A 57,671-nucleotide genomic window follows, 5' to 3' on the forward strand; every position below is an offset into this window, starting at 1 on the left:
CCGACTGATTAACTCTGCCGCACTCACCCGAATCACTGTGCCAGAACATCGACGTGCGCGGGGGCCTGTCATGATGCCGCTCGACGACGATGGTGGCGGATCAGATGGGCACGTCAGCGGCGCGGTAGGCGCGGCTGGGGAGCTCGTCTTCGCCTCGCTGCGTTTTCATGGCCAAGACGACCTCCCTTGTCTGAGCTCGCTCAGCGGCGACCTCAAGTACGGCTTCGCTTCCCGCCTTGGTGGTGCCGGCGAACCCGCGGCGCACGAGGGCAACGAAGACTTCTCGAGGAAGGTACCGAGTGTTGCCATACGTGACCTCGAACCCGGTGCGAGGGCCGGTACGAAGGCTTCCGTCAGCGATCGCGCGTTGAAGGTATTCAGCCGGGACGTACATGCCTTTGATCACGAACGGGTCGCCCGGAGTGAAGTCTTGATCGCGGACAAATTTGAACCAAAACGGACTGGGCACCATGCGCCAGTCCCGCGAGTTGACGGGCTCGTTCAAGCCGATATCCATCCGCTGCAGTTGTTTCTCAAGATCAGCCTGGCCGGTGTAGGCCCACCGCTCAGTGACTTGGTCCCGGCTGGTTGGGCGCAGAGTCATGCGCTTGTACTGGACGAGTGTGAAGATGTGGGCGAGTTGGTCGAAGTAGATGAGGTCGACGCCCAGGCTCTTCTCTAAGGGTTTGCGGTTGACGTTGGCGATGGTCAGCGCAAATTGGTCGTCGGTGAATCGGGCGATGCTGGCGCTGCGCATCTGTAGTTGGCCGTAGGGATCGAAGCGACGCAGGTCCTCGGCGAGCAGGTCGTCCTCGTTGTCGGCCACGGAGAGCGGGTTGTCGGTGAGGTACAGCGAATTGAAGGTGGCGCCGAAGGCCTCGCTGGTGGTGACCCCGTCGCCCGGGGTGTACAACAGATCGTCGGGTGCCGACACGCCGGAGAGGTCGATCGCTAGTGCGACGGCGTCTCGCTCTTCGCGCAGCCGAGCTGCGTGAGGTCCAAGCACCCGTTCGTCGGCTTCATGTAGTGCCCGGATCCACTGCCCGGCCGCGGGCGCGAGCTGTTGTAGCGCGGCGACCACGGCGGCGCCGCCCTGCGGTGGTAGTCGTGCCGGCTCAAGTGCGTGAGGGAGTCGGGCCATTAGGTCGAGGCGTCGCTTCACGTGCTGCGGTAGCGCCGCCTGTATGTGCTTGACTGGCACCGGCTTGGGAAGGCGGAATACCGGCGTGATCGAGGTGCGGTCCTTGCCAGTTGCTATCTGCTGCGATCGACGGGCTACGCCGATGAGGACCACAGCGTCGTCATCGTCGGTCTCGTCTCCGCCGGGACCGATGCCGAGCATGAGGGCGCCGGGTTTCGGCCGGCTGTGTCGGTAGAACACGTCGGTCACTCGGGTGTGGGTGCGTGGATGAACCTCGTCGGTCATAACCTCGTCGAGTGCCCACATGATCACATCGCGCGCCGGCATGCGCACAGTTTGCCAGCCCTTCCTACTTCGACAGCTCCCGGCGGCGGCAGTAGCGTTCAACTGTTGGGGGTAATCCTTCTGGCTCCAAGTGTCGAATTCTGCCGGTTGCTGTTGCGGTGCGTCGCCGACGAGCTCATCGACGTGCATGGGTGGTGCTGGCCTAGGAGGTGACGTGACCGAAGTCGGGGGAGTGGCTTCGGCCGGTTCGCCGAGCGTGACGAGGTCCAGGAATTCCTGGCGACATGGTCGAAGACGCGGCCGTTGGCCGTTGTGTTGGCGCGCTCGGGGCGTTGGTCGCCCGGCTAAGCGGAGCCTGGCGGGTGGGACGATCGGCCTGATGTCGACCGGTGCCCGATCCAAGTCGACGATGTCTCTGAGTTGGTCCGCTACGACGCCGGGAAGAGCCGCTAGACCGGCACCCGTGTTCCGAGCCGACGACCACCGCGCCCAATGTTGCACGATTTGAGCGGCACGCTTAGCTACGAAAGGTCGTACGACAACTGCCTGATTGTTGAGCAATGGAGGCGGTAGCGGATGACATGACATCTCTCGGCTTCGGCCGTAATCAGGGGATGTAGTCGGCGTCGCGCCGGTCGACGACGAAGGCAACGCTGTATTCGGCGCGCGTGGCGGCGACGTACAGCCGGTCGGTTGCCGTGAGGGAGGCAAGGTCACCGGTCTTGAGGTACTTAAGCATGGGCTTCGTCGGGAAGATGAGGACCCGTGGATAGGTGCTGCCCTTGGAGAGGCCGATGTTCAGGGCGGCTAGCCCACGAGTGTCGGCGGTGCGGCGGTCGCGAAGTATCTGCGGTTGGTACTTCGCGACGTAGGCGGCGATGTCGTCCGGCGCGATCTGGAAGATCCCGTCGTGGCGGGTCACGGCGTGGTTGCGGGAGGTGGTGGCTGGCATGTCCGGGTAGAGCCGGTCGGACCAGTCGCAGATCTGTTGGTTGCACCGCCAACTATCAGTGCGCAGGTCGAGGGCACACAGGGTGCGGTGACGTGTCAGCCAGTCCATTATCCCGGCACCGCGGTACCTCTTGTTCCGTGGGCCGTTGTTGGTGGCGAAGGTGTGCTGGCGGGGGTCACCGACGACGGTGACTTCGATCTTGGATCGGAAGAGTCGTTCTACCAGGTCGAGGTCGTAACCGACGAGGTCTTGGAACTCGTCGACGAAGATGCGGTCGTACATCGCCTCAAGCCGACGCACGACGGCACCGGCGGCGGCCTCATCGACTCGACAGGCGAAGTCGGCGACACCATCGCGGTACATGTCACCGTGCCGGTCGAAGTAGTACGCAAGGGTGTCGGACTGGCGGGTGAATCGCGATCGGCTGCCCACAAAGTTGAGCGAGCGGATGTAGTCGATCTGTCCGGTGAGGTGGTGTTGGAAGGGCTTGGCTGTCTGGCTGATGAGGAAGCTGAACCATCCCATCACCGTGATGTGCGCCGGCATTACCCCGGTCACCTGCAGAATGCGGCGAGTGATTTGTGCGAGATTTTCCTGCGTGTAGGTTGTGATCAGCACTCGCCGTGTCGGTTCGGTGAGCGCCGCGTCGATGAGGAGTTGGGTCTTGCGTGACCCTGCCGCGGCGATGACGGCGCGATTAGTGGGCGACGGCATCGCGGATGTACTCCGGCATTGTGATGGGGTAGCTTGTCTCGAAGATGGCCAGAGCGGTGGTGGTCTTGTTCGCAATCATGTGGTCGAGCAGTTCCTCGTCGCTTGTGTAGCTTTTGCCGAGAACCTCGTTCAGGCGCTGCCGCCCGTTGGCAGCGAGCATCTGCGGCTCGAGCGCATTTTGCTCACCCGTGCCGATGTGGATGGAGATGAAGTCGTGGGCCGTGTAGTCGGCGTAGCGCTCCGCCATCTTGCCGGCATCGCCGTCATTGTCGTTGACGACGGCGACAGGCTTTCTCAGCGGGACGGCGAGGTCTAGGAACCGGGCTGCTGAGAGGCCACGGACATTGATGATGTCCGCGCCGTCGGCGATCGGCATCTTGCCGTGCGCGTCGAGGTAGGCCCGCATGACGACGAGCTCATCCGAGGGCCCCTCGACCAGGATGGCGCGCTTCGCCAAGACCAGGCGCAGGGTGTCGTAGCCCGAGAGTTTCTTGAAGTAGTCAACGGTGCTGCTCGGCAGATCGACGATCCGGCGCCCACCCGAGGCCGACAATAGGATCAGCTCATCTAGGCCCAGCTTGTTGAGGATGTAGGCGCTGTGGGTGGTCACGAGGACCTGCTTGCCTTCGCACTTCTGGCTGATCTTGTCGACGAGTTGGTTGAGCGAGGTGAAAGACAGGTGATTTTCGGGCTCCTCGACCAGCACGACGTGTGTCTCAGGAATCTTCTCGTTGAGGGCAAGGAGGATCTTGAGGCGGCTCTGCTCACCTTTGCCGACGTACTGGAAAGGCAGCTCATCCAGGTGCGGCACCAGGTTGCGTTCCCAGCTGGCCCGCTGAGAGATGTCGATGGAGAGCGTCAGGTCTCGGTCGCTGATGTCGCCGCGGTCACCCGCCAGCTTCGTGTTGATATCCCGTACCGCATCAATCTCGGCGAACGTTTCACGGAGGCTGCGATACGACCGTGTCAGTTCCACACGCTCTCTTGCCGCAAGGTTCGCGCCGATGATGGACTGGAGATAAGCGTCTGCACCGCTTTGAAGCTTGATGGCGGTCGCATCGATCAGCGAGGCCCTCGCCGGCACGCCACGCTGGGTCACGGCGCTGCCGGCGAAGCTCAGCCATTGCGCCTGGTAGTACTCAGTAGGAACCCAGGCGATCCGCTGCGGGTCGGTGATGTAGGCCGCGTACTCATCAACGAAGTCGTCGTTGAACGCGATACGCATCTTGACACCTGGCGCGGGCTCTCGGAGGGAGTTGTTATCGCCCTTCAACGCCGCCAGGTCCTCGGTGTCGTCGAAGTACACCTCGATGAGGACCTCCGGTGGAACCGCGGGACCTCGCACACGTAAGGCAGCAATGTACTCGCGAGTTGCATGCTGGTTCACCAGAAACGGTGACAACTCGTTCGCGATCGTGGCGCCGTTTAGCCGTCCGGTTAACGCGAGGTTGAGCGCTTCCAGGACGTTCGACTTGCCGACGTCGTTGTCGCCCACGATCACGTTCATGCCCGGGTTGAGATCGAGGGTGAAGTTCCGGAACACCTTGTAGTTCTTGATGAAGATCTTCTTCAGCACGCATACACTCCCGAGGGGCGCCAGCGGGGTGCGTGCAATCGACAGCGCACGAACCTGCCTGGTCTGGCGTGGGCAATGCATCCTCCTCTGTAGATGCAAGCGTCCGTCGCACACCCTGTGCGACACGACTATCCGCGAAATTACCCCACGCGCTGCCTCCGCGAGCTAGCACCGACCCTGCGCCGAGTCTGCCGCAGGGCCCGGTCCGATGGTGGGTCGAACTCACGGCCCCGCCCTGTCAATGCCCCCATCTTCTGCCTCAAACACGGTGGGGGAGCAGCCTTGAGAGACGCCAAGATCCGCGACAGTGATCGGTTCAGGTCTGGCCGATATTTCGGGGGTAGCGTGGCCTCGCAAGCCGGTGAAGGATTGCGAGGTGCTCATCAACCCACTCCCAGGTGTAAGCCACAGGCCTTGCATTTCGTGCTGACCGACCTCCGCTTCCGCCATCACCAATCAGCAGGGCGGCGGCCAGGTCATCGCCAGCGAACGCGCCACTGCCTACCTAGCGTGGATGCAGGAAGCCCGCCGCCGACCGCGGAATTAGGTTTGGCCGGTGACCTAGAACGACTCGTCCCCACCAAGAGCTACAAGGTGGTGCTGTCCGCGCTCTCGTCGTTCACCGTGCATCCTTGCGGTGATCCGGTCGTCAACGCTCTGGTCAATCAGCAACTCACGGAGCGGGCGGACGATTTCCAAACCGGGGATCGACGACCTGCAGCAGCAGACGCAGCGGTTCGCAGGGGACGACGTCCTAGGCGATCGCCCAATGTAGGTGGCCGGTGGTGGGATGCGGTCAGGTCAGGCTGTTGAGGAGTTGGCCGGCCACGGCGTTGCCTCGACCGTGGAGGCGGGCGAGGAGTTGCCGTCCGTTGTCTGCGGTGGGGCCGGAGCCGCGCAGCGGGTTCGGGGTGCGAGTGGAGATGGTAACCAGGAACTCGGTGGCCGCGGTGTCCAACCGCTCGCTGGTGGGGTGAGAGGAACGTTCGCGATCGGCGAGCCAGCCGACGGCGTCGTGGACGAACCCTGCCGCGGCCGGCTCCCGGAAGAAGCGAACGGCCGCGTAGGCGAAGTCGTCGTGGCCCATGTGCTCGCCGAACCACGTCGACCACGCTGGCACGGCTGCGCGGAGGGCGGCTGTCTGTTGCTCGCTGACCGGCGAGTGCCCCCACTCGCTGAGGCCGGCGACGGCGAGCGCCAGGACGCCGGTGCCGGAGTAGCCCTGCCAGGTGTTGGCGGTGGTGGCGAATCCCAGCATGTCTGCAACCAGGGCGGGGAACGCTGCTGGACACGGGTCCTTCGTGCAGGCGGTTTTCCAGACCTGGCTGAGGTAGTTGCCCACCCAGGATCGTCCGGCGGCGCCGAGGGTGAGGATCGGCTCCCAGATCGTACGGGCCTGTGCGGCGTCGGCGCTGATCGTGACGCCGGCGAGAAGCCCAATAGCGCGACGTTCCTCGTCGTAGGGGTAGTGGGAGGAACGATTGGCGGCGTCGGTAGAGGCCAGCCCGGAGGCGATGAACGTCGCGAGGTCGGCGGCGAACTCGACCGCCCGGGCTCGCGTGGGCGTATCCGCCGCAGCAGTAAGGGCTGTGAAGTGCGGGCGGGAGGCGACGAGGTAGCCGAGGTCGAGGGTGCGCAGTATGCGGGAGCGGGCGTCGTGGGCGTCGGGGAATCTGGTCGCGATGGTGGCGTTGATCCAGTCCGCCAGCCGGGGCACCTCGGCGGGCAGGCTGCCGTCGGCGAAGGCGTCGAGTGCGGCCTCGGCGGCCGCCTCCAGCTCTGGGAGGCCGTCGATCGGGCCGTGGCCGGGCTCGTCGTCCTCTTGGTCCACGTCGAGTCCAGCGGCTTCCTCCGGATCGGTGTCGAAGTCGAAGTCGAGGTCGGCTTCCTGAAAGTATGGGTCGATGTCGTAGTGCGACCTCGACAGCCGTGCGAAGTGCAGCGTCAGGTGCTCGAGCCGGCGCAGGTCGTCGGCGAGGTGGGGGTATGCGGCGGCGAGTCGCATCACGGTGGTGACGGTGAGGCGGCGGGCACCGAGCAGCAGCCGCGCGATGGCCGCGCGAACGGTGACGTCGTCGGGGGTCTCGGCCCACAGGGCGGTGAGCGCTTCGGCGCAGAAGACGTCCCATTCATCGTCGGAGGGGCTGTCGGGGTATGCGTGGGACCACGTGTGGACCGGGTCGGTGAGGGGGCGCATGAGCACGGCCCGGCACCACTCATCGCGGTCGGGGTGGTTCCGCAGCCAGTCGCGGGCGCACAGCAACAGCCACGCCGCATACCCGCACCGCAGGTCCTCCACACCGCTGATGGAGCTCGGCGATTCAGCGTCCGGGAGGAGAGCGTCGAGTTGGGGTTGGACGGTGGCCCATTGTTCCTCGAGCTCGGTGTCGCTGGGGCGGACATGGTCGGTGATGTTGCGACGCATGGTGTAGGCGAACGTTAGCCAGCCGCGATCGCGGTCGAGGTGGTCCCGCATTTCGCGGGCCTCTTCCTCAAGGGCCCCCGGCGGGGTGTATACGAGGTAGTTTCTTCCGTCCGTGGCGCGGGCAGCGCGGTAGTTCGTGATGTCGGTCGTGGCAAGGATCACGCGCCACCGTTGTGCATCTGTCGCGGCCCAGCGCGCTCGCGCGGTGGTGAGCTGCTCGGTGAGCCGGCCGGTGATGAATGCGCCCAGGCACACCAGTTCCAGGAGCGGGGTCTTGCGGTGGTCCATGGTGTGCCAGTCGTGGGCTCGCCTCGCTCGGTTGGGATCCATGACGAGCGGGAGCACGTTGAAAGAGCGCATCTGCACGCTAATCTGGTCGCCGTCGAGGAGGTCGGCGCTGGTGATCAGGGGCGCGAGCGGGCCTTCCAGCAGTGCAGGAGTGTGGCGGGCGATATCGGCGAGTAGGCCCCACATCGCGACCGATCGGCTACCGATGAGCTGGACGAGGAGCGTAGTGATGTCGCGGCCGTCGTCTAGGGCCTGGTAAAGGTGGGCCTCCAGGGCCATCATCGCCGCCGCCAAGATGTCCGGAACCCGGTGGCCACCGCGGTTCCAGGCCAGGACGGTGGCGTCACCGACCAGCGCGACGGGCGCGCCGTCGATGAGCAGTTCGAACGCCGGCCGCTCCTGCGTGGGTCCCTGGCCGCCTGACACGGGGGCGTTGCGGGTGCGTCTCCAATGGGTGGTCGCGTGCTCGACGAGGGCGAGCACCACGTCGACACCCTGCGGTTCGGCGTTGACGAGCATCGCCCGGAACGGACCGCACTCGGGGATCGGATCGAAGGAGCGCGGGGCGCTGGCGATGCCGAGGCCATCACGCAGCCGGTGACGGACGTAACGGCGGTCGGAGTCGACGGCAGCCCGCAGCACCAGGTCCCGGGCCATCTGCGCGGACGCCGGCAGCAACGGCATCACGGTGTCGACATCCAGCAAGGCTGCACGGAGTCCCGTCTGCCCGCGACGCTGGCGGCCGCTGACCTGGCCGCTGTGCTCGAGCCGGCTGTCCATTGGGGGCAGCAGCGTATCGAGGAAGGTGGCGACGGCGTCGGGTTCGACCGCTCCGGCGGCGATGACGCACCGCCACAGCACCGGCTCGACCTTGTCGTCGAAAAAGCCTCCGCCGTCGATGTGCGCGACGATGTGCCGTCCGACCGCCAGGCCGATCACAGCAGCCTGATCACGGGCCGGCCACGTGTCGGGGGCGTGCCGCAGCCACAGGTCGGCGATCGCGGCGACCTCCGGGGCGGCCGAGGCGACTGCGGTCTCATGCTCCGCCGCCAGGACGCGTAGGACCGGCAGCCACAGCGGCCATACCGGCAGCCGCGACTGGGCGGCGGCGTACACCGCCACGTCCGGCATGTCGGCGAGCACAGTGATCCAACCGGAGTCCGTCACGGTCGCGGAGAACCTGAACCTGCGCAGCAGCCGTGCCAGCAGAGCGCTGTCGGCGGCGAGGCGCGACCACAGATCGCCCAGAAGCCGGTCGGCGTCGTGGGCGTAGAACACCGCGTCGAGGTACAAGTCCGCCACGAGCGGCTGGTCGGCGGCGTCCAGCGCGGACCGGTCGGCCTCCCACCGGTCGACACCGTGCTCGCGAAGCACGCCGGCGGCATACAGGCGGATCGCTCGGTGCCACGACGGCAGCGCCACCTTCTTTGCGATCACGCCGACGACGTCGTCACGGGAGCGCAGGTAATGCAACAGCGTCCAGTCGTCGAACAGATCGTGGGCGAAGGAAACCCGGCCGTCGACCTCGGTGAGGATCCCGTCGACGCGGAGCTGGTCGACCAGCCCAACGGCGTCGACCGGGAGGTCGTCCAGGGGAGTCTGGGCCCGCAGACGGTCGGCCTGCTCGACGGCGATCCGCCGCAGCAACGTCTGGCGGGCGGCGCCGTTCGGGCTCGCTCCGGCCAACCGCTGCCACCACAAACCAGCGATCGACGGCTCGTCACGGATAGCGGCAGCCGTAGCCCCGGGCACCCGCAGCACCAGGTCGAGGACCTTCGGGCGTCGCAGGACACCATGGAGCCCACCGGCGACGACCACCGCGGCCAGGTCCGGGTGCCCGCGCAACACCAGATTGACGTCGGCGTCAGACAGGTCCCCCATCACGAGCGGGGCGGCCTGCGGGCCGTTGGCCTGTACCAAGCGCTCCGACACTCGAGGGAACTCCGACTGCTGCGAGGTGATCAACAACCGGATCCGACCGCCGATGTCGGCCGTGAGGCGTGCCAGGGCGGCCGTCGTGGCGAACGGCTCGTCGGTGTAGACCCGGTCGAGGCCGTCAACGACGACGCGGACCTCTCCGGGGGCAAGCGTCAGGACTTCCTCCAGGCCCCGGGTCAGCCCGAGTCGCGCGCCGACGCCGGCCTCGAGGTCCGCGGCCGACAGCCAAACCGCCCGATGCGTGCCCGGGGCGGCCAGCCACCTCTTGGCCGCCACGGTCTTACCGCAGCCCGAAGGGCCGGACAGCACGTTGACCGCCCCGGCGTTGGCGAGCACGGCGGTCACGTCCTCACGGACCAGGATCACGTCGTCGCCGAGCCGGTCCCGGACCCGGGCCGTCATGTTGGTGGTGTGCGCGGTGAGAAGGCTCCAGTCAGGGGTGACATCCGGGCGCAGCTGGAACGCAAACTGCCCGCCCAGCCGGTCAGCCAGAAGCTGCCAGGTGACTGCCCCGCCGTTGGGCCGCAGGTCGGCGACCACCTTGAGCAGCGCCGTCCACAGGTCCGCAGCCCTCCCGGCTTGCTGCGGGACGAGCGCGGCGCGGCACCACCGGATCGCGTCCGCGATCGCCTGGGAGGTAGGAGTGAGGAAGTCTAGACGCAGAGGCAGAAGCAAGGCCAGCAGCCGGGCGGGAGAGGAGTCGACGTCGATCCCGTGCTGCTCGGCGAGCTCCGTCGGACACTTCGCCGACTCCCACAGCGAGCGCTTCGCCTCGTTGAACGCGCCAGGCACGCCGATCCGCGAGGCGATGCCAGCCTGGTCGGCCGCGGCCTCCCCGATCAGCTCCGCGAGCTCGACCCAGGTGCCCTGCGCCGCAGACCTTGACACCAGACCGACCCGGTCTGCAGCGCGCCGGAATCTGTCGGCAAGGATGTCGCGCCAGGCGGCCTCCACGAACTCCGGGTGCAGCCTGGCTCCGGTCAGCATGTCGAACGACTTCACCGACGCCGACCACCGCGGCCCACCGGCCGCGTCACCGGTGACGACCATGTCGTCGAGGAAAAACCCCGACGCACTGCCCTGGAACCGCACCTCCACCGGGACCGCGACCCCGACGCCCAGCGGCATCTCGCCAGCGGCCATCCCGGCGGCGAGCCACGCACCAACATGGTCTTCGAAATTGAAGCCGCCACCGCCCGTGATGAACGCCGTCGCCACCGTCCGCCCGGCCGACGCCTCTCTGCTCGACATCGCCTGAGGCTACCGGCCCGCACCCCACCCGGCCGTTCCACTGCCCGAGACGAGCCAGGCCACTTAGGACCAACGCGGTGTTGGGGCATTAGCGGGCGTTGCGGCGGCACCAGCCTCATGGCATGCACCTGGTAGCGGACCAGGCCGACGTCTCTTCACACGCTGCCTGGAAGCCGAGAGCGGCGGCGAGGTGCACCAGGGATGGGGTCGGCCGTGTCGGCGGCCCGCAGTCGCCAGCGAGACCGTTGGCCGCCCCGGCCGCAAAGTCGGCTGTCGGATATGCCCATTCCGGCGGATGGCACAAATGGCACAGCTTTCCTGGATGGCATTGTGCCATCTGTGCCATAGTCGGTTCATGACTCCGATCCCGCTGTCCCAATGGGCCGACCAGAACGGCGTTCCGCGCCGTACCGCCTACAACTGGGCGAAGAACGGCAAGCTCAACGTGCCGATCCATCGCACCCTTACCGGCCGCCTGGTCGTGCTCGACGACGACGAGACGCTCGGTGATGCCCATCCGTTCGTGGCCGCCTATGCCGAGGCGCTGAGCCTGCCCGTCGGCGTGCACTCCGGCGACCTGCATCACTCGCCGGTCCTCGAGGCTTGGGGTGTGGACCTGTATGACACGGTCGCCGACGACTTGCGTCCCGTGGTGCTGCAGCTGGCACTCGCGGCGGCGTGCGCCCGCCCGAAGCGGGACGCGTGGTGGCGACTGACTGACTGGCTCGGGCGCGTCGAGCTGGCCGACTGGTACACCTCGACCGGCTTCCCCGAGGTAGCCGCGCTCATCAGCGGGCGGCGGCCGATCACCGACCAGGACAGCTACCTCGACTGGTGGCCGTGTGGCGTCGGCTCGCACGAGTTCTGGCAGGACTTCGACGCCGCCGCGGCGCAGGCCGTCGCCACTGCCGGGCTCGGCCCGTCCGAGCACAATGACGCGGTCGCGTGGCTCACCGAGTCGGCTCTGACAGACAACATCGCGATCGCCGGGCGCCGCGAGAGCCTGCGCAACCGGCTCGACAAGCTGGCCGGCAGCACCACCGACCACGAGCAGATTCCCACCATCCCTGACCGTAGCGACCTGTGGAGCCTGCGCGGTATGTACCCCGAGCCGGCCTGGGCCATCGCCCGTCCCCACGCCCGACGCACCGCGCAGAGCATCTGCGCCATCGTTGGCTGGGATCCCGAGAGCCCGGCACCGCCCGACGGACACCCGCTGCGCGAGATCGGCTACCGGGCCTGCCTGCACGCCAGCGAGGCCGCTCTCGTCCCATACGTGCACGACGCCCACCTGCGCGAGATCGACGCCTTCCGTCGTGTCGCCCTCGGCAAGCCGTGGCAACTCATCACGTCATGAGGAATCCGCGACGGTGGGCGATTCGGTCAGCCATATGGAGAGCAGCACGTCACACTGCGAACCATCGGTCGCGTAGTGCCGCTGATCGAACTCTGGGGTTTAGTCAAGTCAGGGTCTGAGTCCAGTCCCGGCCACGCTGGTGTCTCTGTCGGCTACCCGTCACGCTCTGGCGAGCAGCACCTTCTCGTAGTGCGATGATCAGATGGGGCGGGCACCAGGGGAGTACCGTCGCGAGTCCGCTGCCCTGCTGGGCACGATCGCCGTCGGTCTGGCTATCAACATCGTGACGGCGCGAACGGACAACTGGCATGGGCCGTGGCTGTTTGTCCTTGACTACGCCTACCTGTGGCTCCCGCTTTGCGTTGTCCTGTGGCTCGGCTGGCGATACTTCCTGCACCGCCGTACGGCGGTCACGTGGCAGAGCGCGGAAAGCCCGTACCCTGGCCTCACGCCGTTCACGGTGGAGCGGGCGGGTGTGTTCTTTGGCCGCGACCGCGAGGCAAGCGACGTGCTGCACCGGCTGGAGCGCTCGGGGTCGGCGCCAGCGACGCGGATCGTCGCTATCGTCGGTCCGTCGGGAGTGGGCAAGTCATCGCTGATCCGCGCGGGCATCATCGCTCGACTACCACGGCGGTGGACTGTGGTGGGTCCGCTTCGCCCGGCTGCCGATCCGTTCATGAGCCTCGCCGCTGCATTGGCGGACGGCCCGACCGCTGTGCTGCAGACGGCGCGGCTGTTGCGCGAAGAAGCCGTCTCCCCGGAAGCCCCACTGCAAGTTGTGCCGAGCTTTCTCAGCGTCGCCCGCGGACCCGTGGTGCTCGTTGTCGACCAGGCCGAGGATCTGTACACCCTGACCGACGAGCAAGATCGGGCCCAGTGGTGGAGCCTGCTGACCCGGACGCTGACGGTGCTGCCGGAACTGCGCTTGCTGGTGGCGATCCGGCCCGAATTCCGCCGCCGGCTCACCGATCAGCAGGCCGGCTTCATCACCCGACCGGTAGCCATCGGTCTGCTGGATCCGGCCCGCATCCGACAGGCCATCGCGGGGCCCGCCCGGGCTGCAGGAGTCACGTTCGAGGACGACCTCATCGACCGCATGACCGCCGACGCCACGGTCGGTGACGCGCTTCCCCTGCTCAGCCACCTGCTACAACGCCTGCACCTACAGTCCGACCGCCAACACATCACGGTGGCCCAATACGAACAGGCCGGCGAGGTGGGCGGCGCCATCGCAGCTCACGCCGAGCAGATCTACGAATCCCTCACCGCGCGCTACCCCCAACACGCCGTCGACTCTGCTCTGCTGCACGGCGTCGGCTTGGAAGGCAAGGAAACCGTACGACGGACGATCCGCCGAGCCGACCTCGATACCACCGCCACCCACATCCTCGAAGAGTTCAGAGCAGCTCGCCTGATCATCGACGTCGACGACGGCACCTGCCTCGAACTGACCCACGACGCACTATTTCGCCAGTGGCACCGACTCGCCGCTCTGATCAACGCCAACGAGGAGCGCCTGCACCGCATCACCCGGCTCGAACACCGCGCGGCAGCATGGCAAGCGAACCCACAGACAGACGACCTCATACGCGGCCAAACGCTCGCCGATGCCCTCGCGCTGGCAGCCGAGGTGACTCTCTCCACCGCAGCCCGCCAGCTACTCGACGCCTCTCAAGAGACCGATCACCAGGACCGCGCCCGACAGTCCCAGCGCGTTGCCGAGTTCGCGCAACAGGTGCGCCGACAGGACCACGAACTGGCCGTGGCGCTCGCCCACACCGCGCTACACGAGTTGCCACCCACGCCGGCAGCGACGCTGACACGATGGGCCCTGACCGCCACACCCCGAACAAGGCGCCTCCCCATCGGACACACCACCGGCATCACCTCCGCGGTCTGGCTGCCCGACAACCAAGGACTGCGCACCGCCGACAAGATGGGCCGCGTCTGCACCTGGGACGACACCGGCCGCCTTACCGGGGTCGCCTTCGCTCCTGACTCAGAAGCGTGCGGTCACACCCTGCTCAGTTCCACCGGGACCCTTGCCCTCACTGAGCACGATCGGGGCCTCATGCTGTGGCGCGTCGCGGACGGCCGCAACCTGGGCAGGCGAAGAGGGGGTCTCCCGACATCGTTCGACTCGTTCTCGTGGGGCGGTGACCTGTGCTTCGCGGGAACGTTCGACTACCGAACCGTTGACGTCTATCGCTTGGATGATGACGTCCCAGGGTTGGTTACGAGCGTCCCTGCCACAAGTGTTCACGCCACAGCATGGTCTCCTCAAGGTGACCGGCTGGCCATCGCCTCAGATGATCTGCTGCTCGTGATCAGCATCGGCGAGCAGACGTCGGAGATCCTGCGACAGCAGGTAGCGTGGTCAAACCCGGTATTGTGCTGGGCGCCCGACGGAATCCGCCTCGCGGTCTCAGCCGCTCCGGCGTTCTCAATGCGCCGCTCTGCGATCCTCACACGGGAACGCCGCACTCTGTGGATCTACGACACCGATACCGGCCAGGCCGCCGAAACCGCGCCCCCCGGCTTGGCCGAAGCAATGGCGTGGTCGCCCGTCGAGGATGTCATCGCCTACGCCGTGCGTCGAACACGACACCAACACCGCGTGGCGCTGATCGACGTCGCCACGGGACGGACAGTCGAGCGGCGGGCACGCCCTCACCAAATCAGCACGATCGCTTGGTCCTCCGATGGCAAGCGAATCGGCCTGGGAAGCTCATTCCAAAAGGTAGAGGTCTGGGATGTTGTCGGCCGAAGCTTCCGCCGCCTGCCCACCGGAAGCCTGCGAGAAGTGTCATGGTCGCCGAAGCACAAACGAGCCGCCGTAAAGCGAACGGGAACGACGCCGGAGATCATCGAAACGGACGACGCGACGCTGCCGCTGAGGCTCGGAGACGACGACTGCATGTCGATCGCCTACTCGCCGCTAGGTGACCTGGTCGCCACCGCCGTGCAAGAACAGGTCACGGTGTGGGACGCACAATCCGGTGTCCTGCGAGCACAGTGGGGCGCTCGTCCACGACCAACCCCGAAACACACAACGACATTGACGCCATTACCGTGGGTTTACGAACTTGCCTGGTCCGGCGACGGCTCACGGCTGGTCGTCCACACGCATTGCTTCTTCGGCAGAACGCTACCCGCCCTCTCAGTGTGGGACGTGGCCAAAGCGCAGCGCCTAGCAGTCCTCGACGGAGGCGAAGAAAGCAAGGGAACGCTCACCTGGTCCCCAGACTCAGGCCTTATAGCGGCGGTCGTCAGCAAACACAACGTGAGCTTATGGCGAGGAGACGACTACACCCTCGCCCATCAATGGCGAACCGAAGGTGACGGCGAGGTAGCGGCCCTGGCCTGGTCGAATGACTCCACCGGACTCGCTGCCGCCGTCGGCAACCAGATCGAGATCTGGAATGTGGCGCAGCAGCACGTAAGCATGCGTTGTGTCGGCCACACAGGTGCCGTCCGTCAACTCAGCTGGTCACCCGAGGGAAACCTGCTAGCATCCATCAGCGACGATGAAACGCTGTACATTTGGCACACCAAAGACGGGCGGCCCCTCGGCGTGCTCGACACGCCAGACGGGATAGTTCGCGGTCTGTCCTGGCAAGACACCCTCATTGTCACCTACAACGACGGCAGGATCCTAAGCTGGGACGTATGCGCTGACCACGCGAAGCGCTCGGTCGAAGACCGAGAACCGCGAGAGCTGACTGCCGAAGAACGTGAGCGATACGGGCTGCCGTCAGCGTCGACCGACTGAGACTCGCCGGGACGCGAGCGGGTCGGCTCCAGCCTGATGGCCACGCGTTCAAACCTGCCACTCGATGATAGAGCGGGCACAAGACAAGCAGCGACCCAATGTGCCCGAAACTGCTATGCATGGTTGCGGTAGGTAATGAGCGTGCGGGCTTGAGTCAACCCTGACCGTGCCGTAATCTATAAGCATGTGCACCCGTAATGGAGCACAGGTGATACGTGCAAGAGTTCGAATCCCCCCTCGGACACAAATTTGAAGCATCCCTGCTGTATTTGACGTACTGGTGGTCAAGCCCGCTTGACCACGCGGAAAGTATCTCCGCGACAGTCTCGACGAATGCGACGCTCGGCGGCGGTGACCGCCGTGGCTGATATGGCCGTTGCTCCTCTTATTCCACCGTTGACGCCTCCCGAGCAGGGCGAGGGGAATGGTCGGCGGCCAGGCGCGCTGCGGCGACCACCATTGCCCCTGCCTGACCTTCCAGCAGCCCGGGAAGGCGCGTCGGTCTACGGCCTGGCTGCTATCGATGTCAGTGGCCGGATCGCTGATCGAATGATCGTCCGTGCTCTCGGATGGGGCTGCGGTACGCGCCTTCAGATCCGCGAGAGCGCCGGCCTCATTGTCGTCCGTCTGGACCCGCAGGGCGTCTTTACCCTGACGGGTCAAGGTCATCTACATCTGCCGGCAGCCGTTCGAAAATGGTGCGGCCTCAAGCCTGGCGACCGGTTGCTGCTGGCGGCGGACCCCATTGCCGGCGTGCTTGTCGTGCATCCACCCGCAGCCTTGGATGCGGTGGTCGCTCAGATTCACGCTGCAGCTCTCGGTGGTGAGCAGCATGAGTGACATGGCGAGCGAGGCCGAACTTGATGCCGCTCGGTTGTTGCTCGCGAGGATGGGCATCTCGCCCGCTGACCTCATTGAGGCGGCGACGAAGCGTCCGCAAGCGCCGACGTTCGCAGATTACGTACCGATCGTGTCGGCGGCGGTCAGCGATGGAACCCGACGTGCCTACGGATCGTATTGGAAGCGGGTCTTGGAACAGTGGGGGCAGATCCTTCGACTCGGCGATGGCCCTGCGAAGGCCCGCGTCGATGTCGCGGGTGATGTAGAGCGGAACCTACACCGCCGTGCCGCACGCCTGACGACACGCGCTACCCGCGCACGGCTCCCGGCCAACGGCCGCCGGGAAGCTTCGAGTAGTCACCGACCTGCGTCGCGATGTCCCGGACGTTACCCAACGCGTCAACGAAACGCTCACCGATCCGCAGGAGGGTGTCCGGGACTGGCTGGCCATTCTCACCCAGCGGGATCAGTCGTTGACTTCATACTTCCGCTCTTGGCCTGCGCCGAGGTTTCTGCCACCATCGATCCCATGGCGATCAAGGGGCCACTACGGACGACGGACTCGGTGGTGATGGCCACTCCGGCCGCAGAGCGGTTGGGTGCCCGATACTGGCGGCTGTGGTCGGCGTCGGCGGTGTCGAACCTCGCCGATGGGATCGTCAAGATCGGTCTGCCGTTGGTTGCCATTGGCTACACCAACTCGCCGGCGTTGGTCGCCGGGGTGGCGCTTGCGTTCAGCCTGCCGTGGCTGTTGTTCGCACTGCCGGCCGGCGCACTCGTCGACCGACTCGACCGGCGTCGGGTCATGCTCGGCGCGAACACTGTGCGCGCGATCCTGGCTGGTGCGCTGGCCCTGGCCATCGCGCTCGACATCAGCTCGATCTGGCTGCTCTATGTGGTGGCGTTCGGCGCCGGTGTCGCCGAAACCCTTTACGACACCTCGGCCCAGTCGATCCTGCCGCAGCTTGTGCCGCGCGAACTGCTGCCCCGGGCGAACGGGCGGCTGAACGCCGCCGAGCGGACCGCCAATCAGTTCATCGGCCCTCCGTTGGCCGGCTTTCTGGTGGCCGGGGGCACCGCTGTAGCCCTGGCCGGGCCGGCGGGGCTCTGGGCGGTTGCGGTTGGAGCATTGTTCGTGGTGGGCGGACGGTTCCGGGTCGAGCGAAAAGGCTCTGCCAGCCTGCGCGCCGACATCGCCGAAGGGCTGCGCTTCCTCTGGCGGCACCGGCTACTGCGAACCTTGGCGGTAATGGTGGGCGGCAGCAACTTCGCCACGAGCGCGGTCTTCGGTGTGCTGGTGCTCTACGCCGTCGGCCCAGGCTCGGCGATCGGGCTCAGCGCGCCCGGATACGGGCTCCTGCTGACCGCTCTCTCCGCCGGCATCGTGCTCGGGTCGCTGCTCGCCGCGCGGATCGAGCGCTGGTTCGGCCGAGCCCGCGCGCTCGGTGTCTCCGTGGTTGCCTGCGCCGGGATTGTCGGCGTACCGGCACTCAGCACCAACCCGTTCGCGGTTGGCGCGGTCTTCTTCGTCGGCGGGATCCTCCTTTCCATCTGGGACGTGATCACGGTGTCGTTGCGCCAGCGGGTTACCCCGGACCACTTGCTCGGCCGGGTCAATAGTGGCTACCGGCTGGTCGCGTGGGGCAGCCTGCCGCTCGGTGCCGCTGCCGGTGGCCTGTTGGCCGAGTTGTTCGGCCTCCGGGCGGTCTTTGCGATCATGGGTGTTCTGACGCTTACCTTGCTGCTCGGCATGCTTCGGGTCACTGACGCCGCCATCCACGCCGCCGAACGCGACGCTGGTATCTAACCGCTCGCATACCCGGTTGATGTGACTGCCGGCCGGCCGGGTGGGTCGGCTGGGTGACGACAGTTGTGAGCACTGCCGGACCTCTGTCAGCTTTGCCCGGCTACTCGCGCAGCTGATCGGCGGTTACAGAGGTCGAAAGGCTGACGGTCGTCGGCGTGTCTGCGTGATCTGCGTCGATGGTTTCGGTAGGCCGGAGGCATGAGGTATCCGGCTGGTGGTGGCATGAACGCGGCAGCCCGGGTCCGGCGTGAGAAAGTCCGGATGCAGGCCGCGGCCATGTTCGAGGAGTCCAAACCGTCCACGCAGATCGCTTCTGAGCTGCGAGTTTCCCCAAAGTTGGTCCGGGAGTGGCGACGTCGCTGGGCTGCCGGCGGTACTACGGCTCTGGCATCGTCGGGGCCGGGTGGTCGGACTGCAAGCTCTCCGAAGAGCAACTCGGCGAGCTTGCCGACCTGCTCGACCGGGGGCCGGTTGAGCAGGGCTGGCAGGACGCCCGGTGGACTCTGGCGTGGGTCGTCGAGGTGATCGAACGCCGTGTCGGCGTCTCCTACACGCTGCGCGGGGTGTCCTACCTGCTGCATCGCATCGGCTACAGCCAGCAGGTCCCGACCCGACGGGCGATCGAACGCGACCCCGAAGCGATCGCGACCTGGCACCGCAGGCGGTGGCCGTCGGTAAGAGGTTAGCCGCGGCCCGCGGCGCCTGGATCTGCTTCCAGGACGAGGCCGGCCAGGTGCTGCGCCCGCCGGTGGCCAGAACCTGGGCACGCCGCGGCCGCACACCCGTCGTGGAGATCTCCGGTAAGGGCTCCGGCCGGGTGTCGATCGCCGGCCTGGTCTGCCTCAAGCCCGGCGAACGCGGCAGCTTCAGCGAGGACGACTACATCGCCTTCCTCGACCAGGCTCACCAGCGGTTACGTACACCGATCGTGCTGATCTGGGACAACTTCAACACCCACGTCAGCCGCCGCATGCACGCCCTGATCGCGGCCCGGCCGTGGCTGACCGTGATCCGGCTGCCGTCGTACGCACCCGATCAACCCGACCGAAGGAGTCTGGCGATGGATGAAACGCGGCCTGACCAACATCGCCGCCCACGGCGTCGACTACCTCGCCGAACTGGTCAAACACCGCCTTGTCGGCTCCGCCTGAAAACTGACCACGTGGTTCCGGCTGAATCGGGACCACCTCCTGAAGCATCGGGAGGTGCTGAGCGTGGAGGACTGGGCAGAGATCCGGCGTCTGCGGCGGTCGGAGGGCATGGCGATCCAGGCCATCGCACGGCGGTTGAGGATGTCTCGCAACACCGTGAAGAAGGCCCTCGCTAGTGATGAGCCGCCGCGGTATCGGCGGGCGGCGAAGGGCTCGATCGTGGACGCGGTCGAGCCGCAGATTCGGGCGTTGTTGGCGGAGTTCCCGGACATGCCGACGACGGTGATCATGGAGCGGGTCGGGTGGACCCGCGGCAAGACGGTGTTCTGTGATCGGGTGCAGCAGCTGCGGCCGTTGTTCCGGTGCCCTGACCCGGCCCAGCGGACGGAGTATCTGCCGGGTGAGCTGGCGCAGTGTGATCTGTGGTTCCCGCCGGCGGACGTGTCGTTGGGCTTCGGGCAGGTCGGTCGGCCGCCGGTGCTGGTGATGGTGTCGGGGTATTCGCGGTGGTTGTCGGCGGTGATGATCCCGTCGCGGCAGTCGGCGGACCTGCTGGGCGGGCACTGGACGCTGATCTCGGGGTGGGACCGGACGCCCAAGGCGCTGGTCTGGGACAACGAGTCCGCAGTCGGGCAGTGGCGGGCTGGACGGCCGCAGCTGACGGAGGCGATGAACGCCTTCCGCGGCACCCTCGGCATCAAGGTGATCCAGTGCCGGCCGGCGGACCCGGAGGCCAAAGGCCTGGTCGAGCGGGCCAACGGCTATCTGGAGACCTCGTTCCTGCCCGGCCGCCGGTTCGCCTCACCGCAGGACTTCAACACCCAACTCACCGAGTGGTTGGTGCGGGCGAACAACCGCCAGCACCGCATGTTGGGCTGCCGACCCGTGGACCGGTGGGACGCCGACCGGGCCGCGATGCTGTCGCTGCCGCCGGTCGCGCCGGTGGTTGGCTGGCGGCAGACCACACGCCTTCCTCGGGACCATTACGTCCGGTTGGACAGCAACGACTACTCGGTGCACCCGGCGGCGGTGGGCCGACGAGTGGACATCGTCGCTGACGCCGACCGGGTGCAGGTGTTCTGCGACAGCCGCCAGGTCGCTCGGCATGACCGGTGCTGGGCGAAGCATCAGAGCATCACCGATCCCGCTCACCGCCAAGCCGCCGCCGATCTGCGAACAGCGGCCCGGCAGACACCGGCGACGGCGGTCACGACTGAGGTGGAGCACCGGCGGCTGGCCGATTACGACCGCATGTTCGGCCTGGATGAGGTGGCCGCCTGATGGCCGCGAAGACCAGCCGCAACGTCGCATCCGAGATCGCGTTCCTCACCCGCGCCCTGAAGGCGCCGTCCCTGGCCGCCTCCGTCGAGCGCCTGGCGGAGCGGGCCCGGGCCGAGTCCTGGACGCATGAAGAGTTCCTCGCCGCCTGCCTGCAACGTGAGGTCGCCGCCCGCGAAGCCCACGGCGGTGAGGGCCGTATCCGGGCAGCGAGGTTCCCGGCCCGCAAGAGCCTGGAGGAGTTCGACTTCGACCACCAACGGTCGTTGAAGCGGGAGACCATCGCTCACCTCGGCACCCTCGACTTCGTGGCATCGAAGGAGAACGTGGTGTTCCTCGGTCCGCCCGGCACCGGCAAGACCCACCTGTCCATCGGCCTGGGGATCCGGGCCTGCCAGGCCGGCCACCGGGTCGCGTTCGCCACCGCCGCCCAATGGGTGTCCCGCCTCGCCGACGCTCACCACGCCGGCCGCCTCCAGGACGAGCTCGTGAAGCTCGGCCGGATCCCGCTGCTGATCGTCGACGAGGTCGGCTACATCCCCTTCGAGGCCGAAGCCGCGAACCTGTTCTTCCAACTCGTCTCCAACCGCTACGAACGAGCCAGCCTGATCGTCACCAGCAACAAGCCCTTCGGCCGGTGGGGCGAAGTGTTCGGCGACGACGTCGTCGCCGCAGCCATGATCGATCGCCTCGTCCACCACGCCGAGGTCATCTCGATGAAGGGCGACAGCTACCGACTCAAAGACCGCGACCTCGGCCGCGTCCCCGCAGCCGGCAAGACCAACGACTAAAGATCAACCAGATCGAGGTGGTCCAGTTTCAGCCGGACCACGGTGGTCCCGTTTGAGGCGGCGTTGACACGCCTACGCGCCTGCCAGCAACAGACCGATCTCCTCGCCGGCTTCTTCGCCAACACCGGCATGACCCTCGACCCCGAACCACCGTGATAGCCCGAACCTCAGCCTTTCAACCTCTGTAGTCGTTCCCCGAAAGGGGGACTGTACAAATAACGGCTGATCGACCGATCAAGGGAGAGACGCCAGATGACGACCGAGATCACCTCGGGGCAGGAGCCGGCTGCCGGGCCGGCGGATGCGGTCACGGATGAGCAGTTGATCGCGATGCTGGTCGATCGGGCTCGTGGTGAGGGGCTGAAGCTGACCGGTGAGGGTGGACTGCTGCAGCAGCTGACCAAGCGGGTCCTCGAATCGGCACTGGACGGTGAGATCACCGATCATGTCGGCTACGACAAGCACGACGCGGCAGGTCGGGGCAGCGGGAACACCCGTAACGGCAGCCGAACCAAGACCGTGCTCACCGACGTCGGGCCGGTCGAGGTCAGAGTCCCCCGGGACGCGGCGGGCACGTTCGAGCCGCAGATCGTGCGCAAGCGGCAGCGCCGCTTGACCGGCGTCGACGACATGGTCTTGTCGCTGTCGGCCAAGGGCCTCACCCACGGCGAGATCGCCGCCCACTTGGCCGAGGTCTACGGCGCTGAGGTGTCCAAGCAGACCATCTCCACCATCACCGACAAGGTCATGGACGGCATGGCCGAGTGGCAGAACCGGCCCCTGGACCGGGTTTACCCGGTCGTGTTCATCGATGCCATCAACGTCAAGATCAGGGACGGTCAGGTCGCGAACCGGCCGATCTACCTGGCCATGGCGGTCACCGTCGACGGCCACCGGGACATCCTCGGTATCTGGGCCGGTGACGGCGGCGAGGGCGCCAAGCACTGGCTGCACGTGCTGACCGAGTTGAAGAACCGCGGCGTGGCCGACGTGCTGATGCTGGTCTGTGACGGGCTCAAGGGACTGCCCGAGGCGGTGGAGACGGTGTGGCCGCGCACGATCGTGCAGACGTGTGTGGTGCATCTGCTGCGCAACTCGTTCCGCTACGCCGCGAGGCAGGACTGGGACAAGATCGCCAAAGCGCTGCGGCCGGTCTACACCGCGCCGACCGAGGACGCCGCCACCGAACGGTTCCTCGAGTTCGCCGAGACGTGGGGCCGCAAGTATCCGGCGATCGTGAAGCTATGGGAGAACGCTTGGGCGGAGTTCGTGCCCTTCCTCGCCTTCGACGTCGAGATCCGCAAGGTCATCTGCAGCACGAACGCGATCGAGTCGGTCAACGCCCGTATCCGCAAGGCCGTGCGAGCTCGTGGGCACTTCCCGAACGAGCAAGCCGCCTTGAAGTGTGTCTACATGGCCTTGATGAGCCTCGACCCGACCGGCGCGGGCCGCCGGCGCTGGACCATGCGCTGGAAGGCGCCCCTGAACGCCTTCCAGATCGCCTTCGAAGGCCGGCTCACCCCGGCCAACAACTGACCACCTCAACAACCAAGATCAGCCGTTAACTTGACACTCCCGGCCCAGGCCGCCAACGCCGATGTGGACGCAGCTGTCGCCGCCGCCCGCACGGCGTTCGACAACGGGCCGTGGCCGCATACGATCCCGGAGGAGCGCCAAGAGGTCATCCGCCGCTACGACGCGTTGCGCGCGGCGCGGGCCGACGAGATTGCGGCAGCGATCTCGGCCGAGAACGGATCGGCCGGCTGGTTCACGAAGGCCGGCCAGCCTTTCCTGACCCGGCAGGTCAACGCCTACCTCAAGGCGGCCGAGGAGTTCGGCTGGGAAGAGGTCGTCGAGCCCTCCGACCCCGCGGTGGCTTTCGACACCATCGTTCGGCGCGAGGCGATCGGCGTGGTCGCTGCGGTCATCCCGTGGAACTCGCCGTTCTCCGCCGCCACCGCCAAGCTGGTCCCCGCGCTGTTGGCCGGCAACACCGTGGTACTGAAAGTCTCCCCGGAGAACTCGCTGAGCATGATGCTGCTTGCCGACCTCTGGCACGAGGCCGGCCTCCCCGATGGTGTGCTCAGCATTCTCCCGGCGGACCGGGAGACCAGCGAATACCTCGTCTCGCACCCGAACGTTGACAAGATCTCGTTCACTGGGTCGACCCGGGCCGGCCGTCGTATCGCCTCGATCGCCGGGGAGCACCTCAAGCGGGTTGGCCTGGAGTTGGGCGGCAAGTCCGCCGCCATCATCCTGGCCGACGCCGACCTGCCCGCCGTGATGCAGGGGCTGCGCTTCGGTTCCCTGGGCAACAACGGCGAAGCCTGCATCCTGCAGACCCGGATCCTGGCGCCGCGCAGCCGCTACGACGAGGTCGTCGCGGCGCTGAAGGAGATGGTGGAGTCGCTGAAGGTCGGAGATCCGTCAGAGCCGGACACCTTCGTCGGCCCGATGATCCGGCCGGACCAGCAGCACCGCGTGATCGACTACATCAAGCTGGGTATCGCGGAAGGCGCCCGCCTGGTGACCGGTGGCCCCGAGGTGCCCCAGGGCCTGGAGCAGGGCAACTACGTCACCCCGACCGTCTTCGCCGATGTCACCAACAACATGCGCATCGCGCAGGAGGAGATTTTCGGCCCGGTCCTGGCCGTGATCGCCTACGACGACGAGGACGAGGCAGTGCGGATCGCCAACGACTCCGACTACGGTCTCTCCGGCGGAGTCTGGACGACGAGCCCCCAGCGGGCACTGGACATGGCCCGCCGACTGCGCACCGGCACTGTCACACTGAACGGCTCGCCGATTAGCTTCGATGGCCCGTTCGGCGGCTACAAGGCCAGCGGCCTCGGTCGCGAGTACGGCCAGGTCGGCCTGACCGGCTACATCGAGCACAAGACGGTCACCCGCCTGCGGTGAACAGCCGACGGCGGGATTTGAATCGCTGGTAGGCCCCGGTCCCCGCCGGCCGCATCCGTGGCGCTCACCACCTGCGCCCCCGGCTCGGCCGCAGGCAAGGTGCCCCAACTCCTCGCGACTTTCGTCGGGCAGGAAATCCAGTGCCAGGCCCCGGAGGATATAGCCGAGCGGCGGCGCGCAGGTCTCCTTCGAGGATTAGGGCGCCCGCCGCCCGTTCCCGCTCCTCCCGAGGCTGGGCCGCTGAACTCCGACAGATGGTCAGCACGGGTACTTTTCCTGGCCGACAACGAAGTGGCGCCACGGTGGCGGCCGGCTTGGTGGTCTTGGTCGGGCGTCGGTGGGGGCGCCCGATGGGATATCCGGCTGATAGCGGTGCCGGCGACCGCCCGTCTGGTTCAGGGACGGGCGCGGTTGGCCGTTGACCTGACGGCGCGGCATCGCGACCTCTTGGCGGAAGGCCAACAGTTCCGCGAGCACAGCCTGTCGCATCGGGCCGCGCAGAGCCGGGCTCCGAACATGCAAACCGACCAGATTGATCAGTGGAAACGCCATGACCACGCCGGTGCCTCATCCATGTCGATCCACCCGTGCAACTACGGCGGCGCCGGCTCCGTCGGTGGCCGACACGGACGCAGCCGCATGATCACATCATCGGCAGGGCTAGCGCATCTACTGAACGCCCCGCGGTGGGGCATCGAGCCGGATGGCCGGGTCAGGCGCGTCCGGGTCTTCGAGGATGTCGCACACTGGGTCCCGCTCAACCGCGGCTGTCACATCCGCAAGGAAATCGACCAGCTTCGTAGTCTTCCCGATCGCATCCTGACTGAGAGGCACGCTCGCATGCACCCTCTGTTAGTTGACAGGCAACGTCACAGACTGCGCTGCCTACAAGCAAGATCACAACGGTGAGGCTGTGCGTGCAGCATGAGTGAACGGTCCGAGCAGGGGTGCGGCCAAAATCGGGCACCCGTCGCCACCTCACCTCTGCGGTGTTCGCGGGCGGTGCCGCGATAGTCTGCAACGGATGAAGCCGTCGGCTCGAAGGTGAGGCTTGCCCGATGGGTATCAGCTATGAACCGATGAGTCTGGCCAGGTTGGCCACCCATCTGGTGTCCGCGGACACCGACCAGACTCGCTGGAAGCTCGTATGGGAGTTTCTGGAGGAGTACCGCTGGGAACCCGCCGAAACCAGGGTCGACCTGTTGAAAGATGAGCCCGGGCTAACCGGAGACCCACGGTGGGACGCGCTGCTTGCCTCGCTCGCGGAGCACCTACTAGCTCAGGCAGATCTTGCTCCGCCCGCATGGGTCGACGCACGTGTTCTGCGCCGGGCATGGTTCCCGGCCGAACTGGCCATCCACCGGGCCGACGCCCTGGCATGGGCCCCGGCTGCGTTCCGGAAGCACGGTGTTTACCTCTCCGTTCACGACCTGGCCGCGGCGTGAGCGGATCAGACGGCGTCCTCATGGGGCGCGCCGAACTCGAACGCGCGTTCGCTCACCTGGGCGACCGGCTTGTCCGCCGCGGAGTCGTCGCTGACATCTTCATTGTGGGTGGTGCCGCGATGGCGCTCGCCTACGACGCGAAGCGGGTGACCAGGGACGTCGACGCGATGTTCGTCCCGCACGGAGTCGTCCTCGATGAGGCGCGTGCAGTGGCCGACGAACTGGGCCTACCGCCGTGGTGGCTCAACGAGCAGGCCAGCGTGTATGTCTCCGGCAAGGACGACCCGAGCAAGCGGCGAGTCTTCGATCACCCTGGCCTGCGCGTGATGGCCGCCTCTCCGGAGCACATCTTCGCGATGAAAGCGCTCGCGGCGCGAACCCGCGACGTGGACGACCTTCGCACCCTGGCGGCGCTGGCCAAGGTAACGACGGTGGACGACGCTATACGTCTGTGTGCCGACTTCTACCCCGACGAAGCGATCTCGCCACGAGCATTGGGAGTTATCCGCGAACTTTTCGGATGATTCGGACCCCTGGCAGCGCGGCGGTCAACGTGATCACTTCCGATGGCTCAGGCCTCTAAGCAGGATCCTCACCTGTTCGCCGAAAGCGCGTGAAACGTGACCGTAAAGCGCGGCGCTTGCTCAGAATCCTATCTGCGGTTGTTCGCCTCGGACATGGAACAGTTGGTGCCGTCGGGGGAGAGGTGCTTCGGGAATCTGCCGTTCCTGTTCAGCGTCAGGGACGTGCGACGGCAGGATGGACAGATCTGACGGCCGTGGCCGTCTACCGCAGCTCCGACACCGCAGCGGTCCGGCGACTCATCCGGATCCAGACCCTCGCCCGGGCGGTGCGAGCGCAGATCTGCGCGTTGCGGGAACACCTCGTTGCATGGCGTTGGTCGGGGCTGGATGCTCTGGCGCTGTGCGCGGTTGTGGTGAATTTCAGGATTCGGCAAAGGCGGTGAACCTGGTGCGCTCGCTACCGAAGAACGCGAGCGGCACGGGTTGCCGTCAACGCCGGTCGACTGAAACTCACCAGGACCCCCTGCGGTGGGGCTCAAGCTTGATGCCTGCACGTTCATTTCGGTCAGTCGATAACCGAGCCAGCTGGCTGGCAAGATTGGACCATACGCGGCCCGACTTCGATGCTCACGCCCGGTAATGGGCGCGAGGTTGAGCCAACCCTGAACGTGCCGTAATCTATGAGCATGTGCACCCGAAATGGAGCACCGATGATACGTACAAGAGTTCGAATCCCCCCTCGGACACATTTTTTCCCCACGGTGCGCGCTGAGATCGACTGCAGCGCGCACTGTTTGCGTTTGCGGTACTGGGGTGTGGTCCAAGGCCGCGGAGGGTGTACCCGTAGGGCAGGCGCCCGCCGAGGTGGCGGCCCTCGAGGAGGGTCTGGGCGGCCGTCGCGGTGCGGACTCGGACCTTGATGCGGTTGCGTTCGCCGTTGCTCATGCCGCCGAAGATCGACATGACAAGTTCGTGTGCCTCGTTGTCGGGATCGATGGCGCCGCCGATCTCGGGCACCCCGAGATCGGTGCCGTAGTGGGCGAAGATCGAACTGGTTGCCGTAGAACGCCCGGTGGGGTTCGCCGCCGACGACGGCCGAGAACCGCAGAGGCTCATCTGGGCCGGTTTGTCTCATACCCAGGCACGGGCCAGGTTGACGAATTCGACGGTCGCCACTGCGGTGGTCACCAGGAACCCCCGGCCAGCAGAATCGGGGCGACGAGATGCCGGCGCTGGCGCGAGGGTGCCCGGTCCGTCAGCGCCCGCACCCGGTGGACCGTCTCGCCACCGTGCATGCCCAATACCGTTCTCGACCCTGACCTGCCGCTGGCCAGGCTCGCACGGGCGACTGCTTGCCCTACCAGGTCTCGATCGCCGACGGTCGCTGCGGAGGGCGGCATCGCCACCGAGGACGACCACGAACGCCTCGACTACCTTGCCAGTCACCTGGCCGCCCTCGCCCAAGCCCGTGCTGAGGCCGTCGACGTCCGCGGTTACCTGCACTGGTCCGCCTTCGACAACTTCGAGTGGAGCGAGGGCTACCGGCCACGCTTCGGCCTCGTCGCCGTCGACGACGCCTTCACCCGGCTGCCCAAACCGAGCGCCCACGCCTTCGCCCGCCTCGCCCGCACCGGCCGCCTCGACGCGCTGCACGACCTCCACGAACGGACTCCACGATGAGCACGGCTGACCTGCTGGCCCAGCTGACCCTCGACGAGAAGGCCGCGCCGTGCCTGGGGTCCGCCTTCTGACACACCGCTGCCGTAAACCGCATCGGTATCCCGGCGATCATGGTCGCCGACGGCCCGCACGGGCTGCGCCGGCTGCACGATCTGCTCCAGGACTGGGCCGGCACGAGTCGCTGGTCAGCTGCGGGTGTCGGCCGGCGCGTGCAGCGTGAGGTGCGCGGACAGGGCGTTGAGGAAGTTGGGGGCGTCGAAGACCGCGCCGGCGGAGACGACGCCGGTTGCCCGGGTCCGGCCGGTGAGGAGGCGGTCGACGGCCTCCACCGCGAGCGGCGCGCTGATGGCGTAGATGTCCTGACCGGTGGCGGCCAGGCGGCGTTCCGTCTCGCCGGAGCGGACGAAGACGTCGATGACGAACGTCTGTGCGGAGCGGTTGCGCTCGTCGACGGCGGTCGGTGCCGTGGGGTTGGGGGAGAACAGGTCCGAGGCCGCCTTGGCGGTCATGTAGGTGCGGACCTCCGGCACGTCCAGGTGGCTGGGGACGGTGACGACGTCGGCCATGGTGAACTCACCGATGACGCTCTGCGGGCCGAGTGGGGCCGGGAAGGACCACTCCAGGGTCGGCAGCGCGTCGTCGTGGTACTGCAGCTGTCCGCCGGCGTAGCGGACCCGGCGGCCACCGCGCCGCTGCGACGAGACCATGCCCGATGCGAGCGTGCCGTCGGTCGGGTGCCAGCTGCTCAGGCCGTAGGCGACGTGCACCTCGTCTGCAGCCGTCCAGTCGCCCATCGCGGTAGTGACCAGCAGGTCGCCGAGGCCGCCGAAAAAGGCCATCGCCGGGACCACCACGGTGCCGGCGGCGCGGGCGCGTTCCGCGAAGCGCGCGAACGTATCGACGTTCGCCTCGATTTCGGCCGCCACGTCGACGTACGGGATGCCGGCGCGCAGTGCCGCCTCGACCACCGGGCCGGCGGTGAAGGCGAACGGCCCGGCGGTGTTAATCACCGCGTCCACGCCGTCCAGTGCCCGGTCGAGCGAGGCCGGATCGTCGACCGACGCCTCCCGCGCCTCGAGGTTCGGGTGGTCCCGCACCAGCGCCTGCAGCTTGTCCTGGTCGCGACCGAGCAGCAGCGGGACGTATCCGCGCTCCTGCAGTTCGGCGACCACGAACCGCCCGGTGTGCCCGTACGCGCCGTAGACCGCGACGTTTCCAACCGTTGCCATGTCCTGCTCCTCGGTGCTTGAAGTGATCCGCTGCTAGAGATCTTGGCCGCGTCGGCGGGTCGCTGACAGTGTCCGGAACGACATGACCCGTACAATTCCCGACATGGCTGCTCTCTCGCGCTCCGTCGCTCTCGCCGTCACCGACCGGATGCTGCAATTCGAGCTGGCCCTGGCCTACGAGGTCTTCGACTCAGCCCCGGACGCCGTGCGGGGCCCCTGGTACGACGTGAGCGTGTGCGGCACGCAGCCCGTGCGGGTCGGCAGGTTCCTGCTGGAGCCGGACTGCGGGCTCGACCGGCTGGCCCGCGCCGGCACGGTGATCGTCCCCGCCCTGGCGGACGTCAACGAGGACCCGCCGACCGACCTCGTCGAGGCGGTGCGCGCGGCCCACGAGGCGGGCGCGCGGGTCGTCTCGCTGTGCACGGGCGTGTTCGTGCTCGCCGCCGCGGGACTGCTGGACGGGCTGCGGGCGACCACGCACTGGGCCCACACCGAGCAACTGGCCGCGCGCTACCCCCGGGTGACGGTCGACCCGGACGTGCTCTACGTCGACAACGGCAGCGTGCTCACCTCTGCGGGCAAGGCCGCGGCGATGGACCTGTGCCTGCATCTGGTCCGCCGCGACCACGGCTCGGCGATCGCCAACGTGGTCGCCCGCCGTCTGGTCGTGCCGCCCCAACGGGCCGGTGGTCAGGCCCAGTTCGTCACCACACCGGTACCCGCCCAGGACGGCCATCCCCTGGCCGAGCTGCTCCCGTGGGTGATGCGGCGGCTGGACCAGCCGCTCACCGTGGAGGACCTGGCCCGCCAGGCGAACATGAGCTCGCGCCACCTGGCCCGGCACTTCCACTCGGTAACCGGCACCACCCCGCTGCAGTGGCTGCTGACGCAGCGGGTCCGCCGTGCGCAGGAACTGTTGGAGACCACGGACGACACCGTCGACACCATCGCCTCGACCGCGGGCATGGGCACGGCGACGACCTTGCGCCGCCATTTTCACCGCACGGTCGGGGTGCCTCCGGACGCCTACCGCCGCACGTTCCGGGCGTGAGGCTGCCCCTCTCGCCCTGACGGCACCCGGCCGTCAATAGCCGACGAGCCACCAGCCTTGCTGGCCGACTCGGGCTCGGCCGCACAGAGCAGAACTGCGACGTGCTTTACGCACGGCCAATCACCCGACCAGGTATCCGCTCATAACCGCCGTCCTTGCGCGACAGTCGACCGGGAACTGTCACGCCACGTGGCGGGTCTCCGCACCGACTGACCTCTGGAACTGCCGACGTGGGCGAGGCTTCGCTGGTAGTGATGTCCCTTCTGAGGCGACGGACGAGTCACGGTGGTGCGGGCGAGCGTGCTGGAGTCCGCCGCGGTTCCGTCATTCGAGACACCGATCCCACGGGGAGTGCACCTGGCCAGGCCCTTTAGGTTGGTGACCTCTTCGGCTGACCCGAAGGCGTCAGCGCTGGGCCCCCATGGAGGCGGTAGGGCGGCGTCCGCGCGTCGTCGGGCACAAGAACCGGAACGCCGGACCGGCGGCGACCGCTGTAACGACGGTGGCGACCACCGCGGCGCGATGCGCGGGGGTCGCCACCTCGAACACTGGCCCGGTGCGTGGTTCGGTCAGGGGTGCAATCACCTCCAGGTCATACCACGCAGCAGCGCGTCGAACTCGGATTTTCCGACCGCTGTACCGGACACCTCCAGTGTGAAGTGCACGGCCTCGGTGTTGGAGGACCACCAGCTGGCGGCCAGGCTGCCAGCACGGTCGTACACGTCGATCCGGTGACCGTTCACCTCGAGGGTGTGATCGGGGGTCTCGACCCGGCCGTCAGGCTCCGGCTGCCAACGGACCGCCAGCACCCGCAGGTCCGGACCGCCGGCCCGGGTGAACCGGAGCGTGAGGGTGGCGTCGCCGGAGCCGACCCACAACGGCGACCGCTCGCTCCACCCGCCGGCCGCGAGGTCCGGCAGGTCCGCGTCGGAGAAGACGAACGGCTGCCCCCACGGGCTGCGCCCGTCTGCCAAGAGCCGGGTGCCGACCGCCTGAGGCAGCTCGAACGTCCGTGCCGTCACCTGCGTGTCATCGGCACAGCCGGTGTACGCGCCATCCAGGGACATCGTGACCTTGTCGTCGGTTACCACCAGATCGTCGTGGGTGGAATCCCGCTCGACGCACTCGCCGAGCCTCGGCGCCGCGTACACCGTGATCCGGGTGCCAGCCCGGTCGATCCGCGCGCCGAGCCATGGCACGCCCGCCGCCACCGCCGGTTCCTTGGACGCGGCCGGCTGGGGGGACACGGACGCTGGATCTGGTCGCGCAACCGCAAATCCGGCGATTATCACCAGTACGACGGCCGTCGCGGCCCCCCAGCCGGCCATGCGGCGGTGACGCACCCGGCGCCGGATCGCTGCGTGCGGTGCCGGCAGCAGCGCCGGCGGAACCGTGGCCACCGCCCGATCGAACAGGTCCATGACCTCCTCGTCGCTCATCGGTCCACTCCCTCGCTCAACAGTTCCCGCACCTGCGGGTCGTGGCGCAGCGCCGCCAGGGCGCGCGATGTGTGTGACTTCACCGTGCCGAGCCGCAGACCCAGGACCCGGGCCGTGTCGGCCTCGGTGAAGTCGCCGTGGAACCGCAGCATCAGCACCGCCCGCTGCTGCCGCGGCAGTCGCGAGAGGGCGCCTGCGAGCAGGTGCCGCAGCTCGACCCCTTCGAGCTCACCACCGCCCGTCGACTGTTCCGGCAGCTGTCCCGTGGGGAGTTCCCCTCGCCAGCGCCGCCGCCACCAGCTCAGGTACGTACTGGCGAGCATCGCGCGAAAATACGCGTCAGGCGCGCCGTCCCTGATCCGTGGCCAGCGGCCGTACCCGCGGGCCAACACCGTCTGGACCAGGTCCTCCGCCCGGTGCCAGTCGTGCGTGAGCAGCCACGCCGAACGCAGCAAACGCGGCCACGCCGCGCTGACATACGCCTCGAAATCCTCCACCGAACACCTCCCTGGCCGGTCAACAACGTCGGGCCGGGAAATGGTTGTCTTGGATCCTGACGTTTCCGCGCGTTCTGCACCTGATGCACAGCAGCCAGGTGGCGATGCCGCCGCGGTTGCGGGCAGGGTAGGCGATCCGCACGTCTATCTTGCATCCTCGATGCGACAACGTGGCATCAAGATCGACTGCGCAAGGCGCCCGGCTGGCAGTTGTGAGTCCTGAGCTTGAGTCGGCGTACCGGCTGCTCGCCGGCGACACCTTCGACAGCCGGTGCTCCTCGCGCGCGATCGCGGATCGGGCAGAGCCCAGTCCTCGGCCCCGCCGGTTTCCGGTTCCACGTCCACCCGATGATGTGAGCGCGTAAGACCCGGGGGTGTAGGTGACGACAGGTGGGCCCCGCCGGCTACCGGTCGCCCCGGCCCAGGGCCCGCCTTTCGGCGGACCCTGGCACCCCGGAGAAGATCAGCGCAGGGTGTCGATGTCGATGACGAACCGGTACCGCACGTCCGAGGCGAGCACCCGCTCGTACGCGTCGTTGACTGCCTCGGCGTCGATGACTTCGACCTCGGGGGCGATGCCGCGCTCGGCGCAGAAGTCGAGCATCTCCTGCGTCTCGGCGATGCTGCCAATGCTGGAGCCGGCGAACGACCGTCGGTTGCCGAACAACGCGAAGACGGGCACCGGCAGGGGCTCCGCCGGGGCACCCACGCTGACAAACGTGCCGTCCAGACGCAGCAGACCGAGGTAGCTGCCCATGTCGATCGGTGCGCTGACCGTGTTGATGATCAGGTCGAAGCTGTTCTTGAGCACCTCGAACGTCGCCGGGTCCTTGGTGGCGTAGTAGTGCTCGGCCCCGAAGCGCAGGCCGTCGTCCTTCTTGCCCAGCGTCTGTGACAGCACAGTCACCTCGGCGCCCATCGCCGCGGCGATCTTGACAGCCATGTGGCCCAGACCACCCAGGCCCACCACGGCGACCTTCTTGCCGGGACCGGCGTTCCAGTGCGCCAACGGAGAGTACGTGGTGATGCCGGCGCACAGCATCGGAGCGGCCGCCTCGTACGGGATGCTTTCCGGAACCCGCAGCACGAAGTCCTCGTCCACCACGACGTGGGTCGAGTACCCACCCTGGGTCACGGTGCCGTCCCGGTCGACGCTCGCGTACGTCTGGGTGTTGCCCTTGATGCAGTACTGCTCGTTCCCGGTGCGGCAGTTCTCGCACTCGCGACACGAGTTGACCATGCAGCCAACACCAACACGGTCGCCGACCGCGTGGCGGGTGACGTCGGCGCCGACCTCGGTGATCCGGCCGACGATTTCGTGGCCAACGGTGAGCGGGTAGGGAACGCTGCCCCAGTCGCCACGCACCGTGTGGATGTCAGAGTGGCAGATGCCGGCGTAGCGGATCTCGATGAGAACATCGCGAGGGCCCAGGTCCCGCCGTTCGACCGTGGTACGCACGAGCGGTTCGGTGGCGGAAGGCGCAGCGATGGCGTTGACGGTGAAAATGATGTCCTCCGGTGACGTGATGCTGACCTGCCTGCACCTCACCACAGCCGTGGCAGCGCTGGGAGTCTCTGACAAGGCGCGTACTGCTGGTACCCCTCGGCAGCGCCGGGTGTCGCTCCGACCGATCAGGCTACTTCTCTGCTGCGCGCACCTTGCTGGCAGGGACCGATCCCACCCGAGGTGGAGGGCGAAGGGCGGGCCTGCGTTGCGGGTGAGCTTGTTGGAGCCCGCGGCAGTGCCGTCATCCGAGACACCCCGGCGTCCTCGCCCCGTGCCACTCCTACCTGCGGCAACGCCTCACCGACGGTGTGCATGAGACCGCTGACCTGCACGCTGAAATTGTCGCCAGGGCAGCCTGCGCGTGCTGCGGACTGGCTCGCCGCCAGGCCCTTGCAAAGTGGCTCTTCACAACATGGGGTGTAGTTGGGGACGGAAATGCGCCGGGGCGCCCATCAGGGATCGACGCCGGCCCGATGCTGGCGGCGGTGCGTGATGCCGGACGGGCCGTCGGCGATGATGTCGGTGTGGAGTATGTGTCCAGGGTGCCCGGTCCGCCGTTGGACGGGTTGATCGATGATCTCTACTACCTGGCGGGCGACCCGCCGTACTCCCGGTTGATGCTGCCGGCGGCGCCCGCTCCATTGCTCATCGTCAACCTCGGGGCGCCGTTTCTCATCCGAGCAGGCACTGACCTGGAAGCCGTGGAGTACCCCGACGGCTGCGCGGTCACCACTCCCAGCCGTGCGTGGGAGTTCAGCTACCCAACCCCGACCAGGTCCGTGGGCGTCCACTTCAGGCCGTGGGGGCTTGCACCGTTCCTTCCGATGCCCGCCGCCGAGTTGTGCGACCGGCCGGCGACGCTGGAGCAGATCTGGGGCCAGCCCGCTATCGCGGAGTTGCGACACCGACTGAACTTGACGGACGCACCACACGAAATGCTGATGTTGCTCGAGGAGGATCTGGCGCGACGGCTGCGAGTGATCGACGGGCTTGACCTGGTCCGCCAAATGAGCAGCGCCGTCGCGGCGACAGGCGGGAGGGCGCCGATCAGCGACATCGGTGTGGCGGCCCGCGCCAGCAGCACGTACTTGGCGAAGCGGTTCAAGGCCGTAGTCGGTGTCACGCCGAAACGGCTGGCTCGCAGCTACCGCTTCACCTCTACCGTGTTGGCGATCGACGTCGCTGCACCGATCGACTGGGCAGAGGTTGCCGCTGACGCGGGCTACTTCGACCAGGCCCACTTCGTGCGCGAGTTCCGGGAGTTCACCGGGCTCACGCCGACCCGGTACGCCGAAGTCCGGCGGCGATTCCTGCGCGATCATCCCGACCACGTCCTGGACGGCTGGCCGCTTCCAGCCGATTGATTTCTTACAAGAGCGACAGTTCGCGCCATACAAGACTTGGGACTCCCAAACAGAGGAGATACCCATGGGGAACGTGATCATGAACGCGTCGGTGTCGGTGGATGGTTTCATCGCGGATGAGAACGACGACCCCGGTCCGATCTTCGAGTGGCTGGTCAGCGGTGACGTGCCGTTGGACGACGGTGGCGTTCTGAAGGTGTCGCAGGCGTCCTACGACTACGTCCGGCCGTACTGGGACCAGATTGGGGTGACGATCGCCGGCCGCCACGTCTTCGACATGACCGACGGCTGGGACGGGACGCCTCCGAGCGGGATCGACCACGTGGTCGTCGTGACGCACCGGCCGGCGCCTGAGGGCTGGGACACCGAGGCGCCGTTTCACTTTGTCGACGGCATCAAGGCAGCCGTGGCCAAGGCGCAGGAGCTTGCGGGCGACCGTATCGTCGAGGTCGCCGCAGGTGACGTCGGTGGGCAGATGCTTGCCGCGGGGCTGGTCGACGAGGTGCGCATGGACGTCGCACCCGTGGTGCTCGGGACCGGTAAGCGCTACTTTGGCTCCGTCGACGCGCAGCACCTGCTGGAAGGTCCGGACGTGGTTGTTCAGGGCAACCGGGTGCTTCACCTGCGCTATCGGGTGCGCCGTTGACCGATCTGAGTGGGTACGCGAAGAAGTCCGCTGCGACGGTGACACGAGATCGGGCCTCCGGCTACGTTCTTTGACGAGCTTGGCCTGGCCGTCGCCGGCCAACGGCCAACGAGGGTCAGGTGGCGCAGCCGCCCGTTGCGAGCCGTCAGGGTTGATCAACCCGTTAACGGATAGAGAAGCGGGAACGCCCTCGGCCGGAGCATCCGGTCGGGGGTGTTTCGCGTATCCGCTTCCGGCGAGCGGCACAGCCGAGCCGATGGCATCATGCCCTGGATCCCCGACATGCCGAGGTCGGAACCTGCCTGGAACCATCAGAGCCGTGGCGACCTTCCGCCTCATGCGGCAGACGAATCGCTCCTTGCGATTCTCCCAGGTCACCGTCGAGGCCGCAGCATCGAGCCGGTTCGACGTAGAGGTGACGCCGTCGCGGTCGACGAACACCGGCGGGAAGCTGAGATGTGCGCTCGGTGGGCTCTGCGTATTCGTAAGAGCTGCCCAGATGCACGAAGCTAGCCGGCAGCGCGGTGAGCGCGTACGTCCTCTATGGCAACTTCAAGTTCCGTCCGCCACGAGACCACCCGCGACTGTCGATCACCGTGCACTCGAGCGTTGCGTGGGTCACCGCTGCTTCGCCAGGCGTCCTAGCGCCGACCGCAGGCGAGATTGATCGAAGGCGACGATAAGACGGTTCGACAGCGCGGATGCCCCCACCGTGGCGGGCCTCATCGAACGCTGCCTGCGTGAGGTCAACAGTCGCGACTATCCGAAGGAGGTCATCGAGCGGATGTGCGACCACTTCACCGAGCAGCGCATCAACGAACTCGCCATCCAACGACAGATGTTCGTGGCAGAGGCAAACGGAATCGCCGGCACGGTCTCGCGCGACGGCAACAAGGTCTACACCATGTTCGTGGACCCACCGGGCCGCCGGTCGCGGCACAGGACGGCTCCTCATGCGCCACATCGAGGCGCTGGCGGTGATCGACGGCTACGACTGTCGGCGTACGGGTCAAGGTGCACAGCTAGGTACAGCTGAACGTGCACAGCGTCCTGCAGACGGCGGAGGCGCGTCCGAGCCTTCAACCGCCCGCGAGCCGGTCAGCGGATTCAGCGAGCCCCACAGGAACGGGCGGCCGGCCATCGTGACGTTTCGTTACCAGCGAGCTGGCACCGGTGGTATGGCCTATCCGCTTCTGCCGACGAGATTGCATCCATCACCGCGTCTAACAAATTACTGCGCGGCTGATAAGTCGGCACTGCTTGACAGCGGCCCATATTATAGGGGCATCCGAGTCGCGATAGGTGGATGACGATGATCGGAAACGTCCTACAAGCTCTCAGTCTCGTCGGCGTCGTTTTGGCACTCTACTTTGCATCCGTGCAAACGAGAAAGCTGCAGAAGCAGGTGCACATAGCGAACCTGTATAGCAGGTACGAAGCACTTCACAATGCGAATCAGCGCTACGATGCCGGACTCGCCATGCTTTTCCAGCGGCCGGATCTCCGACCATACATCTTTCAGCGGAAGCCGTTGGACCTCATCGGTGAAGATCTTGATCGTGCTCTCATTGTGGCCGACCAGATGGCAGGGGCGGTTGATCATGCCTTGCGGGTCGGCGACCGCTTCCCGGACAATGAACGTGGGGATTGGTCCTCGGTCGCCAAGGAAATGTCGAAAACGCCGGTTTTTCTCGCGATCGTACGCGAGAAGCCGGCGGACTTTGCCGACCTGGGCAGGTACTTCCCGGGTGATCACGAAATCCCGTCGCCAATCACTGAGCTAGAGGGTGGAACGAATGGTGCCGGTCCGAGTTCGGGCAGGGCATAGGTTGATCACGTCGCGGCCCCGTAGGTTGATCGGTGCGCTCATCTGGCGCGATGCGCGGTGCGGCTCAGGCGCCAAACAGTCATCTTCAGTATCAGGATCTTGACTCAGCTCGCCAGCGAGCCTCGATGAAGTTGATGGCCAGATCGACGGCAGGATGGCGGACGTCCGAGATCGATCGTTGAGCGTCGTTATGGACCTGTGCACGTTCGGGCGTACCCAATTGGGTACGTTGGCCCGTAAGCCGACAACGACCACACGGAAGCCGGAGCGAGCATCACAGGGCATGGCTTCTACCGTCGGCTCGGCTACATCGACGTCCGCTTCATGGAGACTGAGTTGGCGCGACAACGTGGTCGGCGCTGCAGCAACCACTGGCCCGTAACCCCGACGCCCATCACCGCCTTACCGGGGTGTTCCTGGCGCTGAGCCTGACGGCGGTCGTGGGGCTGGTCGTGGCCGCGCTCGTGATCTGACCTTGACCGGATGAACACTCGCACCAGTGGATCGACCGACAGCCGCACGGCCCTCAACCTGACGACTCGGGACAACAGGTGGCGGAAGGTAGCGCGATGGCCGGCCACGGTCGACGTCGACACCAGTTCGGACGGCACCCTCGTCATACGACGACGCGGATTGCTCGACGCCGATGAGGCGGTCGACCTGCGCCGCACCGTCGTGCGGGCCATCCGGCATGACCGGCCGCTGCGGCTGGTCGTCGACCTCAGCCACGTCCACGGACTCGGCCCCATCAAGGGGTACCCGCCCACCGCCTGCGCCACATCGGGACCTGTCACGACTGACCACCGTCGGCCCGATTGACATCCCGGCTTACGCAACTGCGTCCGGTGCGCTCGTCGCCGGGACGGGGCGAGCAGCCGGTCGGGCGGCCCACCCCGCGGACACTACGAACTCGCCCAAGCGATCTGACCGCGGACCCGACACGGTTCAACACGTCCGTCGATCCGATAGGCGCAACGGCGCCTATCGAACCGTTCACGGAGGGCGTCAGTCAGTTGGGGGCTCGTACGAGAAGTCGACCTCGAAGGTGCCGTCCCGCTGTACGGCCATGGTGAACCCGTACCAGGGCTCGCTGCCGTCTTCGGCCATCACCTGCCGCAGATCGATGAGGAGGTCCGCGATCTCGTCGACGGCGTCGTCGGGATTGTCGTCCCATCCGAAGTAGAACACAGTGCCGTCGGGGCTCCGGAGCTCCAGAGCCGCGTTGGCGTAGTCAACGTCGGCTTCGCCGTTGACGGTGATCGTTACCGCGTTGTCGGGCAGGATCGACATGAGGATCTGCCCGATCCTGGTGATGATGTCGCTGTCACGGCCGTCGGGCACTTACGACACCTTTCATGGATTTCGGAATCGGTGAGAGCGTCTTGGCCCGTTACCTATTTGTTCTGTGATGGTGAACGCGGTCGGCCGGGTTGACGCTGAGTTTGGATCGTAGTGCACCCGGCCCTCGACCCGCACCGGGCTGGCGCCGGCGCCGGGGGTTGGATGGTTTGGGTCCAGGGCTCGCGCCCACCTGTTCTCCATTCGTTTCCAGGCGGACAGGTTGAGGTTGGAGTCCATCGGTACGAGGTTGATCCGCTCGCCCGGACCGCGGAAGATGTGAGCGAACAGGTGACCGCCCTGGTCGGTCAGCTTGCGGAACGGCTTGCCGACGACCCGCTGCTGGTAGGCGTTGCGGTTTCCATCCACCAACTGAAGACGGCCACTGAAGTGCGTGACCCGGCCCTGGGAGTCGGTCTTGTAGGTGTAGCCGGTGGTGCGTTCGCGGTAGGTGGTGTTGGGTTGGAGCTTGCGCCGGTTCACCGCGCGGTTCCACGCCCCGGGCTGACCGGCGTCGAACTGGACCCGTGTGCGCGGGGCGGGGATGACCCGCCCTGCCACTCCGATCGGTCCGCGTGCGTTGGGTGCGCCGCCTGGAGTCGCGCGTCGTCCGCTCCCTGGTCTGCCTCGGCCTCTAACCATTGAGCACTGCCTCGATGGCCATGCCGATGAGCTGATCGAGGATCAGTGAGGTGATCATTTTGAAGATCGGGATCTCGAGAAGGGAGGCACCGAACGTCGCGACAGCGGTCGCGATGGCCTGGGCGATCTGTACGACAAGGATCGCCAACTGGACAATCACCTGGATCTTGAGGGCGAGGACGACGCCGGCGCAGACCATGAGCCCGGCCCCGACAAGCGAGGCACCGGGGATGCCCTGCTGAAGCGCGTTCGCCGGGCTGTCGGAGCCGTTCCACCACGTTTGGAACGCCTGGGCCGCCTCGCCACGATTGTTGTCCCAGTAGGCCGAGCCGGAGGCGAGAGCAGCGGCACCCGCTGCTTCCATCCTGGGTGCGAACTCCACCCACAGCTGCCCGAGCTGGAACAACTTCTCCTCGTCCGAGGTGGGCCAGTCGTAGCCGAGCATGCTGAGGATGGACACGAGTTCGCCCGGTAGCTGCAGCCCCATGCCGGTCAGCCGAGATTCTCGCCGAGAGCGCTCAGCGCGGCGATGGCCTCGGCCTCGATCCGATCGTAGGCTTCCGCCACGCCGACGAGGTCGTCGCCGGCGGCCGCCAGTTCGTCAGCGACGGTGCACCAGCAGTCGAGAGCCCATTGGGACACGAGGCTGTAGGCGGTGCCGATGTAGGTGCCGATGGTGTCGTCACCCCAGGCGCCGTCGTAGGCGGCGGTGGCTGCCTCGAACGCTGCCAACTGCGCAAGAAAATCCTCGCCAGTGGAGGCGAGGTTGTTGCCGGCGATGACAATCGCCTCAGGTTGCACGTCGAAGCCTGGCACGGTTTCCCCGATCGCGTGACGGACTCTGGCGGTACGACTCTATCGGCTGGCGTCAACGTCTCAGCCATGAAAGTGGGTCTCGCACGGTCACACGGGGGGTCGCGGCGTACGGGTCGATGTTCGTACGCTCAAGGGAACGAAGGGACAGGGAGCGGATATGCGTCCGAGCAGTGAGGGTTTCGCGGAGATGCTGGACCAGGTGGTCGCCGCTGCGGGCACCGTGCAGCAAGTCGCCGCAGGCGGTGCCGAGCCGGTCCGAACGAGCGCGGCGAACGGCTGGGTCGAGGCAGAGTTGGGTGCGGATGGACGGCTCGCCTCGCTGACTCTCGATCCGGGGCTGAAGGGGCTGCCGATGGAGCGCGTCGCCAACGCGATCGTCGAGGCGGTCAACGCGGCCCTGGACGAGCAGCAGGCTCAAGGCGGCCACGGTGGACCCTCGGTCGATCTCACCGAGGTGATGGCGCAACTGAAGCAGATCCAGGAGGCGGCCGTTCCGCAGATGCGCTCGTTCGTGGCCGCAATGACCCGGGCCCAGCAGGAGGCCGCCGCTCGCGCGGCACGATAGTGAGCTCAGAGGCGCTGGTGTTCGAGGCATCACCCCCATGCCTGCGGTGGGCGGGTCGCGATTGGGGGGTGCGTCGTTCTCTTGGTGGCGGGAGGCCCCGGTGGTGGGGCGGCGGGCATGGTCGGACCTGGCGGCGTCAGTAGGCCGACAACCATCCGGATCTGCCGATGTACGCGCGTTGAGTATCGCCGCTGGTCGAGTGCTTGACGCGCCCTCGTCTACCGCTCAACAGGTCGATCTGCCTACAGGCACTGCGTGATTGGCGGACCGATCCGTTACTTGATCCGTTCGTAGGTCAATGAGAGGTCGCGCTCCCAGTCACCGCCGGCACGAGACATCTCACCGATACCGACCATCCGGGAGCCGCCCTCGTCGATGACGAGCGTATTGCGCTGCGCGAAACCAGCTTCATCACGTGCCCACACCAGCTGATTGCCGGTCAGCGTGACGTCGTACTTCCGCGACACACCGCGCTGGTCGAAGTAGATCATGACGAACGTCGCGGCTGCGTCGTCGCTGCCGAAGACCGCCACCCCGCTCGGGATCTCGCTCTCGTCCATCTCGGATCGCATGAGGAGGAAAGCGCCGCCATCGTGCCAACTGAACGACGTACGCCCATGAAGAGTCGTGTCGGGCACCATGGGGTGCGTTCCCGTCGTGCGCCATTCTCCGACCAGCACCTCAAACGGCCGAAGAGCCGGGTTGGGTATCAGGGCTTCGCTGCCTGTCATAGCCGAGATGCTAGCCGGCGTCGGCGGCGCGTGAGCGCAGCAAATGACGGCAGGATGGGCCGCGATCGGCCCGTGGATTTCCCCCTCGGGCGCGAAACCGTGCAGCGATCGTCCATGCCGAGTCCGGCCTGCCAACCACCGGGAAAGGAGGATTCACCCGGCTCGGAAAATGGTGGTGCGTCGCGGACGGTCCACCAGTCATGAACGACCCCGTACGTCGATCCAGACCGCGGAGTCGAACCGGCACGGGTGGCCAGCAGGTTCGTGGTACCCAGGGCGACGAAGCCCCAGCGAGCAGCCCGAGACGCTACTGTGCCGGTGCTCGAACCAGGGCGACGCGCCGTCGGTAGTCGGCGGCCACGGCTATCACGAGCGGACCCCATGCGAGTAGCGGGGCGTAGTATCGGAGCACTTCCCAACCGGGAACCGGGTGTGCAGGTTCGTCGTGGTCAACTCCGACCCATCCGCGCGGCATGAAGTGGAACATCTGGTTCAGGACGAAGTACACGCTGATGGCGACGAGCAACGAGCCGCCGGTCAGCGCGAGGATGACGGCGGGGCGTGCCGGAATCGGACGGCCTCCGAGCATCGGTACCCAGTGCGGAACCTGTTGTCCCCAACGGTGTACCAGCCCGAGTGTCGACAGGGCCAGCCCCATCGACAGCGCGGACAAGAAGATCATGTACCAGGTGGTGACGGTGTCGTCGGTGAACACGAGGGACAGTCGCCAGACCGCGGACGGCAGGACGCAGAGCGGGACAGCGTAGGCGGCCCGTACGGCCCAGGGCGACGGGGCGGCCACCCAGGTACGGCCAGGGTCGGTGGCAGTCATGAGTACTCCGATCTTCGCGGGTCAAAGCCGGGAGCCACGGACCCGCGCTGCGGATTGTCGGTGTTCTCCGGACCACCTCGACCATGGGGCCAGCAGCCCGGTCCCTGCCAAGACCGGCGTCAGCACCAACCACGCCGGGAGCCGTAGCCCCCACCCGGGCGGATATGGTCGATCTACAACACGACCAACTACCTCACAACCGGCAAAACGCTGAATGGCAGCCATAAGTCAATGAAAGTTGGCGGTAGAGCGCCCGTCCTCCCCCGCAGAAGGGATCACGCTCCCTCTACAGGCGAAGCGCTCGGCAACACCTGTGGCCAGGAAGGTCAGCGCGTCACCGGCCATCGCCGCACGGAGTCCTTCGACCAGAAGCGCCGGCCCGCACTGTTCGTCAGCCACGATGCGGACGACGGCGTCTGGCAGTTGATCGGAGCCTCCGTTGCGAGCAACGGCAACGGCAAGATCGGGCAGTGTCCGAGCTGCCCAGGTGCGGAGCTAGGATTGGCCGGGTCATGCTGTTACGGGTGCTCGGGCCGCTCGAGGTCGAGATCGACAGAGGCGGAACGGTCGATCTCGGCGGCCCCCGCCAACGTGCCGTGCTCGCGCTGTTGCTGTCCGCCCGCGGCGAGGTCGTCTCCGTAGGTCGGATGATCGAGGACCTGTGGCGGGGTGAGGCGCCGCCCCAGGCGATCGCCTCCATCCAGGCGTACGTCTCGCACCTGCGCCGATTGCTGGAACCGGCCCGCGAGCGCCGGGCGCCGGCCCGGGTCCTGGTGACCGCGCCGCCCGGTTACGCGATCCGGGTGCCCGCCGACGCGGTCGACGCCGGCCGGTTCGAGTCGATGCTCACCGAGGCGCGGTCGGTCGGCGTCGTTGACCCGGACCGCGCCCGCCTGTGTTAAGTGCCGGCCTCGACCTGTGGCGCGGGCCCGCGTACGCGGAGTTCGTCGCCGAGCCGTGGGCGCAGGCGGAGGTGACGCGCCTGGAGGAGCTGCGGCTCGCCGCCCGAGAGCTGCTGCTCGACGTGACCCTGCGTTGCGGCGATGCCGCCAAGGCGGTGGCGGAGGCGGAGGTGCTGACGAGGCAGGCCCCGTTGCGGGAGGAGAGTTGGCGGCTGCTGGCGCTGGGTTGGCTTCGGGTGCTCGGGGGTGGGCACGACCGGCTTCCGGATGTGGCTGCCGAGATGGACCCGGGGCCGGTCGTCTGATCGTCGCTGTCGATGTGCTGGGCGGGCAGTTCGCGTGGTTGCAGGCGCAGCCGGGCGTAAGGCCGACGGTGCACTACTTCGGCCCGGAGGATCTGGCTTGGCAGGATCTTGAGCTTGGGTATGGCGACTGGTTGGAGGCGATGCTTACCGGTGCCATGACTCAGTTCTATGAGGGCTTGCGGTGGCCGGGGTGGGAAGGCGAGGTGGCCTCTAGACCAGCTGCCCTTTCTGGTCGACGTTCGGACACGGTGTCACCGTGGCGTTCGTTGGGCAGGCTCGGGTCAATCCCACTAACGGGCGTCGCGCCGACGACGCGCGCGCTCGAACTCGGCGACATCCGACATCCAGGGACCGTGCTGTTCGAGTGCGGCGCAGCCGCCGCGGACGAAGGCGCTCACCAGGTTCCGGTACCCGCCGATCCCGTCGACCAGGCTGTACTCGACCCGGTACTGCGGATCCGGCCCCGCTTCCCCGCGTCGCACCGTCGTGATCCGGGCGATGGAGTTCGCGTAGAAGTGCAGTTGGATGCCCTCTCCCATCTCCTCGTCCTCGATGGTGAACACTTCGTTGTTCGCGGCAGAGCGATCGGCGACGAACTCCCAGAACTCGGCGGAGGCAGTGCGAGGGCCGTCCCGCAGCCACTTCTTTTCGCCGCCCTTGTCATCGGTGAACGACAGTGCCGTCTTTCTCGCACTCTCGCCGAGGTCGGCGCGGTCCTCGGCGGCCTCTTCGTCGTCTTCCACCAGCGTGTTCCTGGAGCGGTCCGCAGCCTCTGAGCACATCAGAAAGCTCACCGTACGCACCGCGTCATCGACAAGTTCGGGGTACGCGCGGCGCACCGCCGCGTCGACCGTCGCCGCCATCCGATCCCGGTCGCGCTTGTCCGTGGCCCGGTGTCCCCGCCGCGGATCGAGGCCGATCCGCATCCCAGCGCACGCCTGCTCCGCAGTCGCGATCACACGCATGACCTGGGGCAGCAGCGCGGGGTCGACGGCATCAGGCATACGCCTTGGAACCGTCGCGCCATGCAGATACTGACCCGTGTACCTCAGAATCTCAGCGTCGAGTGGCCCGAGGACTGCTCCGCGCTCGGCGCGGCGGCGGTTTGCGTGATACTCCTGAGCACGTTTCTCGTTCGACCCCTGCGTCGCCGCGTTCATAGCCGCGCAGACCTGACCGCGCTCAAGTAGATCGATGGCGGCGCCATGGGCAACGAGCCGGCTCCTGTCCCATCGGATGCGCCGAAAGAGCGCGTCGACGTCTGCGGGCGAGGAGAGCAGGACCGGGTCCAGGAGCGCGACGGCAGCGTTCTCATCGAGCCGGCCCCGGGTTCCGGCGGCGTCGCAGAGCGGCAGGACCGTACTCCACAGCAGCAGGTGTCTAGCCAGGTCCTCCCGGATCACCGCAAGATGGGCTTCGCCGATCGGGAACGTGAACGTGCGAGGCTCATGGTTGGCGTCGGCCCCGGCGGCGAGCATCAGCTTCAGCTCGCCGTCCTCGCGGATCACGCTTGGGATCCAGCCGCTGCTACGCGTGAAAACGATGTCTCTCATAGCTCAGGCTTTCCCACAACGGCACCGGCTGGACATGGTCACTTCGGGTCCACGGCGAGTATCACGGCGATGTCGCAGCCCACCCCGCACCTACTGTTCACGACCACCGTGCACTTTCGACGTCGAGGCGTGGGTCGGTGCGCACCCAGACTTCGCCCCCGGCGGCCCCGGCCGGGGCGTCGACCCGTTCGAGACCGAGGAATTCGATCAACTTGAGCAGTTCGGCTCGTTCGGCTCGGTCATCGTCGACATCCTGTGAGTCGAAGAAGACGTAGTACTGGTCGCTCGGGTCGACGATGCCCGAATCTGCCCAGATCCGACCGACTTCTTGAATTGCCGCTGCTTCCGTCGCAATCGCGGCGGCGCGGGCGGCACCGCGGGTCTCCGGGGACGCGTCGAGGTCGGAGAGGTCGGAGAACCACTGGCCGAAGTAGTCGAGGCCGGCATATCCGTTCTCGAAGAACAGCATCGCGCTCGGAAGGTAGCGGTTGGGCCTGTCGACCCGGAGGTGTTCCGACCGAGGTTGGTCCGCGTCCTTGATCCGGGAGATCACACCCAGGCGGGGCATGAGCACCAGACTCTGCCTGGCCGGTTCATCCTTGATGGTGTACGTGTGAGACTCTCGACCCCGGAAGAACGCCGAGAACGCGACGTAGGCTTCCTGAGGGTCGGCCACGGAGACTTGTTGATCGTTGCCAGCACCGATCGTGAAGACGAACTGCTTCGGTCCGGGATGGTAGGGGCGGGCCATGTGCGTCCTTCGTTCAGGTGTGAAAGCTGCACTGAGCATAGGCGTGCTGTGCGCGCTCGCCTCAGCCGTAGTAATCGTCTAGCGTCTCCGGCTTCCTCACCTTGCCTTCACCGGCGGGATATGGGACGCCCAACTCCTGGAACCAGACCTGGGCCAAGAGTTCCGTGTGGTGATAGAACACCGCTGCCGCCCGTGCGGATGGGAACGACTGCCCGCTCTCCAGGTTCTCGGTCGCCTGGACCAGGTAGCCCAGCATCCGGGCATTCTGGCCCCGATACTTCTCGCGGTTGCTTGCTCCGGCGAGGTCGGTGGCCTTGAACGCTCGCGTGATCCGGTCGCGCACGCCGTCGGCGTACTCTTCGACGACCTGCTCAGCGGACATGGTCCGCGGCCCGTCCGCATCAACCCCGGCCTGTGTCAGCGCGACGGCCGACGCGTTCACGGGCTGTGCCGTACCGTTCGGTTCGATCTTGAAGAGATGGACACCGGTCTCCGCAGCGGCGGTGACGGCAGCGGCGGTGTATCCGGACGAGGAGTAGAAGATGTGATGGGCAAGGTGTGGTCGGGTGCCACGCAGTTGCTGGACCGGGGGTGCACCGACCGGAAGGGCCTGCATCTTGACCTGTGCCACAGCGTCCCGAGCAACGGCGTCGACACCGCCGTCACAACTACCGCCCGTGAGCCGGGCATCGGCGAAGCCTAGGGAGCGCATGTGAGCGCAGGCGAGCTCCTCAGTGGTGCGCCAGTCGGTGGGTAGAAACGCGGGGGTAGGAGTCGACGCCGCCGACGGCCGCGACCGACGTCTCCACACCTCGGCGGCGGCCTCGGCGTCGCCGCCAGCCGAACATGGTGCCGTCGCGGGGCAGCCGCTGGTCTCGGTGCGTCCACGGTCGCGCCGGCCCCAGGTGCGCGATTGCAGCCAACGACGCTCGCCTCGACCCACTACCCTCGGGGCTTGTGATATCTGACCTGGCGGATGTCGTCGCGGCGTGCGGCTCTGCGATCGCGGTTGTCGTGACGGTCGTATTCGCGTTACGCCAGCTGCGTTCGGCGCAGACCGCCAACCAGACCCTCGTCGCGATTGAGCTGCTGACCCGAGACCGATCCAGCGACGAGTTTCTTCGCGCTGAGGACTTCGTCCTCAATGAGCTCACCCTCCGACACCCGCCACCCGATGTCAGCGTCAGTGACCTGCCGGCCGAAGCCCGCCACCAGGTGGTCCGGCTGTCCCTGTACTACAACGGCCTGGGCCAGATGCTCGCTTTTGCGGCGGTCGATCCGAGGCTCCTTGTGGGTACGGTCAGCTACCGTTCCCGGCAAGCCTGGCGCGTCCTGGAGCCCTACATCCTCGCCGAGCGTGCCCAGCGCGGCGAGACGTACCTGTCCCATTTCGAGCACCTGGTCCACTCGGCCACGCACAACCCGTGGGCCACTGCCGTACGAAAGTTCAACCTGCAGCGCTTCGGCAGCTATCCCGCGGAACTCGGCATGAACGACGGTTCGACGAAAGCGTTGTCGCGCCAGCATGAAGTTGCGTAACCGTGAAACTGTGCGCGGACCTTCCAGCCGTCGAGGAACGGCTTGAGTGCGGCAAGCCGCGCCGCACCAAGAACGGCCTATTGCGGTACGCAACCGCCGCCAGCAGGTCATGCCCGAGCGAGGTTCGGCTCCGGAGGTAGGGCACCTCACGGTCACCCAAGGGGTATCAGCTGTCCGAGTTCCTGAGTGCATCGGGTGAGCGCGACGTAGAGGCCGTTCCAGCCGCGCGGTTCGGCGGCGATGCCTCGGGGGTCGATGAGTAGCGTCGCGTCCCATTCCAGTCCCTTGGACTGGGTTGCGGTGAGCACTGGCACATCGCTCAGCGCAGCCGCGAGCTCGGCGATGCGGTCGGCGGGGGCGATGACGCCGACTGTGCCACCGCGCCAGCGTTGCTGCAGCTGCCGCACAGCTTGGGCGGCGGCGTCGGCGAGCTCGGCGGGTGTGATCGTGAGCTCCCAGGGCGCGATGCCGGAGGAGCGTACCGCTCGTGGCGGCGTGTTGTGGCTGCCAGCTTTCGTCAAGACCGGCTCGGTGAGGTCCATGACCTCACGCGGGGTCCGGTAGCAGATGGTGAGTTCCGCGGCGGTCCAGCGGTCTCCGAAGACGGCCCGCACCGCTTGTGCCCAGCTGGTGTGCCGGTGCGCTGCCTCGGTTTGGTCGATGTCGCCAACGGCGGTGATGGAGCGACTGGGACAGCGCCGCAGAACCATGTGCCACTGCATCTCCGACAACTCCTGCGCCTCGTCGACGACGACGTGGCCGTACACCCAGCCGCGCTGTCGGCGAGCGCGGTCGGCGACGAACTCGCCCTGTGGTTGCGGGGCGTCGACCTCGCCGAGCAGGTCGGCGAGGGCGTCGAGCAGTGGGATGTCGCTCGATGCCCATGGGGCGGGCTCGGCCGAGACGGCGGTGATCTCCTCGGGGGACAGGTGTGGGGCGAACCGGGCCAGCAAGGCGCGGTCGGTCAGGAGATCACCGAGCAGGGTTTCGGTGTCGAGGGTGGGCCACCAAGCCTCGATGAACCGGGCGATGGTGCTGTTGCCGGCAATACGACAACGCAGGTTCTCGATCTCCTCCTCGGAGAGCAATCCGTCGATGTCGCTGCCGGTGGACGTCCGGGTGGAGTGGTCGTCATGCCCGAGGCTCTTGTCGACGCGGGCGAGGATGTCCTCGAAACCCTCCTCCATCTCGTCCATCAGCGCCTCACGCTGCTCGGCGACGACATCGGCAAGGAGGTGGTGCACCTGCTCGGCGAACGCCGCGCGGGCGCGGTGGTACGGGCGGCCCTGTACCGCGGAGGCGAGCGCCTGCGCCACGGTTGCGGCTGGAATGACGTAGAACTCGCCCTCCCAACGCAGCTTCAGCTCGCGGGGTCGGGGGAGCAGCGCCGCGACGTAGCTTTCGAGTGCGGGCTGCCAGAGGGCGCGGCCCTTGATCTCGGCGAGAAGTCGGCTCTCGTCGCGGCCCACGTGGATGTCGGTCAGCAGGGTGTCGCAGGTTGCCGAAACGACGGCGGTCTCACCGAGCGCGGGTAGGACCTGGGCGATGTACTGCAGGAACCGCGGCGAGGGGCCGAGGACCAGGACCGCTTGTTCGGCCATCCTGCGGTGGGCGAACAGCAGGTAGGCGACGCGGTGCAGAGCAACCACGGTCTTGCCGGTGCCGGGACCGCCCTGAACGATCAGCGGGCCGGTCGCCTCAGCCCGGATGATGTCGTCCTGTTCGCGTTGCAGCGTGGAGATCGCTGTCGTCATGCGACCGGTGCGCCGCTGGTCGAGGGCGGCGAGAAGAGCGCCTTCGCCGACGAGTTCCGCCGTCATCGTCCCGTCCAGTGGCTCGTCGTCCACGCCGACGACGGTCGAACCCGTCGTGCGTATGTGACGACGTCGTGCCTGACCTTGTGGGTCGACAGCCGTCGCGGTGTAGAACGGCCGAGCCGCGGGAGCGCGCCAATCGACCAGCAGTGGCTCGCCGTCCTCACCGTCGTTGCGGAGACCGACACGGCCTACGTGCCGCACCGTCCCATCAAGGCCGTCGAGGCGGCCGAAGACCAGCCCTTCCCGTGCTCCCCGCAGCTCTTCGTACTGCTGGCGGAGCATGCGCTGCCGGGCCCGTTCCAACGCGTCCTGGGCCTCTGACGAGAGCTCGACCTGCAGATGGTCGACCAGCCTGTTGCGGCGGGCCGTGGCCAGGTCGAGAAACGCCTGTTCCTCGGCGACCGCCGAGCGGCGCGCGACGCCTTCTGCGGTACGGGTCGGCGGTGCGTCGTCCGGTGCTACTTCGCCGATGCCAGCAGCGCTGTTGTTCAGAGCAGACTTCCGGCGCATTCGCAAATCCTTGTATTGGCGTTCCCCTCGGCCCGGCTGAGCCGCAGTGCATTCCGGCGGCAAGCATAGGGTCGGTTTCCCCTGTCGGCCAGCGAATCTGCCGGCAGAGATGGTGGTCTCAACGCCTTGCAGTTCAGGGTCGCTTGTGGCCTCACCCAACCTCGAATCGTCTATTGACAGTCCGGTCCATATCTGATCTGCGGGTGCGCCCCGACCAGCCAGACGTCACCCATGAAGTGGATCCACGACGCCAGCGCTATCGGGCCGACGAACCCGGAGCTGGGCAGTCCGCAGTCCGCCTCGGACGGGCAGGCCGGGCGCGGGGCTCCTTCTGAAATCGCATCCGTAATCGCATCCTCAAAATTGTCGAAATGCGGGGAGCAAGCGCGGGACGTAAAGGAGTGTCAGTACGCGTTCTGGTTGACCAGAATTGGCGTGCCGCTTCCTCTCGGGCCCGGCTCGGTGCGGACCAGGCCGATCGTCTCGCACCGCTACTACGTACCGTAGTATTAGGTTGGTCCGCCCGGCGGCGACGCTCGCTCGGTCTCAGGAATCTGACAGCAAGTCGGTACAGCCGTCTCCGTATCGTCTGGATCGGACACCGCCGTTCGATGTCGGGCGGGCTGGTCACGTTGTTCCACGCGGCGGACGAGGACGGGAAGATGACGAGGAACGCTCGCTTGACCTTGGCGTTGATCGCGGTGGTGGTGCTCGTGGTCGGCGGGCTGCTGACCGTCAACCGTCCCGACCAACCGCGCGTCGCGACCACCGACGCGGGCGGCATCGATTCAACGGTGCTGGTGCGTGAGGACAGCCACCGGCTGTCCACCGCCGCGGACGGCAAGGTGACTCTGGTGGAGTTCCTCGACTTCGAGTGCGAGTCCTGCGCCGCCGCGTACCCGGCGGTCAAGCAGGTCTTGGCCACCTACGAGAGCCGCATCACCGTCGTGGTCAGGTACTTCCCGATCCCGAGTCACCCGAACGCAGATCTGGCCGCGCGCACCGCTCAGGCCGCCGCGAACCAGGGCCGCTTCGCCGACATGTACGCCCAGCTGTTCGAGAACCAGACCAACTGGAGTCACAAGGAGCAGCCACAGACTGAGGTGTTCCTCGGCTACGCCCGTACCCTCGGACTGGACCTGCCGCGTTTCCAGCGTGATCTCGACGACCCGGCCACGGCCACGCGGGTCGCCAAGGACAAGTCCGACGGCGCAGCCGCTGGCGTGCAGGGCACGCCGACGTTCTTCCTCAACGGCCAGCAACTGACCGACCTGCGCGGCCAGGACGACCTCGTCGCCGCCATCGACGCCGCGCTGGCCGAATGAGCGCCGCAACCACCGAGCGGCAGACCGAACGGACCTTGCCAGAACAGGGTTTCCTGTCCCGGGTCACCGCCTGGATCTGCGCCGTCGGCGGGGTTGTCGGGTTGCTCGCCGCCGCGATCCTCATCGTCGAGAAAATCAACCTGCTCGCCGACCCCGGTTACGTGCCGAGCTGCAGTATCAACCCCATCCTGTCCTGCGGTTCGGTCATGACCACACCCCAGGCCGAGGCGTTCGGGATCCCCAACCCGCTGATCGGCATCGCGGGTTTCGCCGCGGTCGCCACGATCGGCGTCGTCCTGCTGGCCGGTGCGCGACTGCCCGGCTGGTTCTGGCTGGGTCTACAGGCCGGCGCGACGTTCGGCGTGATCTTCGTACATTGGCTGATCTACCAGAGCCTTTACGTCATCGGCGCCCTGTGCCCCTACTGCATGCTCGTCTGGGCCGTCACCATCCCGATCTTCCTCTACGTCACGGTGCGCGCCCTGCGCCAGCACGGCGGCGTGCTCCCCGGGCCCGTGCGGCGGGTCGCCGCCGCAGTCGCCACCTACCACAGCCTGATTCTCACCGCCTGGTACGCGATCGTCCTGATCGCGATCCTGACCCGCTTCTGGAGCTACTGGAGCACCCTCGTCTAGCCCGTCCACCGCTCTCGGGCTCGCCCTGCGCTATCACCCGTCAGCGGCCCTGCAGCCCCTTCACGTTGTCGCCGAAGGTCCAACTCTTCGACCCGTCCCAGTTCGCCGACCAGGTCATCAGACCCTTGAGGCCGGGTACGGAGTTCCAGGCCTGCGTGACCAGCGACGTCGACATGTAGCCGCCGCCCGCCCCGTTCTGCGCGGGCAGACCCGGGACCTGCTTGTCGTACGGCACGCGGATGGTGGTGCCCTGGATGGTGAGGCCGTTGTTCAGGCACTGCGTCTGCACCGTGAAGCCCTGCACGGTGCCCGCCGGGTACGAGTCGCCGGCGCAGCCGTACATGCTGCCGTTGTAGTACTGCATGTTCAGCCACCAGAGCCGGCCGTTGTCCACGTACTTCTTGATGATCGGCAGGTACGAGCCCCAGATCGAGCCGTAGACCACGCTGCCGCCGGTGACGTAGGCCGTCTCCGGTGCCATGGTCAGACCGAAGTTGGACGGCATCCGGGCCAGCACGCCGTCGATGATCCGGATCAGGTTGGCCTGCGACGTGGACAGGGTGTTGATGTTGCCGCTGCCGGTCAGGCCGGTCTCGATGTCGATGTCGATGCCGTCGAAGTGGTAGGCAGTCAGGATCGGCACGATCGTTGCGATGAACCGGTCGGCGACCGCGGTGGAGCTCAGGTCGATGCCCGCGGCGGCCCCGCCGATCGACATCAGGATGGTGGCGCCGGCTGCTTTGGCCTGGCACATCTCGGTCGGGGTGGCGACCTTCACGCCAGCGTCCATGCCGTTCTCCCAGAGCACCGTGCCGTCCGAGCGGATCACCGGGAACGCCGCGTTGATCACGTTGTAGCCGTGCTGGCCTAGCCGGCTGTCGGTGATCGGGATCCAGCCGAGGCCGGGGTGTACGCCGTTGGAGGCGCCGTCCCAGTTCTCCCAGTAGCCCTGCAACACCTTGCCGGCGGGCCGTGACTTCACCGCGCAGGTGCCACCGGTCGGCGGCGGCGTGGTGGGGGGAGGCGTGGTCGGTGGTGGCGTGGTGGGCGGCGGGGTCGTCGGTGGGGGCGTGGTGGGCGGGGGAGTGCCTCCGGAGCACGCGCCCAGGTCACGCCACAACGACGGGGTCGCGGCGGGGTTCCAGCCGGCTCCGGGGTACGCGGTGTGGGTGACCAGGGCCTGGTAGAGCCGGCCGCCATAGGTGACCTGGGCACCCGCCTGGTAGGTGGTGCCCTCGGCCCAGGCCGGGGCGGTGCAGGCGACCATCGGGACGGCGTTGGCCGAGGACACGGCCGCCATGCTGCTGGGGACGAAGGCGACGGCGGCCGTGAGGGTGATCGCCGCCCCGGCTACCACTGCGAAAATCCGACGGCTTCTCATGGCTCACTCCCCAGGCTTCGATGACCCGCGACCTCCACATATTGACGTTCATGAAGTTTAATATCAAGGGTTGTTTACAGATCCCGGGAAAGTTGGCGTCGGTAGCCGTAGACGTTGGATGCGCTGCCACGTCGGACTCCAGGCCCTTTGCGGGTGGTAGGCACCGGGTACGCCCCTGCCGTAATCTCCCGACGGGAGGATCCGATGCGCGAGGTCTCACTACCGAAGACGACCGCCGAGGCGTTCGCCGAGTGGCAGCCTCCCACCCTGTTGCCCTTCCACTGGCACGTCTACGACGTCGGCGCCGTGCTGCCCGCAGGCTGGGACACCGAGCTGCTGGACCTGGCGCACCGCAAGGCGACCCGGCACAGCTTCCGTCCCACCATGAGCACCGCCCGGGAGGTGCCGGACGTCGAGATCTCCCTGGAGGCGGTGAACGGTGAGGAACTGCGCCGGGAGGCGCCCTGGCTCCACGAGCTGTATGGCGGGTGGTTCCGTGATCTGGCGGGCCGGATGACCGAGGAGGAACTGCACACCACGAGCACGGTCAACCGGGCGCTGAGCTTGAACATTCTGCGCGGCGACGGCGAGCGCTATCCGTGCCACGTGGACAGCAACCCGATGCAGGGCCTGCTCTACCTGACCGACCTGTCCGAGGAGACCGGCGGCGGCCTGGTGGTGGCCCGAGATCCGGCCGCGCGCAACGTCGACGAGGTGAACGCCGACTGTGGCGTCATCTACCCCAGACGCGGGCAGCTCTACTTCTTCGACGCCCGGGCGCACGCCCACTACGTGGAGCCGATGCGGCGCGTCGATGCCCTGCGCGCGGTCGTGACGATGAACTACTACTCACCGTCCTGCCCGGAGACGGTCCGGCCGGCCGGCCTGGACGAGCAGCTCTTCAGCAGGTGATCCCGGGCCGCTCGCCCTCCACCTTGCGGTCCCGACGCGACCTCGTCGAGGTCGCCAGCGAGCAGCAAACCGTCATGACTGCGACGATGTGTTGGGGCAGGATCATCGGCTGTGACACTTGTCCTGCCGCCGCGCCTGACGGCCTCGGCTCAGAGCTTGCGCGACGCCGCTCATCGGCGTGGACTACGCAGCGTCCAGCTCCGCACCTTCGACGTACCCGCCGGGTTGCGTGCTGATCACCTTCATGCGGGACCGAGCTTCGCCGACGTCGTCGCACCTCTGCTCGGGATCGCGCCCCTGGAGGCTGAACCTGGCTGGTTGACTGGCCTTCCTCGTGAACTTACCCGCCGCGAAATCACCTTGGTCGCCATCGGCGAGGCCTACGAACTGCGTCGACCGGCGTTCATCAAGTCGCCCAACGACAAGAACATACCGGCCATGATCTACACCGATGGCTCCCGCCTGCCCGGCCCGGATGCTGTCGACCGGCAGACTCCAGTGCTCGTCAGCGACATCGTCGACTTCACCGCCGAATACCGGTTACACGTGCTCGACGCTGTTGTCTACGCAGGCAGTCAGTACGCCAAGCACGGCCGGTTGCACCTCGGCCCTCCGTCGACCGACGCGCTAGCCTTCGGTGCCGATCTCATTGCCGGATACGGGCACACGTTGCCCTCCGCCATCGTCGTGGACATCGGACTGGTCGACGGCCACTGGGCCGTGATCGAGGCAAATGCCGCATGGGCCAGCGGCGCCTACGTAGCGGACCCAGACCTGGTCCTCGATGTCGTCCTCCGAGCGGCCGGCCCAACGGCGTCGGTCACCGCTCGTGACCGACAGTTCATCCGACGACCTCAGCTGACCGCTGCACTTTAAGCCCAGCAGGTCCAAGCCGGTGTACGGATCACCTCGGGCAGGGCGAGACGTCCCTTAGGTTGACCTGGGCGCTTGTCTGCCGCGAGGCGTGCGCTTCGCAGCGTCCTGCCGAGCGGGCGCAGGTGCCATCGCAACTACTGATGACAGCGTGTCCTGGGGTACGTAAGTTGGCGCCATGGCAAACCACTGGACCTTGGGATGCGATGCCGACGATCCCCAGCAGCTTGCCGCCTTCTGGGCCCGTGCCCTGGGGTACGTCAAGGAGCCTGGCTTCGACGAGCCTGACAACGCGTCCATCGTCGACCCGGACGGTAGGGGGCCCGCCATCGGCTTCCTGAAGGTGCCCGAGGGCAAGACCGCCAAGAACCGGATGCACATCGACGTACGGGTGGCCGGCCCAGGCCCCTGGGACATGACCGAGCGTGCACGACTGATCCGGCAGAAGGTGCCCGAGCTGGTGTCCGCCGGCGCGATGGTGGTCCGCGAGGAGTCTTACGGCGACGTCTTGGGGCACGTCGTCATGCAGGACCCCGAGGGCAACGAGTTCTGTGTCGCCTGATGCCGTGACGGAGTACGAGTTCGAGGGCGCCGTGTGGGAATGGCGAGGGCCGTCGCCGTACCACTTCGTGACGATCCCACCCGAGGGCGTCGACATGGTGCGCCAGTTGGCCTCGGTGGTCACCTACGGCTGGGGCATGATTCCGGTGGAGGTTCGGCTCGGGCGGAGCCGGTGGCGGACCTCGTTGTTCCCGAAGGACGGGGGTTACGTTCTCCCGCTGCGGGACTCGGTGCGCAACAAGGAGGACATCGCCCTCGCCGACGTCGTGCACGTCCGCCTGGTCGTCCGGGCCGGGTAGATCCCGCAACGTGAGTCGCTGCCCTGTACTTGCGCCTGGGCGTCGAAAAGCGAGATCATCACGCATGCTCGACCCCTCGCCCGAGGACGACGAAACTTCACCGACGGTTTCCACGCCGGATTTCGTGGGTCGTGATCGGGAACTGGCGGCGCTACGGGGCGCCTTGGCCCGGCCACCGGCGATCGTGCTGGTGGAGGGCGAGGCGGGAATCGGGAAGAGTCGACTGCTGCGGGAGTGGTTGGCGGCCCCGGACCAGCGCACCGCCCTGGTCTCGGTGTGCCCACCGCTTCGCGAGTCGCTGACCTTGGGGCCGATCGTCGACGCGTTCGGTGGGGTCGACCGTCCGGTGTCGCGACTGCCGCTCACCGCGCTCGCGGGTGCGTTACGGCCGCTGTTCCCCGAATGGTCCTCGGACCTGCCGCCCGCACTGCAGCCCTTGGACGATGCGAAGGCGGCACGGCATCGCCTGTTCCGCGCCCTGGACGAGCTGCTGCGGGCCCTGCGTGTCGACGTTCTCGTGCTCGAGGACGCCCACTGGGCCGACGAGATGACCCTGGAGTTCCTGCTGTTCGTCACCTCCCGGCAGCAGACGGACGGGCCAAACCTCGTGATCTCCTATCGGCCGGAGGAGGTGGACGACGGGTCGCTGTTGCTGCGGCTGACGTCCCGGTTGCCCGCCGGCGTGACCCAGCTGAGGATCGCCCTGGCGCCGATGCGACCCGACGACACGGCAGCGCTGGTGTCCTCGATGCTGGACGGCAACCCGATATCGCAGGAGTTCGCGACGTTCATGCACGAGCGGACCGGTGGTGTTCCTCTGGCGCTGGAGGAGTCGGTTCGCCTCATGTGCGACCGCGGCGACCTCGTCTTCCGCGACGGGCAGTGGGTCCGGCTGAAGCTGCGCGAGCTACGGGTGCCGCCAACGGTGCGCGACTCCACCCGGGAGCGGGTGGGTCGTCTGTCGCCGCCGGCGCAGCAGGTGTTGCGAGCCGCGGCCACGTTGGCTGAGCGGTCCTCGGCGGCCACGATCGCGGTGACCGCCGGACTGTCACCCGCTGAGTGTCGAGGTGCCATCGCGGAAGCCGCCGGCGCCGGGGTCCTGGACGCAGACGACCGCGGCCAGTGGCGATTCCGGCATGTGCTGGCCGCCACGGCTGTCTACGAGGCGATCCCGTTGACCGACCGCAGACGCATCCACCTGCTGGCCGGCCGTGCCTTGGAGAACATTCACCCGCAGCCTGTCGCACGCCTTGCACACCACTTCCGTGAAGCGGGTGAGACGCAGTCCTGGGCGCGTTACGCCGAGCAGGGTGCCGAGCTGGCCATGGCATCGGGTGACCACACCAAGGCCGTCGACATGCTGGTCGATCTGTTGTCGTGGGCCGTGCTGCCGCGGGCGGATCGGGCACGGATAGCGCGCATCGCCGGAGTAGCCGCACTGGGCCGACGTGAGCCGGTCGACCAGGTTCACCACCGGGTGATCCGTACCCTGCGCTCGGTGCTGGAGACCCCTGGTCTCTCCGCCCGCCAGCAGGCCGAGATCCGCAACCCCCTGGGTCGGCTCCTGATCACCGCGGGTGAGGCGCAGGCCGCGCTCAGCGAGCTCGAGCAGGCGGTGGCCAACCTCGACCATGACCCGGTCGAGGCGGCCCGGGCAATGACCTACCTCGGATGGGCCTATGCGGGACC

At 67.1% G+C, this 57,671-nt stretch carries 49 protein-coding genes and 2 pseudogenes (2 of these 51 running past the window's edge); 31 read left to right on the forward strand and 20 right to left on the reverse strand.

Annotation, left to right across the window (positions count from 1 at the left end):
- The 5 genes from ACFQGL_RS05685 to ACFQGL_RS05705 all read right to left on the reverse strand — a co-directional run.
- Positions 1-27, reverse strand: the start of a protein-coding gene (locus ACFQGL_RS05685; RefSeq protein WP_377506410.1) for a hypothetical protein. Its footprint begins 246 nt before the window's first position; 27 of the gene's 273 nt are visible here — the first part of the coding sequence; the start codon lies at positions 25-27; its stop codon lies off the left edge, out of view.
- Between the two features lie 73 nt (positions 28-100).
- Complete coding sequence (locus ACFQGL_RS05690) at positions 101-1,615, reverse strand: hypothetical protein (protein WP_377506413.1); 1,515 nt, start codon at positions 1,613-1,615, stop codon at positions 101-103.
- Positions 1,616-2,033: 418 nt separating this feature from the next.
- Positions 2,034-3,092, reverse strand: coding sequence for a UvrD-helicase domain-containing protein (locus ACFQGL_RS05695; RefSeq protein ID WP_377506416.1), 1,059 nt, complete (start codon positions 3,090-3,092; stop codon positions 2,034-2,036).
- A complete protein-coding gene (locus ACFQGL_RS05700; protein WP_377506419.1) occupies positions 3,076-4,668 on the reverse strand; it encodes an ATP-dependent nuclease in 1,593 nt (530 codons plus the stop codon). Before ACFQGL_RS05700 ends, ACFQGL_RS05695 begins: the two co-directional genes overlap by 17 nt.
- 796 nt (positions 4,669-5,464) lie before the next feature.
- The gene (locus ACFQGL_RS05705) at positions 5,465-10,570 is read right to left on the reverse strand and encodes a hypothetical protein (protein ID WP_377506422.1); all 5,106 of its coding nucleotides are present in this window, start codon (positions 10,568-10,570) and stop codon (positions 5,465-5,467) included.
- 304 nt (positions 10,571-10,874) lie between these two features.
- Between ACFQGL_RS05705 and ACFQGL_RS05710 the strand changes: the two genes are divergently transcribed.
- The 14 genes and pseudogenes from ACFQGL_RS05710 to ACFQGL_RS05775 all read left to right on the forward strand — a co-directional run bounded on the left by ACFQGL_RS05710 (position 10,875) and on the right by ACFQGL_RS05775 (position 28,134).
- A complete protein-coding gene (locus ACFQGL_RS05710; protein WP_377506425.1) occupies positions 10,875-11,927 on the forward strand; it encodes a hypothetical protein in 1,053 nt (350 codons plus the stop codon).
- A 202-nt stretch (positions 11,928-12,129) separates the two neighbouring features.
- The gene (locus ACFQGL_RS05715) at positions 12,130-15,699 is read left to right on the forward strand and encodes an NACHT and WD repeat domain-containing protein (protein WP_377506428.1); all 3,570 of its coding nucleotides are present in this window, start codon (positions 12,130-12,132) and stop codon (positions 15,697-15,699) included.
- Positions 15,700-16,050: 351 nt separating this feature from the next.
- Entirely contained in the window at positions 16,051-16,539 is a 489-nt protein-coding gene (locus ACFQGL_RS05720; protein WP_377506431.1) for a hypothetical protein, read from the forward strand.
- Between the two features lie 529 nt (positions 16,540-17,068).
- A complete protein-coding gene (locus tag ACFQGL_RS05725; RefSeq protein WP_377507166.1) occupies positions 17,069-18,346 on the forward strand; it encodes an MFS transporter in 1,278 nt (425 codons plus the stop codon).
- A 276-nt stretch (positions 18,347-18,622) separates the two neighbouring features.
- Positions 18,623-18,673, forward strand: a pseudogene (locus tag ACFQGL_RS05730) (hypothetical protein); the annotation flags it as partial.
- A gap of 20 nt (positions 18,674-18,693) precedes the next feature.
- Positions 18,694-19,032 carry a helix-turn-helix domain-containing protein gene (locus ACFQGL_RS05735; protein ID WP_377506434.1) on the forward strand — a complete coding sequence of 113 codons (339 nt, stop codon included), beginning with the start codon at positions 18,694-18,696 and terminating at the stop codon, positions 19,030-19,032.
- On the forward strand, positions 19,011-19,673 hold the full coding sequence (locus ACFQGL_RS05740; RefSeq protein WP_465263518.1) for a transposase: 663 nt from the start codon (positions 19,011-19,013) through the stop codon (positions 19,671-19,673). The genes ACFQGL_RS05735 and ACFQGL_RS05740 overlap by 22 nt, the downstream gene beginning before the upstream one ends.
- Positions 19,561-20,778 (forward strand): IS21 family transposase, encoded by a 1,218-nt coding sequence (istA, locus tag ACFQGL_RS05745; protein ID WP_377506436.1) that lies wholly within the window; start codon positions 19,561-19,563, stop codon positions 20,776-20,778. The genes ACFQGL_RS05740 and istA overlap by 113 nt, the downstream gene beginning before the upstream one ends.
- Positions 20,778-21,566 (forward strand): IS21-like element helper ATPase IstB, encoded by a 789-nt coding sequence (istB, locus tag ACFQGL_RS05750; RefSeq protein WP_377506439.1) that lies wholly within the window; start codon positions 20,778-20,780, stop codon positions 21,564-21,566. The genes istA and istB overlap by 1 nt, the downstream gene beginning before the upstream one ends.
- 252 nt (positions 21,567-21,818) lie before the next feature.
- Positions 21,819-23,102: an IS256 family transposase gene (locus ACFQGL_RS05755; RefSeq protein WP_377506442.1), complete on the forward strand. Its 1,284-nt coding sequence runs from the start codon at positions 21,819-21,821 to the stop codon at positions 23,100-23,102.
- 30 nt (positions 23,103-23,132) lie between these two features.
- Complete coding sequence (locus tag ACFQGL_RS05760; RefSeq protein WP_377506445.1) at positions 23,133-24,485, forward strand: aldehyde dehydrogenase; 1,353 nt, start codon at positions 23,133-23,135, stop codon at positions 24,483-24,485.
- Positions 24,486-25,543: 1,058 nt separating this feature from the next.
- Positions 25,544-25,930: a hypothetical protein gene (locus ACFQGL_RS05765; RefSeq protein WP_377506448.1), complete on the forward strand. Its 387-nt coding sequence runs from the start codon at positions 25,544-25,546 to the stop codon at positions 25,928-25,930.
- A complete protein-coding gene (locus ACFQGL_RS05770; protein WP_377506451.1) occupies positions 25,927-26,454 on the forward strand; it encodes a DUF6036 family nucleotidyltransferase in 528 nt (175 codons plus the stop codon). Before ACFQGL_RS05765 ends, ACFQGL_RS05770 begins: the two co-directional genes overlap by 4 nt.
- A gap of 1,293 nt (positions 26,455-27,747) precedes the next feature.
- Complete coding sequence (locus ACFQGL_RS05775) at positions 27,748-28,134, forward strand: family 1 glycosylhydrolase (RefSeq protein ID WP_377506454.1); 387 nt, start codon at positions 27,748-27,750, stop codon at positions 28,132-28,134.
- Positions 28,135-28,319: 185 nt separating this feature from the next.
- Here ACFQGL_RS05775 and ACFQGL_RS05780 read toward each other — a convergent pair whose 3' ends face one another.
- A complete protein-coding gene (locus tag ACFQGL_RS05780; RefSeq protein ID WP_377506457.1) occupies positions 28,320-29,363 on the reverse strand; it encodes a saccharopine dehydrogenase family protein in 1,044 nt (347 codons plus the stop codon).
- A 103-nt stretch (positions 29,364-29,466) separates the two neighbouring features.
- Here ACFQGL_RS05780 and ACFQGL_RS05785 point away from each other — a divergent pair, with 103 nt between their 5' ends.
- Entirely contained in the window at positions 29,467-30,414 is a 948-nt protein-coding gene (locus tag ACFQGL_RS05785) for a helix-turn-helix domain-containing protein (RefSeq protein ID WP_377506460.1), read from the forward strand.
- A gap of 581 nt (positions 30,415-30,995) precedes the next feature.
- Here ACFQGL_RS05785 and ACFQGL_RS05790 read toward each other — a convergent pair.
- From ACFQGL_RS05790 to ACFQGL_RS05800, 3 genes are all read right to left on the reverse strand, one after another.
- Complete coding sequence (locus ACFQGL_RS05790; RefSeq protein ID WP_377506463.1) at positions 30,996-31,853, reverse strand: hypothetical protein; 858 nt, start codon at positions 31,851-31,853, stop codon at positions 30,996-30,998.
- Positions 31,850-32,350, reverse strand: a complete 501-nt coding sequence (locus ACFQGL_RS05795; RefSeq protein ID WP_377506466.1) for a SigE family RNA polymerase sigma factor — start codon at positions 32,348-32,350, stop codon at positions 31,850-31,852. The genes ACFQGL_RS05790 and ACFQGL_RS05795 overlap by 4 nt, the downstream gene beginning before the upstream one ends.
- 463 nt (positions 32,351-32,813) lie before the next feature.
- A complete protein-coding gene (locus ACFQGL_RS05800) occupies positions 32,814-33,857 on the reverse strand; it encodes an NAD(P)-dependent alcohol dehydrogenase (RefSeq protein WP_377507172.1) in 1,044 nt (347 codons plus the stop codon).
- A 473-nt stretch (positions 33,858-34,330) separates the two neighbouring features.
- On the opposite strand from ACFQGL_RS05800, the gene ACFQGL_RS05805 reads away from it, so the two are divergent.
- From ACFQGL_RS05805 to ACFQGL_RS05820, 4 genes are all read left to right on the forward strand, one after another.
- Complete coding sequence (locus tag ACFQGL_RS05805; protein WP_377506469.1) at positions 34,331-35,221, forward strand: helix-turn-helix domain-containing protein; 891 nt, start codon at positions 34,331-34,333, stop codon at positions 35,219-35,221.
- 64 nt (positions 35,222-35,285) lie between these two features.
- Positions 35,286-35,867: a dihydrofolate reductase family protein gene (locus ACFQGL_RS05810; RefSeq protein ID WP_377506472.1), complete on the forward strand. Its 582-nt coding sequence runs from the start codon at positions 35,286-35,288 to the stop codon at positions 35,865-35,867.
- A 712-nt stretch (positions 35,868-36,579) separates the two neighbouring features.
- The gene (locus tag ACFQGL_RS05815) at positions 36,580-36,903 is read left to right on the forward strand and encodes a hypothetical protein (RefSeq protein WP_377506475.1); all 324 of its coding nucleotides are present in this window, start codon (positions 36,580-36,582) and stop codon (positions 36,901-36,903) included.
- Between the two features lie 276 nt (positions 36,904-37,179).
- Positions 37,180-37,695 carry a hypothetical protein gene (locus ACFQGL_RS05820; protein ID WP_377506478.1) on the forward strand — a complete coding sequence of 172 codons (516 nt, stop codon included), beginning with the start codon at positions 37,180-37,182 and terminating at the stop codon, positions 37,693-37,695.
- A gap of 1,005 nt (positions 37,696-38,700) precedes the next feature.
- On the opposite strand, the gene ACFQGL_RS05825 is transcribed toward ACFQGL_RS05820, so the two are convergent.
- The 4 genes from ACFQGL_RS05825 to ACFQGL_RS05840 all read right to left on the reverse strand — a co-directional run bounded on the left by ACFQGL_RS05825 (position 38,701) and on the right by ACFQGL_RS05840 (position 40,491).
- Positions 38,701-39,036, reverse strand: coding sequence for an immunity protein YezG family protein (locus ACFQGL_RS05825; protein WP_377506481.1), 336 nt, complete (start codon positions 39,034-39,036; stop codon positions 38,701-38,703).
- Between the two features lie 12 nt (positions 39,037-39,048).
- The gene (locus tag ACFQGL_RS05830; RefSeq protein WP_377506484.1) at positions 39,049-39,516 is read right to left on the reverse strand and encodes a DNA/RNA non-specific endonuclease; all 468 of its coding nucleotides are present in this window, start codon (positions 39,514-39,516) and stop codon (positions 39,049-39,051) included.
- Between the two features lie 151 nt (positions 39,517-39,667).
- Positions 39,668-40,162 (reverse strand): WXG100-like domain-containing protein, encoded by a 495-nt coding sequence (locus tag ACFQGL_RS05835; RefSeq protein WP_377506487.1) that lies wholly within the window; start codon positions 40,160-40,162, stop codon positions 39,668-39,670.
- 5 nt (positions 40,163-40,167) lie between these two features.
- Positions 40,168-40,491, reverse strand: coding sequence for a hypothetical protein (locus tag ACFQGL_RS05840; protein WP_377506490.1), 324 nt, complete (start codon positions 40,489-40,491; stop codon positions 40,168-40,170).
- Between the two features lie 187 nt (positions 40,492-40,678).
- Between ACFQGL_RS05840 and ACFQGL_RS05845 the strand changes: the two genes are divergently transcribed.
- The gene (locus ACFQGL_RS05845) at positions 40,679-41,056 is read left to right on the forward strand and encodes a YbaB/EbfC family DNA-binding protein (RefSeq protein ID WP_377506493.1); all 378 of its coding nucleotides are present in this window, start codon (positions 40,679-40,681) and stop codon (positions 41,054-41,056) included.
- Between the two features lie 275 nt (positions 41,057-41,331).
- On the opposite strand, the gene ACFQGL_RS05850 is transcribed toward ACFQGL_RS05845, so the two are convergent.
- Both ACFQGL_RS05850 and ACFQGL_RS05855 read right to left on the reverse strand, forming a co-directional pair.
- Positions 41,332-41,787, reverse strand: coding sequence for a hypothetical protein (locus ACFQGL_RS05850; RefSeq protein ID WP_377506496.1), 456 nt, complete (start codon positions 41,785-41,787; stop codon positions 41,332-41,334).
- A 307-nt stretch (positions 41,788-42,094) separates the two neighbouring features.
- On the reverse strand, positions 42,095-42,502 hold the full coding sequence (locus tag ACFQGL_RS05855; RefSeq protein WP_377506499.1) for a hypothetical protein: 408 nt from the start codon (positions 42,500-42,502) through the stop codon (positions 42,095-42,097).
- Positions 42,503-43,143: 641 nt separating this feature from the next.
- Here ACFQGL_RS05855 and ACFQGL_RS05860 point away from each other — a divergent pair.
- The 3 genes and pseudogenes from ACFQGL_RS05860 to ACFQGL_RS05870 form a co-directional block, all read left to right on the forward strand.
- On the forward strand, positions 43,144-43,521 hold the full coding sequence (locus tag ACFQGL_RS05860) for an AfsR/SARP family transcriptional regulator (RefSeq protein WP_377506502.1): 378 nt from the start codon (positions 43,144-43,146) through the stop codon (positions 43,519-43,521).
- On the forward strand, positions 43,515-43,826 hold the full coding sequence (locus tag ACFQGL_RS05865) for a BTAD domain-containing putative transcriptional regulator (protein ID WP_377506505.1): 312 nt from the start codon (positions 43,515-43,517) through the stop codon (positions 43,824-43,826). The genes ACFQGL_RS05860 and ACFQGL_RS05865 overlap by 7 nt, the downstream gene beginning before the upstream one ends.
- A pseudogene (locus ACFQGL_RS05870) lies at positions 43,748-43,978 on the forward strand (DUF2625 family protein); the annotation flags it as partial. The gene ACFQGL_RS05865 and the pseudogene ACFQGL_RS05870, both read left to right, overlap by 79 nt.
- Positions 43,979-44,116: 138 nt before the next feature.
- Here the strand turns inward: ACFQGL_RS05870 and ACFQGL_RS05875 are convergent.
- The 3 genes from ACFQGL_RS05875 to ACFQGL_RS05885 form a co-directional block, all read right to left on the reverse strand.
- Positions 44,117-45,379 carry a DUF6357 family protein gene (locus tag ACFQGL_RS05875; RefSeq protein ID WP_377506508.1) on the reverse strand — a complete coding sequence of 421 codons (1,263 nt, stop codon included), beginning with the start codon at positions 45,377-45,379 and terminating at the stop codon, positions 44,117-44,119.
- A gap of 97 nt (positions 45,380-45,476) precedes the next feature.
- Positions 45,477-46,130, reverse strand: coding sequence for a hypothetical protein (locus ACFQGL_RS05880; RefSeq protein WP_377506511.1), 654 nt, complete (start codon positions 46,128-46,130; stop codon positions 45,477-45,479).
- 61 nt (positions 46,131-46,191) lie between these two features.
- Positions 46,192-47,073: a restriction endonuclease gene (locus ACFQGL_RS05885; protein WP_377506514.1), complete on the reverse strand. Its 882-nt coding sequence runs from the start codon at positions 47,071-47,073 to the stop codon at positions 46,192-46,194.
- 14 nt (positions 47,074-47,087) lie between these two features.
- On the opposite strand from ACFQGL_RS05885, the gene ACFQGL_RS05890 reads away from it, so the two are divergent.
- On the forward strand, positions 47,088-47,669 hold the full coding sequence (locus ACFQGL_RS05890) for a DUF4760 domain-containing protein (protein WP_377506517.1): 582 nt from the start codon (positions 47,088-47,090) through the stop codon (positions 47,667-47,669).
- Positions 47,670-47,821: 152 nt separating this feature from the next.
- Here the strand turns inward: ACFQGL_RS05890 and ACFQGL_RS05895 are convergent, their stop codons facing one another.
- Entirely contained in the window at positions 47,822-49,996 is a 2,175-nt protein-coding gene (locus ACFQGL_RS05895) for a HelD family protein (protein WP_377506520.1), read from the reverse strand.
- A 662-nt stretch (positions 49,997-50,658) separates the two neighbouring features.
- Here ACFQGL_RS05895 and ACFQGL_RS05900 point away from each other — a divergent pair.
- Both ACFQGL_RS05900 and ACFQGL_RS05905 read left to right on the forward strand, forming a co-directional pair.
- Entirely contained in the window at positions 50,659-51,321 is a 663-nt protein-coding gene (locus ACFQGL_RS05900) for a DsbA family protein (RefSeq protein WP_377506522.1), read from the forward strand.
- Positions 51,318-51,956, forward strand: a complete 639-nt coding sequence (locus tag ACFQGL_RS05905) for a vitamin K epoxide reductase family protein (protein ID WP_377506525.1) — start codon at positions 51,318-51,320, stop codon at positions 51,954-51,956. Before ACFQGL_RS05900 ends, ACFQGL_RS05905 begins: the two co-directional genes overlap by 4 nt.
- A 40-nt stretch (positions 51,957-51,996) precedes the next feature.
- On the opposite strand, the gene ACFQGL_RS05910 is transcribed toward ACFQGL_RS05905, so the two are convergent.
- Positions 51,997-53,337 carry a carbohydrate-binding protein gene (locus ACFQGL_RS05910; protein WP_377506528.1) on the reverse strand — a complete coding sequence of 447 codons (1,341 nt, stop codon included), beginning with the start codon at positions 53,335-53,337 and terminating at the stop codon, positions 51,997-51,999.
- Between the two features lie 204 nt (positions 53,338-53,541).
- Between ACFQGL_RS05910 and ACFQGL_RS05915 the strand changes: the two genes are divergently transcribed.
- From ACFQGL_RS05915 to ACFQGL_RS05935, 5 genes are all read left to right on the forward strand, one after another.
- On the forward strand, positions 53,542-54,249 hold the full coding sequence (locus tag ACFQGL_RS05915; RefSeq protein WP_377506531.1) for a 2OG-Fe(II) oxygenase: 708 nt from the start codon (positions 53,542-53,544) through the stop codon (positions 54,247-54,249).
- Positions 54,250-54,360: 111 nt separating this feature from the next.
- Positions 54,361-55,125 (forward strand): ATP-grasp domain-containing protein, encoded by a 765-nt coding sequence (locus tag ACFQGL_RS05920; protein WP_377506534.1) that lies wholly within the window; start codon positions 54,361-54,363, stop codon positions 55,123-55,125.
- Positions 55,126-55,300: 175 nt separating this feature from the next.
- Positions 55,301-55,684, forward strand: a complete 384-nt coding sequence (locus ACFQGL_RS05925) for a VOC family protein (RefSeq protein ID WP_377506537.1) — start codon at positions 55,301-55,303, stop codon at positions 55,682-55,684.
- A gap of 4 nt (positions 55,685-55,688) precedes the next feature.
- The gene (locus tag ACFQGL_RS05930; protein ID WP_377506540.1) at positions 55,689-55,982 is read left to right on the forward strand and encodes a DUF1905 domain-containing protein; all 294 of its coding nucleotides are present in this window, start codon (positions 55,689-55,691) and stop codon (positions 55,980-55,982) included.
- A 124-nt stretch (positions 55,983-56,106) separates the two neighbouring features.
- Positions 56,107-57,671, forward strand: partial view of an ATP-binding protein gene (locus ACFQGL_RS05935; protein WP_377506543.1) — the 5' portion only. Its footprint extends 1,330 nt past the window's final position; the window shows 1,565 of its 2,895 coding nt (coding positions 1-1,565); its start codon is at positions 56,107-56,109; the stop codon falls past the right edge of the window.

Origin of the sequence: Micromonospora vulcania (assembly GCF_042658605.1) — a bacterium.
GTDB lineage: Bacteria > Actinomycetota > Actinomycetes > Mycobacteriales > Micromonosporaceae > Micromonospora > Micromonospora vulcania.

Excerpts from the sequence above, each read along its gene's own strand:
- ACFQGL_RS05690 (WP_377506413.1), bottom strand. The coding sequence starts at position 1,615 with ATGCACGTCGATGAGCTCGTCGGCGACGCACCGCAACAGCAACCGGCA.
- ACFQGL_RS05695 (WP_377506416.1), bottom strand. The coding sequence starts at position 3,092 with ATGCCGTCGCCCACTAATCGCGCCGTCATCGCCGCGGCAGGGTCACGC.
- ACFQGL_RS05705 (WP_377506422.1), bottom strand. The coding sequence starts at position 10,570 with ATGTCGAGCAGAGAGGCGTCGGCCGGGCGGACGGTGGCGACGGCGTTC.
- ACFQGL_RS05710 (WP_377506425.1), top strand. The coding sequence starts at position 10,875 with ATGGCACAGCTTTCCTGGATGGCATTGTGCCATCTGTGCCATAGTCGG.
- ACFQGL_RS05715 (WP_377506428.1), top strand. The coding sequence starts at position 12,130 with ATGGGGCGGGCACCAGGGGAGTACCGTCGCGAGTCCGCTGCCCTGCTG.
- ACFQGL_RS05725 (WP_377507166.1), top strand. The coding sequence starts at position 17,069 with ATGGCGATCAAGGGGCCACTACGGACGACGGACTCGGTGGTGATGGCC.
- istB (WP_377506439.1), top strand. The coding sequence starts at position 20,778 with ATGGCCGCGAAGACCAGCCGCAACGTCGCATCCGAGATCGCGTTCCTC.
- ACFQGL_RS05755 (WP_377506442.1), top strand. The coding sequence starts at position 21,819 with ATGACGACCGAGATCACCTCGGGGCAGGAGCCGGCTGCCGGGCCGGCG.
- ACFQGL_RS05765 (WP_377506448.1), top strand. The coding sequence starts at position 25,544 with ATGGGTATCAGCTATGAACCGATGAGTCTGGCCAGGTTGGCCACCCAT.
- ACFQGL_RS05775 (WP_377506454.1), top strand. The coding sequence starts at position 27,748 with ATGCCCAATACCGTTCTCGACCCTGACCTGCCGCTGGCCAGGCTCGCA.
- ACFQGL_RS05780 (WP_377506457.1), bottom strand. The coding sequence starts at position 29,363 with ATGGCAACGGTTGGAAACGTCGCGGTCTACGGCGCGTACGGGCACACC.
- ACFQGL_RS05785 (WP_377506460.1), top strand. The coding sequence starts at position 29,467 with ATGGCTGCTCTCTCGCGCTCCGTCGCTCTCGCCGTCACCGACCGGATG.
- ACFQGL_RS05790 (WP_377506463.1), bottom strand. The coding sequence starts at position 31,853 with ATGAGCGACGAGGAGGTCATGGACCTGTTCGATCGGGCGGTGGCCACG.
- ACFQGL_RS05805 (WP_377506469.1), top strand. The coding sequence starts at position 34,331 with ATGCTGGCGGCGGTGCGTGATGCCGGACGGGCCGTCGGCGATGATGTC.
- ACFQGL_RS05810 (WP_377506472.1), top strand. The coding sequence starts at position 35,286 with ATGGGGAACGTGATCATGAACGCGTCGGTGTCGGTGGATGGTTTCATC.
- ACFQGL_RS05820 (WP_377506478.1), top strand. The coding sequence starts at position 37,180 with ATGATCGGAAACGTCCTACAAGCTCTCAGTCTCGTCGGCGTCGTTTTG.
- ACFQGL_RS05835 (WP_377506487.1), bottom strand. The coding sequence starts at position 40,162 with ATGGGGCTGCAGCTACCGGGCGAACTCGTGTCCATCCTCAGCATGCTC.
- ACFQGL_RS05845 (WP_377506493.1), top strand. The coding sequence starts at position 40,679 with ATGCTGGACCAGGTGGTCGCCGCTGCGGGCACCGTGCAGCAAGTCGCC.
- ACFQGL_RS05850 (WP_377506496.1), bottom strand. The coding sequence starts at position 41,787 with ATGACAGGCAGCGAAGCCCTGATACCCAACCCGGCTCTTCGGCCGTTT.
- ACFQGL_RS05875 (WP_377506508.1), bottom strand. The coding sequence starts at position 45,379 with ATGAGAGACATCGTTTTCACGCGTAGCAGCGGCTGGATCCCAAGCGTG.
- ACFQGL_RS05880 (WP_377506511.1), bottom strand. The coding sequence starts at position 46,130 with ATGGCCCGCCCCTACCATCCCGGACCGAAGCAGTTCGTCTTCACGATC.
- ACFQGL_RS05895 (WP_377506520.1), bottom strand. The coding sequence starts at position 49,996 with ATGCGCCGGAAGTCTGCTCTGAACAACAGCGCTGCTGGCATCGGCGAA.
- ACFQGL_RS05900 (WP_377506522.1), top strand. The coding sequence starts at position 50,659 with ATGACGAGGAACGCTCGCTTGACCTTGGCGTTGATCGCGGTGGTGGTG.
- ACFQGL_RS05905 (WP_377506525.1), top strand. The coding sequence starts at position 51,318 with ATGAGCGCCGCAACCACCGAGCGGCAGACCGAACGGACCTTGCCAGAA.
- ACFQGL_RS05910 (WP_377506528.1), bottom strand. The coding sequence starts at position 53,337 with ATGAGAAGCCGTCGGATTTTCGCAGTGGTAGCCGGGGCGGCGATCACC.
- ACFQGL_RS05915 (WP_377506531.1), top strand. The coding sequence starts at position 53,542 with ATGCGCGAGGTCTCACTACCGAAGACGACCGCCGAGGCGTTCGCCGAG.
- ACFQGL_RS05925 (WP_377506537.1), top strand. The coding sequence starts at position 55,301 with ATGGCAAACCACTGGACCTTGGGATGCGATGCCGACGATCCCCAGCAG.